The 47,574-nt window shown below is 59.3% G+C and carries 41 protein-coding genes, 4 pseudogenes and 1 other annotated feature; of the genes and pseudogenes, 13 read left to right on the top strand and 32 right to left on the bottom strand.

The features are described from left to right. Positions 1 to 89 precede the first annotated feature (89 nt). Positions 90 to 1,018 (bottom strand): annotated as a pseudogene (locus ABIB91_RS38180) (IS3 family transposase); the annotation flags it as partial. Beyond that, positions 619 to 734, bottom strand: a sequence feature (AL1L pseudoknot). (Overlaps the previous pseudogene by 116 nt.) A 565-nt stretch (positions 1,019 to 1,583) precedes the next feature. On the opposite strand from ABIB91_RS38180, the gene ABIB91_RS38175 reads away from it, so the two are divergent. Next, complete coding sequence (locus ABIB91_RS38175) at positions 1,584 to 2,366, top strand: hypothetical protein (RefSeq protein ID WP_219685526.1); 783 nt, start codon at positions 1,584 to 1,586, stop codon at positions 2,364 to 2,366. 159 nt (positions 2,367 to 2,525) lie between these two features. On the opposite strand, the gene ABIB91_RS38170 is transcribed toward ABIB91_RS38175, so the two are convergent. The 4 genes from ABIB91_RS38170 to ABIB91_RS38155 all read right to left on the bottom strand — a co-directional run bounded on the left by ABIB91_RS38170 (position 2,526) and on the right by ABIB91_RS38155 (position 5,703). Further along, positions 2,526 to 2,978, bottom strand: coding sequence for a phasin family protein (locus ABIB91_RS38170; protein ID WP_354172077.1), 453 nt, complete (start codon positions 2,976 to 2,978; stop codon positions 2,526 to 2,528). A gap of 323 nt (positions 2,979 to 3,301) precedes the next feature. Beyond that, entirely contained in the window at positions 3,302 to 3,883 is a 582-nt protein-coding gene (locus tag ABIB91_RS38165) for a hypothetical protein (RefSeq protein ID WP_354172075.1), read from the bottom strand. A 332-nt stretch (positions 3,884 to 4,215) separates the two neighbouring features. Beyond that, positions 4,216 to 4,458 carry a hypothetical protein gene (locus ABIB91_RS38160; RefSeq protein ID WP_009859233.1) on the bottom strand — a complete coding sequence of 81 codons (243 nt, stop codon included), beginning with the start codon at positions 4,456 to 4,458 and terminating at the stop codon, positions 4,216 to 4,218. 663 nt (positions 4,459 to 5,121) lie between these two features. Beyond that, complete coding sequence (locus ABIB91_RS38155; protein WP_354172073.1) at positions 5,122 to 5,703, bottom strand: hypothetical protein; 582 nt, start codon at positions 5,701 to 5,703, stop codon at positions 5,122 to 5,124. 379 nt (positions 5,704 to 6,082) lie between these two features. On the opposite strand from ABIB91_RS38155, the gene ABIB91_RS38150 reads away from it, so the two are divergent. Both ABIB91_RS38150 and ABIB91_RS38145 read left to right on the top strand, forming a co-directional pair. After that, positions 6,083 to 6,373: a hypothetical protein gene (locus tag ABIB91_RS38150; protein WP_354172071.1), complete on the top strand. Its 291-nt coding sequence runs from the start codon at positions 6,083 to 6,085 to the stop codon at positions 6,371 to 6,373. Between the two features lie 625 nt (positions 6,374 to 6,998). Continuing rightward, complete coding sequence (locus tag ABIB91_RS38145) at positions 6,999 to 7,175, top strand: hypothetical protein (protein ID WP_354172069.1); 177 nt, start codon at positions 6,999 to 7,001, stop codon at positions 7,173 to 7,175. 41 nt (positions 7,176 to 7,216) lie between these two features. On the opposite strand, the gene ABIB91_RS38140 is transcribed toward ABIB91_RS38145, so the two are convergent. Next, entirely contained in the window at positions 7,217 to 7,462 is a 246-nt protein-coding gene (locus ABIB91_RS38140; RefSeq protein ID WP_157158496.1) for a hypothetical protein, read from the bottom strand. After that, positions 7,463 to 7,867 carry a hypothetical protein gene (locus ABIB91_RS38135; protein WP_009859228.1) on the bottom strand — a complete coding sequence of 135 codons (405 nt, stop codon included), beginning with the start codon at positions 7,865 to 7,867 and terminating at the stop codon, positions 7,463 to 7,465. Positions 7,868 to 9,188: 1,321 nt separating this feature from the next. Here ABIB91_RS38135 and ABIB91_RS38130 point away from each other — a divergent pair. The 4 genes and pseudogenes from ABIB91_RS38130 to ABIB91_RS38115 form a co-directional block, all read left to right on the top strand. After that, a complete protein-coding gene (locus tag ABIB91_RS38130) occupies positions 9,189 to 9,386 on the top strand; it encodes a hypothetical protein (protein WP_354172066.1) in 198 nt (65 codons plus the stop codon). A gap of 33 nt (positions 9,387 to 9,419) precedes the next feature. Continuing rightward, on the top strand, positions 9,420 to 9,629 hold the full coding sequence (locus tag ABIB91_RS38125) for a PRC-barrel domain-containing protein (RefSeq protein ID WP_354129587.1): 210 nt from the start codon (positions 9,420 to 9,422) through the stop codon (positions 9,627 to 9,629). Then, positions 9,593 to 9,763, top strand: coding sequence for a hypothetical protein (locus ABIB91_RS38120; protein ID WP_354172064.1), 171 nt, complete (start codon positions 9,593 to 9,595; stop codon positions 9,761 to 9,763). The genes ABIB91_RS38125 and ABIB91_RS38120 overlap by 37 nt, the downstream gene beginning before the upstream one ends. Positions 9,764 to 10,082: 319 nt before the next feature. Next, a pseudogene (locus tag ABIB91_RS38115) lies at positions 10,083 to 10,475 on the top strand (DUF6946 family protein); the annotation flags it as partial. A gap of 318 nt (positions 10,476 to 10,793) precedes the next feature. On the opposite strand, the gene ABIB91_RS38110 reads toward ABIB91_RS38115, so the two are convergent. Together ABIB91_RS38110 and ABIB91_RS38105 are read right to left on the bottom strand one after the other, a co-directional pair. Next, positions 10,794 to 10,985: a hypothetical protein gene (locus tag ABIB91_RS38110; RefSeq protein ID WP_157158494.1), complete on the bottom strand. Its 192-nt coding sequence runs from the start codon at positions 10,983 to 10,985 to the stop codon at positions 10,794 to 10,796. A 488-nt stretch (positions 10,986 to 11,473) separates the two neighbouring features. Continuing rightward, positions 11,474 to 11,896 (bottom strand): hypothetical protein, encoded by a 423-nt coding sequence (locus tag ABIB91_RS38105; RefSeq protein ID WP_009859223.1) that lies wholly within the window; start codon positions 11,894 to 11,896, stop codon positions 11,474 to 11,476. A gap of 1,001 nt (positions 11,897 to 12,897) precedes the next feature. On the opposite strand from ABIB91_RS38105, the gene ABIB91_RS38100 reads away from it, so the two are divergent. Further along, complete coding sequence (locus ABIB91_RS38100; protein ID WP_354172060.1) at positions 12,898 to 13,158, top strand: hypothetical protein; 261 nt, start codon at positions 12,898 to 12,900, stop codon at positions 13,156 to 13,158. A 1,008-nt stretch (positions 13,159 to 14,166) separates the two neighbouring features. On the opposite strand, the gene ABIB91_RS38095 is transcribed toward ABIB91_RS38100, so the two are convergent. Next, positions 14,167 to 14,964: a tetratricopeptide repeat protein gene (locus ABIB91_RS38095; protein WP_354172058.1), complete on the bottom strand. Its 798-nt coding sequence runs from the start codon at positions 14,962 to 14,964 to the stop codon at positions 14,167 to 14,169. A gap of 23 nt (positions 14,965 to 14,987) precedes the next feature. Further along, a complete protein-coding gene (locus ABIB91_RS38090) occupies positions 14,988 to 15,608 on the bottom strand; it encodes a FecR family protein (RefSeq protein ID WP_354172056.1) in 621 nt (206 codons plus the stop codon). A gap of 288 nt (positions 15,609 to 15,896) precedes the next feature. Here ABIB91_RS38090 and ABIB91_RS38085 point away from each other — a divergent pair, with 288 nt between their 5' ends. Beyond that, positions 15,897 to 18,110: a VCBS domain-containing protein gene (locus tag ABIB91_RS38085; protein WP_354172054.1), complete on the top strand. Its 2,214-nt coding sequence runs from the start codon at positions 15,897 to 15,899 to the stop codon at positions 18,108 to 18,110. A 409-nt stretch (positions 18,111 to 18,519) separates the two neighbouring features. Next, positions 18,520 to 19,275 (top strand): ThuA domain-containing protein, encoded by a 756-nt coding sequence (locus ABIB91_RS38080; RefSeq protein ID WP_354172052.1) that lies wholly within the window; start codon positions 18,520 to 18,522, stop codon positions 19,273 to 19,275. Between the two features lie 236 nt (positions 19,276 to 19,511). On the opposite strand, the gene ABIB91_RS38075 is transcribed toward ABIB91_RS38080, so the two are convergent. From ABIB91_RS38075 to ABIB91_RS38045, 7 genes are all read right to left on the bottom strand, one after another. Beyond that, positions 19,512 to 19,892, bottom strand: a complete 381-nt coding sequence (locus ABIB91_RS38075; protein WP_354172050.1) for a hypothetical protein — start codon at positions 19,890 to 19,892, stop codon at positions 19,512 to 19,514. 266 nt (positions 19,893 to 20,158) lie between these two features. Further along, positions 20,159 to 20,461, bottom strand: coding sequence for an H-NS histone family protein (locus tag ABIB91_RS38070; protein ID WP_157158489.1), 303 nt, complete (start codon positions 20,459 to 20,461; stop codon positions 20,159 to 20,161). Positions 20,462 to 20,899: 438 nt separating this feature from the next. Continuing rightward, positions 20,900 to 21,229, bottom strand: coding sequence for a PilZ domain-containing protein (locus tag ABIB91_RS38065; protein WP_219685528.1), 330 nt, complete (start codon positions 21,227 to 21,229; stop codon positions 20,900 to 20,902). Positions 21,230 to 22,659: 1,430 nt separating this feature from the next. Continuing rightward, positions 22,660 to 22,914: a hypothetical protein gene (locus ABIB91_RS38060; RefSeq protein ID WP_354172047.1), complete on the bottom strand. Its 255-nt coding sequence runs from the start codon at positions 22,912 to 22,914 to the stop codon at positions 22,660 to 22,662. A gap of 833 nt (positions 22,915 to 23,747) precedes the next feature. Then, entirely contained in the window at positions 23,748 to 25,157 is a 1,410-nt protein-coding gene (locus ABIB91_RS38055) for a DUF2130 domain-containing protein (protein WP_009859187.1), read from the bottom strand. A gap of 737 nt (positions 25,158 to 25,894) precedes the next feature. Then, positions 25,895 to 26,431, bottom strand: a complete 537-nt coding sequence (locus ABIB91_RS38050; protein ID WP_009859186.1) for a peroxiredoxin-like family protein — start codon at positions 26,429 to 26,431, stop codon at positions 25,895 to 25,897. Positions 26,432 to 26,505: 74 nt separating this feature from the next. Beyond that, positions 26,506 to 27,258 carry a sulfite exporter TauE/SafE family protein gene (locus ABIB91_RS38045; protein ID WP_354172084.1) on the bottom strand — a complete coding sequence of 251 codons (753 nt, stop codon included), beginning with the start codon at positions 27,256 to 27,258 and terminating at the stop codon, positions 26,506 to 26,508. 245 nt (positions 27,259 to 27,503) lie between these two features. Here ABIB91_RS38045 and ABIB91_RS38040 point away from each other — a divergent pair, with 245 nt between their 5' ends. Further along, positions 27,504 to 28,391, top strand: coding sequence for a LysR family transcriptional regulator (locus tag ABIB91_RS38040; protein ID WP_009859184.1), 888 nt, complete (start codon positions 27,504 to 27,506; stop codon positions 28,389 to 28,391). Positions 28,392 to 28,868: 477 nt separating this feature from the next. Here ABIB91_RS38040 and ABIB91_RS38035 read toward each other — a convergent pair. The 6 genes and pseudogenes from ABIB91_RS38035 to ABIB91_RS38010 all read right to left on the bottom strand — a co-directional run bounded on the left by ABIB91_RS38035 (position 28,869) and on the right by ABIB91_RS38010 (position 33,663). Beyond that, a pseudogene (locus ABIB91_RS38035) lies at positions 28,869 to 29,785 on the bottom strand (NADP-dependent oxidoreductase). Between the two features lie 180 nt (positions 29,786 to 29,965). Continuing rightward, positions 29,966 to 30,457 (bottom strand): DUF3788 domain-containing protein, encoded by a 492-nt coding sequence (locus tag ABIB91_RS38030; protein WP_009859183.1) that lies wholly within the window; start codon positions 30,455 to 30,457, stop codon positions 29,966 to 29,968. A gap of 77 nt (positions 30,458 to 30,534) precedes the next feature. Then, a complete protein-coding gene (locus tag ABIB91_RS38025) occupies positions 30,535 to 31,248 on the bottom strand; it encodes an FMN-dependent NADH-azoreductase (RefSeq protein WP_354172044.1) in 714 nt (237 codons plus the stop codon). A gap of 40 nt (positions 31,249 to 31,288) precedes the next feature. Further along, positions 31,289 to 31,834 carry a carboxymuconolactone decarboxylase family protein gene (locus ABIB91_RS38020; RefSeq protein WP_354172043.1) on the bottom strand — a complete coding sequence of 182 codons (546 nt, stop codon included), beginning with the start codon at positions 31,832 to 31,834 and terminating at the stop codon, positions 31,289 to 31,291. A gap of 34 nt (positions 31,835 to 31,868) precedes the next feature. Further along, positions 31,869 to 32,576 carry a nitroreductase family protein gene (locus tag ABIB91_RS38015; protein WP_354172042.1) on the bottom strand — a complete coding sequence of 236 codons (708 nt, stop codon included), beginning with the start codon at positions 32,574 to 32,576 and terminating at the stop codon, positions 31,869 to 31,871. A gap of 130 nt (positions 32,577 to 32,706) precedes the next feature. Then, the gene (locus ABIB91_RS38010; RefSeq protein WP_354172041.1) at positions 32,707 to 33,663 is read right to left on the bottom strand and encodes an AraC family transcriptional regulator; all 957 of its coding nucleotides are present in this window, start codon (positions 33,661 to 33,663) and stop codon (positions 32,707 to 32,709) included. Positions 33,664 to 35,566: 1,903 nt separating this feature from the next. On the opposite strand from ABIB91_RS38010, the pseudogene ABIB91_RS38005 reads away from it, so the two are divergent. Next, a pseudogene (locus ABIB91_RS38005) lies at positions 35,567 to 35,794 on the top strand (IS110 family transposase); the annotation flags it as partial. A gap of 419 nt (positions 35,795 to 36,213) precedes the next feature. Here ABIB91_RS38005 and ABIB91_RS38000 read toward each other — a convergent pair. The 8 genes from ABIB91_RS38000 to ABIB91_RS37965 all read right to left on the bottom strand — a co-directional run bounded on the left by ABIB91_RS38000 (position 36,214) and on the right by ABIB91_RS37965 (position 46,400). After that, positions 36,214 to 36,963, bottom strand: a complete 750-nt coding sequence (locus ABIB91_RS38000) for a bestrophin-like domain (RefSeq protein WP_354172039.1) — start codon at positions 36,961 to 36,963, stop codon at positions 36,214 to 36,216. Between the two features lie 312 nt (positions 36,964 to 37,275). Further along, positions 37,276 to 38,613, bottom strand: a complete 1,338-nt coding sequence (locus ABIB91_RS37995) for a TAXI family TRAP transporter solute-binding subunit (RefSeq protein WP_354172037.1) — start codon at positions 38,611 to 38,613, stop codon at positions 37,276 to 37,278. 129 nt (positions 38,614 to 38,742) lie between these two features. Further along, positions 38,743 to 40,392, bottom strand: coding sequence for an efflux transporter outer membrane subunit (locus ABIB91_RS37990; protein WP_354172035.1), 1,650 nt, complete (start codon positions 40,390 to 40,392; stop codon positions 38,743 to 38,745). 59 nt (positions 40,393 to 40,451) lie between these two features. Then, positions 40,452 to 41,633, bottom strand: coding sequence for an HlyD family secretion protein (locus ABIB91_RS37985; protein ID WP_354172033.1), 1,182 nt, complete (start codon positions 41,631 to 41,633; stop codon positions 40,452 to 40,454). Next, positions 41,630 to 41,974, bottom strand: a complete 345-nt coding sequence (locus tag ABIB91_RS37980; RefSeq protein WP_354172031.1) for a DUF3302 domain-containing protein — start codon at positions 41,972 to 41,974, stop codon at positions 41,630 to 41,632. The genes ABIB91_RS37985 and ABIB91_RS37980 overlap by 4 nt, the downstream gene beginning before the upstream one ends. Positions 41,975 to 42,081: 107 nt before the next feature. Further along, positions 42,082 to 44,598 (bottom strand): arylsulfatase, encoded by a 2,517-nt coding sequence (locus tag ABIB91_RS37975; protein ID WP_354172029.1) that lies wholly within the window; start codon positions 44,596 to 44,598, stop codon positions 42,082 to 42,084. Continuing rightward, the gene (locus ABIB91_RS37970; protein ID WP_473365882.1) at positions 44,588 to 45,586 is read right to left on the bottom strand and encodes a formylglycine-generating enzyme family protein; all 999 of its coding nucleotides are present in this window, start codon (positions 45,584 to 45,586) and stop codon (positions 44,588 to 44,590) included. The genes ABIB91_RS37975 and ABIB91_RS37970 overlap by 11 nt, the downstream gene beginning before the upstream one ends. Positions 45,587 to 45,722: 136 nt before the next feature. Continuing rightward, positions 45,723 to 46,400, bottom strand: coding sequence for a hypothetical protein (locus ABIB91_RS37965; RefSeq protein ID WP_473365881.1), 678 nt, complete (start codon positions 46,398 to 46,400; stop codon positions 45,723 to 45,725). A 582-nt stretch (positions 46,401 to 46,982) separates the two neighbouring features. Here ABIB91_RS37965 and ABIB91_RS37960 point away from each other — a divergent pair. Continuing rightward, on the top strand, positions 46,983 to 47,351 hold the full coding sequence (locus tag ABIB91_RS37960) for a response regulator transcription factor (RefSeq protein ID WP_354172027.1): 369 nt from the start codon (positions 46,983 to 46,985) through the stop codon (positions 47,349 to 47,351). Positions 47,352 to 47,574: the final 223 nt, after the last annotated feature.

Genomic DNA, 47,574 nt, shown 5'->3' with positions numbered 1-47,574 from the left:
ACTAGGCTGGAAAACGCCGGCGGAGGCGCTTGACGATCTTCTGTTATGAGTGAAAGTAACTGGTGTTGCGACGACCGTTTGAATCCGCCTTGGCTACCTCTATCGCTATGATGCACGAGCCCGCCGCGGTGGACCGGTCGGCGATCGTGCAGGGCCTGCTCCAGCGCATCGAGCACGAAGCTGGCGTGCGCCGTGCGCGAGGCCCGCCAGCCCACGATCCTGCGGGCATAGGCGTCGATGACGAAGGCGACGTAGACGAATCCGCTCCAGGTCGCGACATAGGTGAAGTAGCCAAAGGACGTTCGGCCTTGGCGCCCTGAACTGGCGGTTGACGTGATCCAGCGGGCATGGCGCGGCCTTGTCGCTGATCGTGGTCTTAACCGGTTTGCCGCGGATAACCCCCTGCAAACCCATGTCCTGCATCAATCGCGACACCGTGCAACGAGCAACATCGAAGCCTTCTCGCTTGAGCTGCCGCCACACCTTGCGCGCGCTGTAGACGGAGAAGTTCTCATCGAAGACGCGCCGAACCTCGATCTCCAGCGCGGCGTCCTGCCTGGCTCGCGCCGACAGCTTGGCGGGATCGCGCCGCTTGGCCACATGGGCATGGTAGGTCGAGGGGGCGATCGGCAACACCTTGCAGATCGGCTCGACCCCATGCGCCCCACGATGATCGTCGATGAAGGCGATCATGGCTTAACCGGCGGTCGAGCTCCGCCATCGCAAAATAAGCGCTTGCCTTGCGCAGGATCTCGTTGGCCTGCCGCAGCTCACGGTTCTCCCGTTCCAGGGCCTTCAGCTTCTCGGCCATCTCAGTCGGGACACCGGCCCGCTGCCCGCTGTCGATCTCGGCCTTCTTGACCCAGTCATGCAGCGTCTGCGGTGTGCAGCCGATCTTGGCCGCAATCGAGGTCACTGCCGCCCAGCGCGACGGGTGCTCGCCGGCGTGATCCAGAACCATCCGAACCGCACGGTCGCGGACTTCAGGCGAAAACTTGTTCGTGGTCTTGCTTGTCATGGCTCCATCCTCTCAGGAGTTGGAGCCTCCGGCAAACCCGGGGCGGTTCAATGGTGCATTCCGGCTCAATCGGAAGCTATGACTTGAGGGGAGCAACTGACGATGAGCTCAGCACGCTTGTCACAATCTTGAGTCGGCTGGAAGCTAGCACTGTCTGAGATTACTGTACTCATGGTGCTGGGCGCTCGGCGGCGAAGCATCGCAAATAAGTAACCTCCCAGCTTGCTTCTATAGCGGGAGCTCTACAGCATTCTGTGGCCATATCTAGCTGCGTGTTGACGAACTGCCCTCCGGCGTGATCTCGCATGGAGCGCGCTGGCGAACCGTCAGGGTTCCTTCCGTAGTTCTCCGGCCGACAACATACTTTCGCCTCCTCGGCTGCGTTAAAAGCGCCAGTATAGCTCTGAGGTGAGCTGGAAAAAAAGACGACGTGACGTGCAGCTGCATGCTCATCCCCTGGGAAATGCTCAAAACCATCTGCGTCCCGTTGAAGGTTAACTCGCCGTAGCGCAGATGCGCGAATCGCTCTCCGGCGGGTGCTATTGCATTTCATATGGAGCGCCAAATGGCTTCCACGTTAGGCGACAAGCTCGCGGAAGAGCAGATCACGAAAAGCTTGGACGAGCATTTTTCTAGCCTGGCGAGCTTGGCCCGCGAAAAGGGAGTCGGCCCTTTGGCCCGACCGACCAGGATGAAGACGTCACGCGCCCCGCCGGGCACGGGTCATCGATTGGCCGGTTGGCGCTATTTGGCTTTCATCGGTTCGCTATTTGTAGCATCGATTACTGTCGTCGGGTGGCGATGGTCATCGTCCGTTGATTCGACAATGATGGTCGCCGCAGTACCGCCCCCTCCGGTACAAACCGCGCCGAATGACGTTGCGCCGACTGCCGTTTCCGTGTCTTCCGAGATTGCGCAGCAGCTCCAACCGATGGCGCGCGATTTAGCTGCCTTGAGGCAAACGGTGGAACAGCTCGAAATGAGGCAAGAACAATTGGTCCGCGGCAATGAAAATCTCGCAAGCCAACTCAAGGCGAGCCAGGAAGAAATGGCGCGGAACCACAGTACCATCGACCAGATCAAGGCGACCCAGATCCAGATGGCGCGCGAAAGCCAGACACTCACCGAGCAACTCAACGCGAGCCAGGAACAACTCGCCCACGTCATCGCCAACGCCTCAGCGCCAAAGGCGATGCCTGAGGTGAGCTCCGGAGAACCAAAGGTGATGCCCGAAATACCATTGCCTCGTCCGCGTCAGTCGGCCAATGTCGCCCAGACGCAGAAGCCGGCGCCGCCGCAAGCCAAAAAACCGCAACCGTCATTGGCATGGCCATGGTCAGTGCACTAATGCAGCGCACATCCCCTACCCTCAGATGGCGACCTGGGTTTGGTCTGAGCCCGGTTTCGTTTCCGCCTCGTCGAGGCCAGCGGACCTGGTGAAGCGTCGCGCGACTTACGTGTGCGGCTCGAGATCCAGCCGCCCACGTAAGTGGCCCTAGAGGCTCGGCTACGCAGCGCGCTGCATCCGTTCGACGCTCTGAGCTATATGGTCGCCCGCATCGTCTGCTACCTTGAGGGACATGTCGGCCATCCGACGGCTGCTGTCCATCGCGCTGCGGATCGTGTCGCGCACTAGATCCGTCTGAACGGCTGCCAAGTCGTGATGAGTTCGACAGCGCCAGAGTTCATTCATTCTGTCCATGCGCCGCTCAATCTGTTGTCGAACGAACTCAAAGTACTCGCGCGAAACCCCGTTCATACCTTTAGCGACGGCTGTCGCGGAATACATGATGGTTTCGGCGTTGCGGGCTGAGCGTTCCGTCGCCCGCTGCGCTTGGGGACTGATCGGCCGTGCGCCCTGTGGCTGTGCCGCGGAACGCGTAAAGTTCGGCTGGTAGCTTTCAATGTACGCGAAGGTCAGGTCTGATGTCCGCGTTGCTGTCAGAGAGCCGAATGTCACAGCCGTTCTTTAGTCGAAGACCTGCTCCCTTCGCGTGATCCTGCGGCCGTCGTCCCTTCAACCGTGGTGGTCTCACAGTGGCAGCGGTGCCGGGGCCCGATACCAGAACCTTCTTTCTTTAATCGTGCCCTTGGCCTTCTCGGTGACACCTCCATGTGCTTGCGATCCATACCGCGCTCCTTCATTTTCGGTGATGCATAACGCACGAGAGAGTTCGCCGCCATCGAACCGGTTCAGGGGCCGCATCCTATCGAAAAGATAGCGGGCCGTTCCTGCATCAGCTCAAGGCGACCTGCGGAGTTCAGATGGGAGCTAGCTCGGCTTCACGCGGGCTTTCGGAGCTGCCGTGAGGAAATCATCTCGGCTTCGGTCTCCTTGATTGTGCTAAGGACGTTTTTCACGGACGCTTCCAGACTAGATAAGGAATTCGGATCGGCTTCGATTTGCGGTGGACACCGTAAGTTGACTGGGCGACCATGGTCCGCTCCCGCTTCGCAGCTGCGCATCGCGGCAAAAGCTAAGACACGTTCGGCATGCCTACGGCGAAATGGCAGTGACATCATAAAGCCAAGTGCCACGAGCACCATCATCATCACTAGCGACCCGTCGAGTGATCTGGTTATCGACGCCTCGTTGTGTTCGATAATGCGCGGCGGGGTGACCTGAACAACATCTGCCAAGACATCTTCCAGTGCCGTGCCGATCGCTTGCTCGCCTTTGCGCTCGATTACGGGTGGCGGAGTGACCTGAACGATATCCGCCGCGGCATCCACCGGTGCCGTACCGATCGCTTGCACGTCTTTGCCCTCGACGGATGGTGGCGTGACTTGAACGTCATCCGGCGCGCGATTTACCGGTGGACTGGCAGCCGTCGCATCATCATTTCCCGCGCGATGCGCGCCCAATGAGGTACGCGCCCCAAGCGGCTGCACAGGTTTCTGATCCGATAGCATCTTCCGCGTTGGTTCGTGCGGTTTGAGCTTCGTCCGCTGAGCTTTGTGAACCTTGTGGAGATCAGGCGCGGGCGTCGCGTGTCTCCACATATCCCACCGAGGGCGCGGCGCGCGTTCGCGGAACGGATAAAAAGCACCGTCAGGAAGCCAGCCGTCACCAGACCACGCGACTCTTCGGCTGGCGTGCCTGGTCTTTAGCTCCGGCCCCGGTGCACTGCTCTTCGACAGCCGCCGCAGCTGCATTCTTTCAAAGGAATGGCTCCCGATTGGGAGCCATTTTTCGATTAGTCGTCCCAGTCGTGGTAATGGTGACGCCTAATCACTACCGTGCGGTCGCCATCGCGATCATACCATCCGTGATGCCAGCCTCGATCATGTGCATAAAAGTGAGCACGCGGACTGTAGTAGTGGTCGGAATAGTCCGGGCCACTTCCGATCCGGAAACCGAATTCCTCAGCGCTTGCGATGGTCGGCGCTGCCACCGCGATGGTCGCTAACGCGGCGAGAACGTAAGAAAGCTTCTTCATCTATCTCTCCATTCGTTGGTTTCCCCGCGGGGAAAAACGAATAGTGCGTGGCGACGTTCCGGTTTCTCTTTGGAAACTTTCTTGAACAGATATTCATTGTGATCCCAAGCGCTCGTCTGCCTCCTGAATGTGATCATCCCTGCTCACGTTGCGTTCCATCGGGCGACGTCTACCGCGGCCGTCTCGCGCGCCCAATTTGGCGACGGGGAGCTTGCATCAGCTCATTCCGAATCAGGAACGCGCGGTAAAGCAAAAGTCACGGTCGTTGCAGATTTACAAACTGCACGCCCGTTCGAGACACTAAGCTCGTCCATTGAGACAACCGAAAAATATTTCGTGCTTACTTCAATATGATTAGGCGGGGCGAAATGTATGATGTCTATCGCAATGACAAGCGCTTATAGGGCGCGGCGTGGCTCCGTCATGATAGGCCGAGAAGCGCTGTTAGAGGCACAGCATATCTAAGAATATCGAGTCAATGGAGTCATGGGCGGCGGCTTTCCGCTCGGTGTTCGCGGTAGTTGCTGCTAAGTCGGACCTCCATGCGCTGCGGAGCCGACGCCATGAGGCGGTGCTGCACGCCTTCAGGCTCGGGCTGGAGGCATCGTGTCAAAGCCGCGCAAAGACGCATCAGCGGGGCTCGGACTTTGGCGGCGGCGATGCTCATCGGGTTTTTACCGCCGCGCAGAACTGTTCCGTGACCGCCGTCGTTTCCTCGGCGACGTTCCAGCCGTTCGTCTCGGCGTTTTCCTTGGCCAGCTTATGCTCAATCTCAAGCATCTTCTTGGTAAGCGCGTACGGCTTCCAGTCGGCCTTGGACAGCTTGGCGTAGGTGTTCGCTCCACAGACGTTGTAGGCAATCGCTTTCTGCGCATTAGTGCTGACGTGGCTCATGTGGTCCTCGACCACGGCGGCGACGCGCGCCTTGGCGTATTGGCTGTTGGCTGCGATGAAGTCTTTGCAGAAGGCGACCCGTTGACCTCCGTCGCGGGCCTTGATGTAGGCCGTCTGCGTTTCGTAATGGAGGCGGTAGGCGAATTTCTCAGCATTCGGCTCAGATTTCACCGCTTCAAGCGTGGCGCGGTGGTCACCCGAGGTGGCGTCATTGATCGTGATGTCACATACTCTGGCGAGGGAGAAGACCGGAACGTAGGCCCGCAACTTGGCTTCCAAGACATCGTTGGCGTGCGCAACTGGTGCGAACAGGCTGGCGGCGATTGCGAAAGCAACGAGACAGCGTTTCATTGGTGACATGCTCCAGATCACCGGGCAGTAAACGGCGGCGGGGGTGGGGATCGTCGCGGCCCACCACACTCACCAGCGCAGCGATCCAACCGCAAAGCGTCCAGCCCAGAAAACGGGTTGAGCAACTTACTGCGCGAATTCCTTGGGCGGCAGTCAAGCGGCAGCGTTGATCTGGATCATGCCTTCCGGCCTCCCTCGAAGGGGCCTTTACCGCTGCGGCGTCAACGACTTGAGGACGCGAGCAGTAACGCCCTGTCCTCGGTCATCGAGCGGTCGATCGCCGCCGATACCGTCTTCCAACCTGCCAGAGGCAATTGTCCGGCGAAAACTCGGCAGTCGGATCGGCGCGCACGAGCAGGTGCCGCCATGACGGTTTCGGATGAACATCGCGGTAGAAGGCCCGGAAGTTGGCCCAGCGTGTAAATCGGCGTGGCGTCCCGACGCCGATCGGCGAGCTAAAGCATTGATCCAGCAAGCGGCGAAGGGGTTAATCTTGAACGCTTGTTCACACTTGTTCTTTGAGACGGCCCTTACGCTCGGCAACATTTGGCAACATCTGTTCGACCTGACCGCGGTCTGGCAAGGTTTCATCAACCGCGTCGACGGCACGCTTAAGGCGCATAAACGCGACGGTACTGTCATCAGCGGGCACTGCCAGCTGGTCGGCTGAACCTGCCCATGTCGCAGATGGGTCAAAAGCGGCGGTCCGGCGCTCGCATACGGCAAGGTCTGATCTACCCTAGATAGCGGACCTGCCTACACCCACGACGCCAACTATTCGTGCGCCGATCCGATCCCCAACAGAGTTCGCGCTAATCGGGACGCCGCACACGCCCATCTCGCGAGCGCCACGGCCGCCGCACCGCTGAGCCTCGTGGTGGGCAGACACCACCCGTAAATTTCCCAAGTGTTGGCAACCAGGCGCACTGGTTGAGTGGAGCGCCGCACCATGAAAGCACCGAAGCCAAGGCAATGGGCCGAGCGCGAGGTCAAGCTGGCCCCGGGCAGGAGCTGGCGTATCGAAGATAGCAGCCGAGCTGGGCCGTCACGCCGGATCAGTGAGGCGAATGGCAAGAGCGATGGGGATACTGCTGAAGAAGTAGCCCCGCGCCTCCCTGCCGGTGGATCAGATCGTCCGGCGATAAAAAACGCGCGCGACACATCATCCCGTTTGTGCGGTGCGGAAGGATTTGCCGCTCGCGTTGTGCGTAATCTTACGGACGTTGCACATCCGCGATCTTTGGCATCTACTTCAGATTGTTTTTATGACGGGTCTAATTTTCAGGCGAGGTCCCATGAGCGTCAAAGCCATGATGGCGACCATTCTCCAAGATCAGATGACGTTGCGCGGTATGAGTTCGCTATCGCCCTCCGACTACGAGGATATCGTAGAACTGCTGATAGAACGGCTTCGAGAGCTGGAGCTTAGCTTGGCGGTGCGAGAACTGACGGACAAGCACGAGCCGCAGTAGCGTAATACCGAGGCTGGCAGCGGACTTTCGACGATCCGATCCTACTGCCAGATGGCTGCAAGCTGATCACCCTGCACGACGCCGCGACGTTCATCACCAAGCTGCCAAAGCGCGAGCATGACGCGCCGGAATGGCAGGCCGCGATCGAGGCGCTGATGCTGGTGGCCGACCTCGGTGGCCCGACGATGTTCGCCCGCATCGGCGTTGTGCGCGCGCTCAATCGGCATCGCGAGCCGGTCGCAAAGCCCGCAAGAAGCGAGCGAAGGCGTACCGGCTTGCGGGGTCATTTAGCGGGAGCGCTTCGGCAGTTTGGGAAGTTTGTTCGGGTTGAACGTTGGCGTCGACTCGCTCGCCTTTAGCGAAGGCGGCTCCTCCTCGGTGAGGATGAGCGTTCCCTCGAAGAGCACTCCCGGCACCTCTTCTGCCGTCCCGACATAACGACCTATCTTGCCGGAGCACGTTCCCTCAAGCTTCAGCGTGAGGTCATCGGCGCCGAAGATAGTTACATGCTCATCGGTATGCCGTTTGATCGATACGATTGCGGTGAATCGATCTCCATCGACTTCGCAGGTGCCGTTGTAGGTCATAATGCTGCTGCGGCCCCAGATTCTGCCCGTTGCAACATGGGCAATGCCGGTGCCTTGGCCGAGCGGGGTCTTGAGCCACGCCCTGTAAGTGCCGTCTTTCAGCATCTGGAGGAAGCCTCTCCCTCGGTGTTCGCGCGAGAGCCCGATGATCGGCACAACCAGCGTTAAGACTGGGTAAAGGCCGGTGGCTGTGCGAATCCAGTACACGCCAAGCGTGCCTGTAATCTCGCAGGCCCGTCTCACCCAGAGGCTCCCCACGGCGAAGGAAATGTGGGTCGATCATCCCACGTCACATATCCGCACTGCCTGCACTGGAACATTGTCACGGTCCGGCCCGTGTGCGGATTGAACATTTCAGACACGATCGGCACGCGGTCGCTGCCGACGCAGTCGCAGATCGGCAAGTTTGCCGCCGTTCGGTCGATCTCGCTCATGGCGCAGGCCGTAGTTTTCCGGGCGGCACCCGCCGTTTCCAGTTAAGTTTTATCGGATATACCCGCTCTCCGTGAGTCGGAATTTTGATCATCCAGCCGAGGCTGAAGAGGCAATGAGGCGAGCCGTAGCGGCTACGAGCGCGCTTGATCGCTTGAAGTGGCTGCGCGTTGCATTGGCATGGATTGACCTAGCAGGCGACGAGACATCGCATGGTGTGCACAAGCGGGACTCCGCCGCATGAAGTACGCCGCCGAAGGTCCATTCGTCGACCCCGACGCGGCAGCCCGCAAGCTGGTCGAGATCGCCAGCGGCATCGAGCCGCTGCAGGACGGCCGCATTTAACCTCGGCCCAATTCGAGGCGTGCATCAATGCGTTTGAGTTACTCCGGCTGTTATCCACCAGAACGAAGAAATGGATCCACGGACCCAGCTAACCGGTCCGCCAGTTGCACGGCGACCGCCGTGGACTGCTTTTCGGAAGGCAGGGAGCCGATAGAATCGACTGCCAGCCAGGTACCAGCGGAAAGAACAGCTATCACAATCGCCGCGAGATATTCGGTCCTCATGGAGATGGTCCCTTCATCACCCCCAGAAGCTAACCGGACACTCTCAGAAATGGTTCCGACCAGCCGCGCGGCTCGATGTCTTCGTCCGCAGCGGAAGTTGCTACCCACGGCGCCAGCGCGCCTAGTCGCTCCTAGGTTCCCTCCTTCCGAGTGGAACATTGGCGTCGCGATTAGAAAACGGGAACGAAAGCCGTCTGCGAGCTTTAGAAATGTGAGACCGCCGCTCGCCGGTACTAACACGGCGCATGTCGCGGATAGCCAAAGGTTGCTGACCCGCTTTTCTCTACAAGCGCTCGCGCAAGATAGCCAAAAGCGGCGGTCTCCGGTTCCATTCAAAATCGCCAGCCGCGCCCCGATCGGTTGCGGGGAATCGCATTGGGCTGATGTCGGCGTGCCGGTGGCGTTGTTCTTACCGAGGCTCCGTCATGCCCAACCATATCGACATCGACTATGTACACAGCCCGGCCATGGTTCGAGAGATCGGCGAGAGGCTACGAGCGTCGCTGAAACCGGAGCCGGAATTACCGGCGAACCTTAGGATGCAGATTCGGCTCCGCGAACTGGAAGAGACGTCACCATCGATCATTCCAGCGGCCAAGCGCTGGAACAAGCTGCGCGGTTGAGCCGCAAACGGCTCGGCCGAACATGGACGAGCGCTGTCACCGGTGAAGCTTCGTGCGTCAAGGATTTTGAGTGAGTACGGTGAGGCGCACTCCGAATTGATCGGCAAAGCCGTCGTCCTTAGCGACGGAAAGGCAGGCACGGTCGAGAACGTTTGGCTGGATGAATTGCACGGGCTCCGGATTTCGATTACAGGCCATGATGGAAGATGGCCGGTCTCAACCATCAAGTTCGTGGAGAGCTAGACCATTCGCATCGGCGCGCGCTGCCCAGCAGCGCGCTCCTTTCAGATCATTCCAATCAAGATGAAAAGAGCGATCTCGGTCAGGAAAGTGACGCTCATAATGGCGACCGTAAGGAACGCGTCGCCCGCTGGTAGAGGGGTCATAGATGCCTCGCGCGTTGCGAAGCCCCGAAGCCAAGAGCCAAACTCCCCGACCTTGGGGAATGTTTCAGTTCCAAGCAGGGCGGCGATCGGAAATTAAAAGTCGCATGAGGCGACTTTGGTCGCGCCGCCATCCGGTGGAACGAGATGCCCTACCGCAGTTCTAGTTCCTTGATCGCCAGAGCCGAACTCTGTGCGGCGTCATGAGCGCCGGTTTGCGCGATCTTGATTATCGCCTTAGCGATCATTTCCGTTAGCGGACCCTTTTAAGCATTGGCGTAGTGGCTACTCTGCGCGAACACTCGCGCATTGCTGGGAAGCCGCAGAAGGACTGCCGCCGGAAATCGCCGGGATGTTCGGATTGGCCACCGAGTTGCTCATCGCGATCCCAGAGCACAAGGTATCACTTCGCGATAACGGACGAGAAAGTCAGACGGACGTTTTCGCTCTGATAAAATCGAACAATCGCACCGTCGCCGTCGCGGTGGAGGGCAAGGTCAATGAGTCCTTTGGGCCGACCATAAAAGATTGGTATGTGGACCCATCCGCGAGGAAGCAACAGCGGCTGGCGTTCTTGTGTGATCTGATCGACGTTGCGTGTCCACCACCCGATGATCTCCACTACCAGTTATTTCACCGCACCGCCTCGGCAGTTCTCGAAGCCGCTCGCTTCAAGACCGACGACGCCGCGATGATCATCCATTAGTTCTCGCAAGATTACAAATGGTTTGACGCTTAGAGGAGCTGAAATAAAATGATCGAGCCCTGGAAGGGTGTTGCAACCCGACGCGCCCAGATATTCCGAGTGGTGAATCGTCGCGGCGGCTGTATCGTTTGCGCCAACAGTGATTGAGGGGTTGTTCCGGCGCTCATCAAGTGAGCCCTCCAAATCAACCCGTTCGCTGATACCGTCTGTCATGCAAAGAAGTCCATGCTCAAGACCGAGCAAGAATACAACAGTGCAATCATTGAAGGGTGCATCAAAGAAGGCATCGAGGCTGGCTTTGGAGTTGCCACCGGACGATCATTCCCAGCGACCACTTGGTTTCGTTCGCGCGGCGATCGTCGTCTCGATTTCCTGAACCATCTCTCGCACCCGTTCGGCGAGCCGTTCGAACAGCGCTCGCGTCTGCCTATCCGGTGCAGTTCTCGCCAACCGAGCACAATAGCCTGCCTCCGCTCGAAACTTCTCAAGTTGAGCAATAAGCTCTTCCATTCTCGCTCTTCTACTCGCCCACGTTCCAATAGCTGTTTAGCGGGGACCTACCGGCCGGACACCTGGGAAATTTCCCAGGGTCCCAAGGCTTACAATGGCGGTTGCGCTCCAGGGAGAAAGACGGCTCAAGGGGGCGGGAGCTTAGAGCTTCTAGCGCGACGCTCGACGACGGAGTCACGGTTGCGCTGCTTTTTGAAGCGAGACAGGCGCCAGATGCGGCGCCGTAGAACTACTGTGCCAAGTTGTTGCTGTGCTTAGCCCGCGGCTGTGTTCATCCCGAACGCCGGGTCGCGCTCCTGATCGGCACTCCGCCTATAAAAGCGTTCCCCCGCTCGCGAACCCGGTGAACGATGCCACTCTTGTCGGAGGCATGTTTACAAAGGACCGGCGATCGCACGTCAGCTAGCAACCTCCTCGCGCGCAGATGCGGGCAGCGCCCTCTGAGACCTGTCGCCGTCACGCCGCACGCTGCGTTCCGTTTGTGACTATTATGCAGCCTGGCTTCGACCGCCGTCGATGACCATGAACAGCGCGCGCCGATCAATTGGTGAGCTACTCGGCTGATCAGGCTTTTCAGCGGACCCTACAGGTGGCGTACACTTTTCCAGCAAGCTATCCGACGTTGCCGCTTCTGCTTCGACATTAGCGACGGGAGCTCTCACCTTCTGTTCCATAAGTTCGAGTGCGGCTGCGCCCTTTGCTGTCAATCGCCAACCGAACGAATACCTTTGCACAAAGCCTAAGGAGAAGACGTCCAACGAGGGGAGCGTAGCACCCAGCCGCTTGCTGTAGCTTGCCCAATCAGCGCCGCTCGTTGCCAAAAATGCGAGGTCGCGTTTGATATCCGTAAGCGTCGCCAGCCCATTGGGGTAGCTAGCAAGTACCTTCAAAATGGATACCTGGAAATTCACGACTGCCACTCACCCGGCTATGCCGACCATTTTGTCAGCAGTTCGTGGCACAATGCAATGACTTTGAATGTACAATACGGCTTACTGATCTAGCAGAACTCCGTTAGGCGCGGCATGAGCGATGCCGGATGAGAAGGAAGTCCACGATAGCCTGGCACGAATGTGCTCTGCATACTGGAGGGTGACGAGTTGGCGCCCCTATTGCACGCACGGGAGAGGTACTCGAAGCCGCGCAACATCAGGTCATTAATGGTGACTGACTTCTTCTCTCCAAGCATACCGGCGCATCTACGTTCTCGGTCCAGCGCCGCGTGACTCGACGCAGCCGTGGAGAGCCGGGCAGCAGCGAACTGGGCCGCGATTTTACGAAGATTGAGCGACGGACTTCCCGAGATGCCCCTTACCTCTGATCCATCTGGCGAGTTCGCTGCTGCGAACAATGAAGCGTTGTTCTTCGCGATGTTCGCGGGCGACGACCGCCGCGATGAAGATCAGCGTCCCGCTTCTCGACATGCGCCACATAGTGCGCCGCCTGTACGTCGATGGCCCTGCCGTGGCGAATTTGCACCAGCGCCGCCGGGTCGTGAACGATCAGGACAGCGCGAACGCGCGCTGCCTGCCGCCGTCGTCAACCGCTTTCCAGTCATTGGGTCGGGACGCCGTCCGCTATCGTCTCCGGGTCGGCACGAGCATGGTCACGACCACCGCCACCAGAACAAAAACAAGGACGATGGCGAGTGCTTCAAAGGACCCCATAGCGCTGATCTCCGTCAGGCCAGCCATCTTCCCTAACGTTAACTCATCAGAAGGACGGTCCCGTGCGGCAAATCGCATCGGAGGCGACTACTGTGCGCTTCCGTCTCCGCGCACCCGCCACGTTTCGGGTCCCTCTGGGTGCATAGATAAACGCGGGGACCGCGCGACCGCGCCCCTTCGGCATATTTGCGTTTTTCGTTTTTTGTGTTTCCTTTGCTGCATCTGCTTTTGAAAGGCACGCCGAGATGCGGCGCATCGATCTGTTCGAGGCCACGATGCAGGGCTGGGCGCGGCTCGACGCGGCGCAGCGCGAGCGGTTTTTCCAAGCGGGCCTGAATGCGGCTCAGGCGAGAATTCCGCGCGTGGCTCCTGCGGCGCGTCAGGACCGCGCCGCTCGCGACTCCGGTCGATGCGGCGCGCTAGCAATCTGGGACGGCGACTTGGCGCTGATGCTGAAGAACTGGCCCTTAATGGCGAACGATGCCGATCGCGGGACGCAGCCGTAGGACGCTGCTGCCCGTGTTCGCCGTCCGGTCGGCGAGCGCCACAGCGGTCACCAGCGCCAGCCAACCGCCGTCGGCATGGGCTCGGCGCGTTTCAATCCAATTGCCGTACGCATCGTAACAGTTGTTGTAAGCACCGTAAGCGCCATAGGCCGCGGCACCAACGGCTGCGGCTCCCACTGCTGCCCTGCCGTATCCGCGATAATACCCTCGGCCTGCGACCGGGTAGCCCGGACGACCGGCGAGTTGTACTTGTGTACCGATTCCGACATCTGGCGTGACCCGTACACTCATTGCCACGCAGAACAACTCGAATCGGGCACCTGGTACGTGCACCGTCCCCACTACTCCCTTCAACGAGAGGCTGGAACAGCAAGATCGCGGCCCCCCAGGAGGTCCGGGATTGATATTACCTGCGGTTCAAAGCCGAGGGCCATACATGGCGGTCTCTTGGTGAGGCAGATTTGCAAGCACAAGGGACCAGGAACGGCGTTCACGAGCATTGTGCGCGCTGGGAAGCAGTTTCACTTTCAGAAATGGTCCGATGACGACAGAGAGATTATTAAGTCGATAGATGGCAAGCGAATTGATAGCGGTGACATCCGGCTAGTCGCTCTACCAAGACAAAGGGACGAAGCTATTTGGGTCGGCCCTCGGGTGGGGCTCCGAGCGCGAGAGCCGGATCCAAATAATCTCGAAGGTATTTCATTCCGAAGCGCACCTCTGAGAGCCGCAACCTGGCAGATGGATGGGCGGATGAAGGTTGTGGGTGACTAGGACCGTGCAAGACCCACGCGGCGCACGTTATCCTTCCAGTCCTTCGATCGAAGGTATGGGCTCGGATATGGGCCGCCAAATAGTCCGCTTCAGGAAGCACTGAAGGATAAAGACTTTTTCGGCGTGCATGGCGGAGGGAGAGAATCTGCAAAAAAACTTGCTCGAACGCTGCAGCTCAGGTTCTCTCGGTAGGGGAGAGACGGCATTCTCCGACGGGCACGCGTTGAGGACGGACTACGGTACGCCGTAGCGCGCGAATTCCTCGGCGATGTCGCCCCGGACGGCTTTCGCGGCCGCGACATCGGCTTCTCCCGAAGCCGTCTCGCCGCGGCGGATCTTTGCCCGGCCGCGACCGTACAGCGCGGCGGCGAGCGTGGGGTCGATGCGTAGCGCGGCGTCGTAGTCGGCGATGGCCGCATCGGTCCGTCCAGCCTTGAGGTGGGCGAGCGCGCGGGAATCGTAGGTCGCAGCCGTATGCGCGCCCGACCCGATCGCCTTGTCGCAGGCTTCCACCGCGCCTTGCGGGTCGCCCGTGCTCGCCCGGATCCAGCAAAGGCCGCTCCAAGCCACTTCCATGTCGGCGTTCAGACGAGTCGCGGCGGTGTAGTCGCTTTCGGCGCGTACGAGATCGCCCTTCTTCAGCCAGGCCTCGGCGCGGTTGACGAAGGCCCCGGGGTATGCCGGCTGGAGGGCGATGGCTCGGTCGAAATCCTCCATCGCGGCGTCGTAGTCGCCCGTCCTCAGTCTCGCCGCGCCGCGGTTGTTGACGGGCTTGGCGAAGGTCGGATCGATGCCTATGGCCGCGTCGAAGTCGGCGACAGCGCGGTCGTAGTCGACCTTCGCCGCGTAGGCGATGCCGCGGTTGTTGTGGGCCATGGCCAGGGCCTGTGGCCCGCCACGGCCGGCAGCGATGAAGGCAGAGCAGGCCTCGATCCTCCGGTCGGGGGACGAGGCGGCGTTGCAGAGCTCGACGTTCCGGAATTGACCTTCCGGCTTCCGCGCCGACGCGGGGGCGGCCAGCAGCAGGATCATAACTGGCGCCGTCCCGAAGACCTTCAGCATCCCCGGCAGATGCCGAGAGCGCGGTCGGCCCTCCGCTGCCGGGGAGGCGCAACGGTCGGACCGGCCTTCCGCTTCATGACGGCATCCTTGCCCTCCTCGATCAGGGTGGCGAACTTGACCGTGCCGTCGTCCAAAATCTCGATGTGGGGCGTGGTGCCCCGGATCCCCAACGTCGCCACCGGCGTGTCCACCTTCATGCTCCCGGTCTTGGCGACGCTGCCGGCGACGAAGGTGAAGGTGCCTCTGGTCAGGCTGATCAGGGTTGAATTGTCCTTGCCGTCCGGATCGTAGACGAACTCGCTCATTTCCATGCTGGCGTTACTCGACAGGCTGAAGGAGCTGCCGTCGGCGAAGTTGATACCGAGGCGGCCGTCGGCGCCCGTCCTGACGACGTCGCCCCGATAGACTGGATCGCCGACCTTCGCGCTGCCCCCCTCGTCGGACAGTCTCGCCTGCACAACCGCGGCATCGATATGCTCGATCGTTGCCTTGCCAGCAACGGCCACGACTTTGCCGATTGGCTTGACGTCCTGCGCCCGAACCGGCGCAGGCGGATACGCCACTGCAACGAGCAAAAGGCAGAGAAGTCCTGCGACCGTCCTTTGTCCATGCATGCGTCCGCTCCCGTCCGTGAAGAGCCGCTTCGGCGGAATGATGGCAGAGCGCGCCCGGCGCACCATACCGCATGTCGCGACCGCCACTTTTTAGTCGCAGCGGACGATGGTCCCGACCGCTCAGCGCCAACAAAAGAGCGCATTTGCGCACACCCAGTCAACATTTCGTGAAGGAGCCTGGGGACGACAAAGCGTAGTCTGGTGCGCGGAACCGGAACGTGGGCGGGTGGACTTACACTCGATCGGTCCGGCCGCTTCGGCGGAAGCGGGCAGCATGCGAGGCGTAGGATGTCGCTCGCACGTGTCTTCGCCGGTCTTTGGCCGGCGCAGCACCAACGCAGTCCGCCGTCCGTCCGCGGCGGGCGCGCTGTGGAGTCGCCGGTCGTCGCGGGACTCGGATGGGCCGGAGGGCTGTCCTTCGTCGCGTTGATCCTGACGGCGCTGAAAGAAGCGTGGGCCGCCGATCCCGATCTCGCCTTGTTCGACGACGCTTCCATCACCTACAAGGGGTTCGAGCATGGCACCTTCGAACTCATCACGAAGGAGGCGGTGCCGCGCCACATCATCGTCGACGATCCCGGGCAGACGGTCATCCTGAGCAAGACCGGATCGTCCGTCAGCTTCGCGCAGATCGCCAACAACGCCTCGCGGATGGAGGACCTGCAAAGCCGGCAGCAGGACGTGCTTGACAACTACTCGAAGGAGCATGGGCCGTCCGGATCCGGCACGCCTCCGGGCGAAGCGGTCGATCAGACGCTGCAGCCGATCGATTTCCAGGCGCCGGAGGGGCCCAATCCACAACATGCCCTTCCCGGGCTGGTGGTGCCGGCCAGCTTCGTGCCGGATGGGCCGTTGATCCATTCGCCACCGACACTGACGCTCGGGTCGGGCCCGGTCGAGATCGACACAGTCGCGTTCGATGAGTTCTCGGCGAGCAGCGGCAGCTTCTCGACCACGAGCTTCGGCTCCGGCGCGACCCCGACCTTCGGCATCGCGGGCGGCGCGATCGGCCCTTTCACCGTCGCGGGCGCAAGCTACGACGTCGAGAAGGCCGGCTCCTTCGGAATCCTGTACTTGAACAGCGCGACCGGCGCCTACGCCTACGTACCGAACAACGACGCTATCAACGCGCTGAAGGCGCCGAACGCCGACAGCTTCACGATCACGGCGTCCGACGGCTTTGCCTCGGCAAGCCAAACCTTCACGATCGACATCGCCGGCACCGACGACGCGGCAGCGATAAGCGGCGGGACCGGTGGATCCGTCGCCGCGGTTACAATGGACGCCGCCGCGATTGCGGCGGCGTTCATGGCGCACGACGTCCCGACCGCGACCGGCAAGCTCGCCAACACCGACGTCGACGATCCGACCAACACGTTCACTGCGGTAAGCTCTCCGCATGCTAGCGACAAAGGCTACGGCAGCTTCACGATGACGGCCGACGGGTACTGGACCTACGCGCTGGATCCCGCCAGCGCCGCGGTGCTGGCGCTTACGGCGTGCCAGAACCTGACAGACACCTTCACCGTGACCACGATCGGCGGCACGCCGCAGGTCGTCACGATGACCATCCAGGGCGCCGACGATCCGGCCGTCATCTCTGGGGACACGCATGGTCGCGTGGTCGAAGCGGGCGGAGTCCACAATTCCGCGCAGGGCGTCCCAACCGCGTGCGGCCTTCTGACCGCCACCGACGTCGACGGCCCGTCGAACGCGTTCGATCCCGTCAAATGTCCAGAGTCGAGCGGCCACGGTTACGGCAGCTTCACCATGACCGCGGACGGGCACTGGACCTTCGCGCTCGACAACGGCAATTGCGCTGTGCAGGCGCTGAACGCAGGTCAGTCGCTGATTGACGATTTCACGGTGAGGGCCGCGGACGGTACGGCACAGACGGTGACCGTCACCATCGAGGGCAGCAACGACGCCGCGGTCGTCTGCGGCGATATTTGCGGACGCGTGACCGAGCCAAGCAATTCCTGCGACGACCCCCCACACGCGAGCGGCACCTTGTCCGACAAAGACGTCGACAATCCCGACGACACCTTCACGGCCACGACATGCCCACAGGCGAGCGACCACGGCTACGGCAGTTTCACGATGACGACCTGCGGCACGTGGACATACGTGCTCAACTCCGAGACCCCCGAGGTCCAGGCTTTGAGGCCTTGCGACGCGCTGACCGATACCTTCACCGTGACCACGATCGACGGCACGCCGCAGATCGTGACCGTGGTCATTCAGGGCGCCGACGACGAAGGCTTTCACAACCGGGCCGAGCCCGCGTTCCATTTCGAGGCGGGTGCGGAACTGCAGCATGCCAGCTCGACGGCCCCGGCAGTCGCTTCCTCGGTACCCGTCGCCGCGCTCAATCCGGAGCACGATTCCGCCGCGGCCGCATGGCCCCATCCGGCCGATGAGGCGCCGGAGGGTTGGCGTTTCGACCAGGAGGCTGCTGGCCAGGGCGGACACCTACCCTTCCAACACGATCTGATCCTCTGAGAGCCGCCGACGCCTTCGTCGCGTCCGGACGGATTGGCGTTTTCCGGAGGCGCTCCCATGGTTGCGCCGATCACATTCACGGACCCGCACAACGCGCGCTACTTCATGTCCGCTCCCAGGCACCATAATAATGAATCTTGTAACCTCCAAGGTCATACTCGGAAGGCGACAGGAGCAGCACTTGCAGGATTCGCGATGTCCGTTCCGGGTCAAGGTGCGAAGAACCCGGCCTGAGCAAAACCAGTCCGCTTCCACCCACGAAGCTGACCTCATGAGACGGTTCGCCACTTCGCTGATGGGCCAGCAGCGTTGCATAGGACGCCAGAGGGCGATGCCCCAAGGCCGGTGCTGGGCTGATCTGTGCTAGGCTTCTTCAAAACATGGTTGGTTGGCTTTGGCGGAGGCGATTGTGAGGCGACGTGAGTTCATCGCGCTCCTCGGCGGCGCGGCGGCAATCCGACCACTCGGCGCGCATGCGGAGCGTCCGCCAGAGCGCATCCTCTATTTCACATACTCCGCCGGCTACCGGCATGATGTCATACCGCTTTCCAAGGTAATCCTGACCCAGCTCGGAAGCAATTCGGGTGTCTTTGAAGTCATTCCAACGGAAGACACGTCCGAATTTTCTACCGAAAACCTCGAGCGCTACGCGGCGGTGATGTTCTACACAACCGGAGAACTTCCGATGAGCGAGGCACAAAAGAGAGCTCTTCTCAACTTTGTGCGCTCGGGCCGCGGGTTCCTCGGCGTTCATTCGGCGACGGACACATTCTACACTTGGCCAGACTATCTCGATCTGGTCGGCGGCTACTTTAATGGTCATCCTTGGCATCAGGCCGTGAAGATCGAGGTGGTTGATCCTGGTGATCCCCTGGTGGCTTTTCTCGGGAATTCGTTGCAAGTCGAGGACGAAATCTACCAAATCAGCGATTTCGACTATCGTGGTTCACGCGTGCTCCTGCGCCTCGACCCGAGCTCGGTGGACCTTGGCAAGACCGGCGTGCATCAACGATTCTATGGCTGGCCTCTCACCTGGACCCGGTTCTATGGCGAGGGACGAGTATTTTATTCGGCGCTAGGCCACGAGCCGTCAGTTTGGCAGGACGCCCGCTACCAGCGAATCCTCACGAACGCTATCCTCTGGTCTATGCGAAGGTCGCCCTAGGAGACGCCGCCGCACTTCGCATTTGCGCCACCGCCGGATTCGTCGGGTGGTGTCCGTGCCAGAGGTTCGGAGGGTCTTGGTCTGCGACCTTCCGTTCCGGGTCAAAAGCGGCTGGCGAGCCAAGTTCAGCTCGGCGTCCGGTTCACCAGCGATATTGTTGCAAAAGTCGTTTTTCGCCGATGACCAAAATTCCGCGGGCCGTGGGCGCGACTTTCGCGTACAAGATGCGGGGGACCTCACGGCCTCACGCAAAATTCACAGGCGACTTCGGTAACGCGATTGAGGTCATACGAATCAGCGGTCGCTCGCTGCGTAGTGGTTTCGCGAAAAATCTTGAGCCCTGCAACTTTCGACTTTTGCAACACAATCCCAGCGATAGCGGACATCACGGCGGCTGAACTGCTCTTCGGCTTAGGGACCAGAACCGGACCTTCGTTGCTGGCTTTTTCGCGGATCACAGGTAACGCACAGTATGCCGTATCGCTATCTCGACCTATCAAGCATCCTGCCGCCGTTCGATGCCCGGAAAGCAACATAGCACGGACGACATGGCAGGCGCCCTGCGCGGCTGCACTTGGGGTGATCCATAGGGCCGAGCTGAACGATCTCTCGTTCATCCACCATACATCCGACACGGCACAATACTTGCTACAGTGCGGGAGGCCGATTAGTGCTTGCGGAGTTGTTCCCAGATGGGACGAAAGGTCCGGGCTTCAAAGAAGCAAAAGCGTGTTACGCCGGACCTACTGATCCTGGCTGCTGAGCTTGAGAGGCTGAAACGAAAGCACGCATCAGCAACCGACCTCGAAAAACTTTGGGACGAAGTGCAAGCACTCCGAGAGCAAGTTAGGAAAGCGGAAATCCAACGCCGGCATTGAACGGGCTACGTCGCGGTCCGATCAATACGTAAGTCATCGATCCGTTTTCCAGACTTCAATAGGTTTGTTACCCAGCGAGGCTGCTTACCGCGTCCGGCCCAAGTCTCCGATCCATTTAGTGGGTTTCGATACTTTGGAAGGACCTTGGGATAGCGCCGTCGGGCGCGAACAGTTTGCCGCGTAAGAGACCCAACCGCGCCGCCGAGCTTAGCCAACCGCTCTTCTAGAGCCTTTTGTTTCGCCGCAAGTTTTCCTGGGAGAATGGCCTCGGTCTGGCGGTAGAGATCCCAAAGCTGGTCGATGGACATCTGCGCCAAGGTGTCCCTAGACGGTTTCATATCTTGCTCCCTTTACAGAGGAAACAACGGAAAATTAGGTTCCAGCATTGGAACTTTTTTGTGGTTTCTTAGCGCCTGATCCTCGTTGAGAAATTGACCCTTCGGCGACGACCTGCTTGCGTTCCGCGACATTGCTTCAGCAGCGCTTGTTGCCTACACACAATGGATCGTGACGCCTTGATTTAACACAAGACGATGCCCGCGTTCAGGGCGCGTCGACACGCTGGAGCCCGCAATGGGTCAGGATGCGAAAAACTCAACGTGAGCAAATCTGGTCCGTCATGCCTCGGTGAGCGGACCTCGTGGAGGGGCGCGACTTTGCCGATTGGCCAACACCCAAAACGGCCGCCCTATCCAATCGCTTCTCAGCGCACGCGAGACTTATGTCGAAACATGAGCGAAGGATGCTCAGAGCGGCAGCACATGATTGGTAGTCAAGCCGCACCACGTTGTGGTGTTGCTGCAATCATTCGCCAATTTCGGCGAGCTGCGGCGCAGGACGAAGCACACGCCGCAAAGTGTCTCCTTCCTCCACATGACGCGGCAGGTGAAGGTTTCGGAATGTTCGTCGAACGATAGCGCAAATTCGCTGGCGAATATGTAGTACGGCGTGGAGATGCAGGCTCCCAGGGTGCTGATGTCGCGCACCACGCACGGATGGGTCCCACTCAATCCACCAAACGATAGCCGCGCCGCCCGCTTGATCGGTATCCGCTCCATTGCCCGACGTTCGACCATGGCGAGATTCTCCAAATGAAGAGGTAACTTCCAATCGAGCGATCGCAGCGATCGCGATTGCACCTCTACGTTTTCCGATCCCGCCGAGCCCGGAAAACGGCAATATCTGCACGTTGATCTGCACGGCCCAGGGTAACAAGCAGTATTATTGTCTCATTAAAATTAAACCAGACCGCGTGGTTAATCCGCCGACGTTGGTGCCCACCTTACAAGCAAATGAAACCGCTCAAGGACACGTCTTTTTCCGCGAAAGTGAAGTATTTCACAGCACTTTCACAAACCTGAGCTACTATTAGTTGAACTTAATAGATCATTTTATGTCTCTCGGCCTGACAACGGTGGTTTTTAAATATTCATAATAAGGGGCGTTGATGAGTAGGCGTGGTCAGGGGCACAACCGCATGACGGTTCTGCACGAACGCGTTTGGTTTCTAAGATCTCAGCTGACAGAGCTTCAGAACCTTCGCAGCCGGGTTGAGCAAGCCGAGGAACGAAAAGTCGGCAAACGTTCAAAAGTCACAGGTGTCTCGGCGATGCGTCGCCGATTACGGCGACAGCGGCGTTTTGTTTTCTAGCCGCAAACCGTGGCGACGAACGTGCCGTGGGCTCGCAGCCACGGAAAGCCTTCATCAGAGATCGCTCTGGCCGAAAAAAGCGACCGCGTTGACTTGTTCGGCTTTGGGTCAAAAGCAGGCGGTCGCGGCAAGTGCAGCTCGGCGTCGGTTTACCTTTGTCAGCGGACATCACGCCGCTGAAGCGCTCTTCGGGTTAAGTCATGAACGGACCACCCTTCTCGCTCGGAGACGTAGTCGGACCTCCACTCGGAGAGGTCGCTGTTCTATCCGCGGTTGGTCGGCGGCTAGACCCGTCGGGTGCAACAAATGTTCTTGTTTAGGCGCGGTAGCATCGGCAGTAGTGTGCGTTTGCGCGCCCTGCGTGCGCTCTATCAAAGCTTCATCGAGCAAAATGGCCCGGAAGCGCGTGCGCAACGTCTTCTGCGCGATTGGTTATCTCCACAGCAGCGTGCGCAATATGATGCCGAGGGTTTTTTCGAAGTCACCGGCTCTCACACCGGCCGACGATATCGAATTCATCAGGGCACCATGAGCAATGTTTTGGAGCTTGATGAAGAAAAGCAGCCTAAGATCGGCTGGTGTTTCGTTCCCGAACGGGCTCTGGCTAGGTGGCGACGTGATGCTCGCCCAGAAGATCGCGCTCGAAACCGACGAAGCCGCGGTGCTCGCGCTTGCCCACCGGTTTTCTCCGAGACTGCCCTCTCTGCCCCGAGTAGCGCGGCGCGCTTACTAGGCCTCTCATGGGGGGGGCCACCGCTTGCGACAGCGGCAGCCCTAGCGACGAAGGCGGCGTTTACCTCCGCGGCTACAGGTAGCCTCAACCCGGCGATCGCTTTGTGCAATGTGATCTACCTGTTAGGCCTTACCCGGCGGCTTGCCGGCGTGTTTCGTGACGCGCTTCTGGATATCGGCCATCGTCCTGGCAAACGCTTCGCGCAGATGCTCTGCGTGAGCTGCGTTCTCCGGTTCACTGAGATATGCAATCTTGATCAGCAGCCTATTCAACGGATAGGTGATGCGTAGATTTTCCGAGTGCCGGGACCGCAAGGCCGTGATCTGCCGACGCATCTCGGCGAGATCGAGCGTTTCGTGTTTCGATGGCCTCTTCAATATGAACTCGCGCATGGCCAGCAGAGGCCGACGCGCCGAGTATAATGGCGCGAGGGCTTCGCCTGCGTGGACCCGAACGGGACAATGTCCGGTGCGCAAAGCTAACGCTCCAATGCGCCGCCGCAAGCAAAGCCTGAGATTAAGATTGATGTCAGCGCTGCGAGTTAATTCTGGATCTGGTCAGCCCTGATCTGCTCATGATACTTCTGCCGGGCGGCTGAATTCCGTCGGTTGTTGCGAGCGGTACGTAGTGACGATCGCCCGATTCATCCGAGATGACTAAAACTCCGGAATTGCTGGGCCCGTTCTCTTCATCGATTCGGCCATGAGCTCACGTCAGCGCGTTCAGCGTCATTCAGCCTCAGCGCATCTGGCATATTTCTATGCCTCCGTCATCTAGCGCTATCGTCGTCTCAAGGCAGGGATCCGATTGAACAGAAATCTGTTTGGGAAGCAGATTTGCAAAGTCGCTAGCATGCTAGGCAGGAAGCCGTGAGCACGGCTACTATCAAGTCCGACTCACGTTCCTGCCGCCCGCCGCCCGTTAACCAAGACTATCGAGGCGCCTTAATCTGGACTGATTTGATCAGAACGCTCTGCGGCTCCCGCATAGGAGCGTGCCACGTGATCAGGACCGTCGCGCTTGGAGTAGTTTGCCTGGCTGGCCTCGGTGCAATTGCCGCGGCCGCAAAGAAATCACCGCCGCCGCCACCTGCTGAGATCGTTTTCCCAGTCGCAGCCGGCGACAGGACGTCCGCAATCTCAGCTGAGGCGACCCTGCGCACGCTGTTCAGCAAGTAACGACTTGCATCGAGAACGAAACACTGGGTCGCTCACTCTGCCGCCTCAGCGGCCTGGCTCTTAAGCTCGGCAAATTTGGCCGCCATCGTAGGGTTACCCCGGGTCAGCTTCTTGATCGTCACGTCCTGCGCCTTGTCATTCGCGAGGCGCAGGTTGCGGTCAGCCCCGATCAACGCATCCTTAGTCTTCTGCAGGTGATCGATGGACTTATCGATCTCCGTGATCGCGGTGTGGAAGTGCCGGGAAGCGAGATCAGTGTTCTTCAAGAATCCGTTCTTGAACGTCTCCAGCTGGCTTTCGAACTGGGTAATGTCGATATTCTGGGCCTTTACGAGTGCCAGTTCGGTCCGGTACTTTAGGGAATTGAGCGAGGCGTTCCGCAGGAGGGTAATCATCGGCAGGAAGAACTGCGGCCGGATGACGTACATTTTGGGATAGCGGTGGAAGACGTCTACGATGCCGGTATTGTAGAGTTCGTTGTCGGGTTCAAGCAATGAGACCAGGATCGCGTACTCGCAGCCCTTCTCGGTACGATCGCGGTCAAGCTCCTTGAGGAAATCCTCGTTCTTGCTCTTCGTCGCGGTTTTGTCGCTCTCGTTCTTCATCTCGAACATGATCGAGATGAGCTCGGTGCCGGCTTCGTCGGAATCGCGGAAGATGTAATCGCCCTTGCTGCCGGTCCGCGCGTCGTTGTCCTTCTCGAAATAGGCCCGCGGAAACGCCATCGAGCGCACCCGGTTGAACTCGGTCTCGCAGTGCTGTTCGAGGGTCTCGCCGACCATCTTGGTCGAGAGGCGGGCCTTCATATCTTTGAGGCGTTCAATCGCGTCATCCCGATCCTTGATCTGGGTTTCGTATTTGTCCTTGAGCGACTGCTCGGAAAGCTGCTTTTCAAGCTGGACTTGCTTGATGCCGTTTTTCAGCTCATCGCGCTCTTTTTCAATGGCGCCGACGGCTTCGGTCACGGCGAGCTTCTTCTCAAGCTCGACGGCTTGAAGCTTAGCCTTCAGCTCCTGGATTTCTTTTTCCTTGGCGGCTGTGATCTTGTGCTGCTCGCTGGCCAGAAGCGCCTCTGCAAGCTCTGAGGCAGCCTTCTTCTCGCGTTCCGCTTGCGCGAGGGCGTTCGCAAGCCTGTCCCGCTCTTTTTCCACGGCACCGAGCGCTTCGGTGACGGCAAGCTTTTGAGAGATCTCACCCGCCTCCAGCTTGGACTTCAATTCCTGGATTTCGGCATCCTTGGCAGCGGCGGTCTTCTGCAGATCGCCGCCAACCTGGGCTTTGGCCAATTCAACAGCGCCCTGCTTGTCGCGCTCGGCCAACTCCAGCCGTTCGTGCAGTTGCTTGGCGAAATCGGCGTCGCGGACCTGCTTCAGAATCTCGGCATAGCCGGATTCATCAACCTTGAAGGCCTTGGTACAGTGGGGGCAGATGATCTCGTGCATGGTCCTGGTCGCCTGGGGCGCTGCTGTTGTCATTCAAACAAGGCAAGGGGCCGACAGAATCGATCCTGCTCATTGAGAACAAAATTAGAACATGAAGGTTTTGACGGTCAAGTAAAGCGCCGGAATTCCGGGCATTTTCAGCCGGAAATCCACTGGTTTCCCGCTATCGGCAGGCGTGGCCTGCTTATCCATCCAGCCTAAAAACGGCAAATATCGATTTCCTTGCGATGGGCCGTCCTGCGGAGAACAAGGTGGCCTACGTGCTAAGCTATGGCAAATCAGCAAATGCGATTTTGCGCTTTCACGGCGGTGATGGACTAAGGAAAGGAAAACCGATTTTCCCTTCCCTAGGCGAACTGTGTGGGTGCTGCTGAATACGATTCTACGTTTCAGACCGCCGGGTACACGACGACCTGATCGCAGCGCCGGTGTTCGCTTGCGGGATAAACGCCTCCGCCGCGGCCTCAGTCGGTGCTTCGATCGACCAATGCCAATAAATCGGCTATCGGGCTCCATGTAATTGATCCAGGGGGACGTCTCTCGGACGGTAAAGCGACGCATCGAAACCTTCTGAAAGTAAAACCGGCGAATCATCAGATTCAATCGCCGGCCTTTCAAGCGGAATTGTCCCGCGTTGAGAAAATGGCTCGTGGGCTGTTCGATGATCCCACGTTGAGCAAGCGGATCTGCGAGATGCAGAAGCTAAGTGGCACCCTCGCCAAGCTTCAGAGACGTGTTCAGACCGGCCCTGTGTATTCGCCTCTCGCCGGGTAGTCATTTTTGATGATGTAATCGACGGCTTGCACCATCTCGCCGAAATTTGGTCGAACGAACGGCATCGACTGTACTGAAAGATAGTAGATCGTCTGATCGGGTTCGATCAAAAAAACGCCGGGCTCCGAAAATTTCGGCGGCTCCTGTATGTCGATTGAGCTTTTCCCACGCGAGGCCGAGATATAGAGACCCCATTCGCGGGCCGCTCTTAATTCCAAACCATAACCAACTCGCAGGTTCTTCGCCGCGATCTTTTCCGCCATCTGACGCGCCCGCACTTCCCCGTCTGAGCTGATGGCGATCGTTTCGACGCCGCGCTGAGCAAAAGCAGGCGTCAGGCGCTCCAACTCCTTCAGGTAGTTTGCGCAAATGGGGCAGTGCAGACCGCGATAAAAGCAGACGAGAGTCAGGCGCTCTGGTTTTTCCGCAGCAAGATTGAAGCGTCCATGGTCAAGAGTTTCGATGATCAGCTCCGGGGCTTTCTGGCGTGGTACGATCATGGAAATTCCTTCGCGGAGATTCAGTGAATCTGATGGAACGGACGGGCTTACGATCTGGGGCATCGCCATCTGCCTCAGAGGAAGAGTGGATGAACGGCCAGTTCAAGGCCAAGAACTGCGAGGAGAATAAGGAACCAGCGTCGAAAGGTTGCGGCGCTTATGCGCTCGCGGACTATTGTCCCGACCTGCATGCCCAGCAACGCGGGAATGACCGCGAGGGCGGACAAGGTAACATTTCCAAGATGAAAAGCTCCGCCACGAGCCAAGCCCGCTGCAAGTGCAATTGTTGACACTGTGAACGACAGCCCCAGGGCCTGGATAAGATCGTCTTTGGAAAGCCCGAGAGCCTGAAGATAAGGAACGGCGGGAAGCGTGAAAACCCCGGTTCCTCCATTGATCAACCCGGTTGTCAACCCAATGACAGGCGCCAATAGACCCTCGAAGCGCACAGGAACCGACAATGGCTTCGCAGACAAGCCGTGCACCGCATAGACAATAAGGGCGGCGCCCAATCCAACACTTGCGAATACCGTATTGGCGCTCGTCAGAAGCCATGAGCCGGCGAGTGTGCCAACCATGATGCCGAGCATCATCACCCAAAATCTTTTCATCAGCGCCAGGAAATTCGGCCCCGTAAAGAGCTGCCAAAAATTAGTGACAAAGGATGGAATGACCAGCAGCGAAGCGGCGCTGACTGGCGACATGATCGCACTGAGGACGCCCATAGCCACGGTTGGCAGGCCCATGCCGGCCACCCCCTTGACGAACCCGGCGACGAAAAACGTCAGCGCGATAGCCAGAACATGCGACGAAAGATAATCACTCATTCTGAGCCACTCGGTCTGGGCCGTATTGCGGTTGAAGGCTTCGTGCGGGCCGATGGCATCCGCGCTAATATCGCCTGATGGGATGGTGATAAACCCCGTTCGGGCCGAGACGCCACCCTCCAATCGCTTGTGCTCTCGTCACAAATCGGCAAAAATGGCGTCGCATGGTGTAGAGTACGCGCACCGGCCGAACCTCACAATTGGCCATTTCCGATGGGTGGTTTCGGCCGGGACGAAGGCAAAGAATGCGCTTCGATTTGACGGACATGCGGTTGTTCCTGACCGTGGTGGAGCAAGGCAGCCTCACCAAGGGCTCAGAGACCATGAACTTGGCGCTCGCTTCCGTGAGCGAACGCATTTCCGGAATGGAATCTTCGCTTGGCGCGCAGCTCCTGGAACGAAATAGGCGGGGGGTCACTACGACTGCGGCCGGTAACGCCCTCGTTCGCCATGCCCGCTTGATCCTGGACCAGGTCGAGCAGATGCGTGGAGAACTGCGCACCTATGGCACTGGCCTGAAAGGGCGCATCAGGCTGTTGTCCAACACGGCTGGGTTGGCTGCTTTTCTACCGCATCAACTCGGCCAGTTCTTGGTGGCCTATGGAGATCTTTCTATCGACCTCCATGAACGGCCAAGCACTGAGATTGCACTGGCCATCGCGGAAGGTCGTGCTGATTTGGGAGTTGTGGCCGACATCGCAGATTTGACAGCATTGCAAACTCGCCTAATCGCTCAAGACCAACTCGTCGTTGTGACGAGTGAAACTCATCGCATCAGCGATCAACGATCGATAGCCTTTGCGGAAATCGTTGGTGAGCCGTTCGTCGGCTTGTCCGATGCGGCGCTGGAAGCTCATTTAGGAGAGCGCGCAGCCCGTCTAGGTCGTCAGATTTACTATCGCATTCAACTCAGGCGGATCGAGAACATCGCGATGATGGTTGAATCAGGTGTAGGGATCGCAATCTTATCGGAGGCGTCAGCAAAAGATTTGAGGCATCCTGGTTTGGCGATAGTACCGCTGCAAGAACCATGGGCGCTTAGGAAACTTTATCTTTGCGCGCGTGATTTCTCTGCGCTCACGCCGCACGCCGGTTTGCTCGCGCAAAAGCTTATGGAGCCGGAGCGATTATAAACTAACCAAACTTATGCGTATTTATCAACAATCTAGAGGCGCTAGACAGTCTATGCCATGAAAACTGCCATGCTCCACGACTTTCCTGCGCGATTCTTCGCTTCGTCGGTCACGCAGCGCCTCGTGCGGCCAGCGCGAAAAGATACCATCACCGCTTATCGCACACGGCCTACGGACCCGTCGTGCTTGTTGCTTCTCGCCCTTAATTCAAGATCAGCCCTCTTGCGTTTGATAAGACGCTATCGAATGAGTGCGCTTCGCTGCGGCGGTGTGGTAAGGCACACAGCCAGCAAAGATCCGAGATGGTGACGAGAAGACAACGGCGTCATGGCTCGATGCGCCAAGCCCATCCACCAGCTGGTATCGAGTCCGGCCCGTTCAGGTCCAGCGATTCGATCACAGCCAGGCGACTCGTCGAAAGCCTATGCGCGCCCGCTTTCGCGGGCGACATTGTTGCAGCTTTGACTCCGGCGGACGTCACGAGCGAACGCGGATGATCGTTTTCCCCGCGCGCCGCTCAGTCGAATTGAACGTGGCGACCGCGTCGTCCAGGGATGAGACCTTGCCGATATTTGTCTGCAGTCTTTCATCCCGCACTCGCTGAACGATCTCGGTCACTTGGGCACGATCAGCCTCGACGACGAAGTCGATTGCTAAGCCATCGGCAGGTCGAATATCCGTCGGTCCGACGAAGTCACAAGCGTGCCGCCTGCACGGATCAGCGCTGCCGATCGCTTCTGCATATCCCCGCCAATGACGTCAAACACGAGATCGACGCCGCCGACGTCCTCCAGGGTGTCATTCACAAGATCGACGAATTCATTTGCACCGAAGTCGAGAGCCTTCTGGCGGTCGGCGGCGCGTCCAGTGCCGATCACATAGGCACCCGCCTCTCGGGCAAGCTGCGTCACCATCGAACCGACGGCACCGGCCGCGCCGTGCGCAAGCACGCTCTGCCCCGCCTGAAGGCGGCCGTGCTGAAACAATCCCTGCCACGCGGTCAGTCCCGAGATCGGCAGGCTCGCCCCCACGGTGAAATCGACATCGCCCGGCAGCGGCGCGAGGTTGCGTGCCTCCATGGCTACATACTCCGCCAGTGCGCCGTCGCGATGCCAGTCCGACAGGCCGAATACCCGTTGACCGATTGGCAGCCCCGTGGTGCCGTAGCCTAGCGCGGTGACCACACCGGCCAGTTCGTGACCGAGGATCGACGGCGTCCGGTCGCGGAAAGCCCGATCTGCCCAGGTCGAAGGCCACTCCAGTTCGGTGTTGACGAACCCCGCCGCGTGAACCTGTACGACGACATCATTTATCGCCGCCTGCGGCTCAGGCCGCTCCACCAGTTGCATCCCGGCCGCTCCCGCAGCCTGGTCTGTTACCACAATTGTTTTCATCGAATTGTTTCCTCAAGTTATATTGCAGGCGCGGAGGTCATCTTCGATCTCTCACTCAATTAGTCGCCAGCCCGATGCCTTCCGCGACGAGCTTGATGTCGAATTGCTGTGTGATATCGGCGAGACCGCCGCTCGCGTTCCTAGGAGCCACCGCGCGGCGAACTAGCATTTTCGTGAACTTCACCCGCGCGACGGTGGCGGGCGCTTCATAGCCAAAAGCTCCGTCACATCATGCAGATCATTTTCCGACGAGATGGCAATCGTCAGCCATTTCCCGTCTATGTATGTTGTGGCTTCATCGTAGAGCTTGACCAATTGCGGTCGCCAGACATAACGCCGCTCCTCAAACTTCTCTCGTTCTGCTCCGCCCATGACCACCACGGCCGAAACCCGCTTGTATTCCGGCAGCAAGGTGCAGAACGCCTTGGTCTTCTTGTAGCGCAGGGACCAACCGCGGTTCTTGCCGCCGTAGAGCCAGTCCGGCGCGAAAACTCCAGGGTAGAACTCGTCGATCCAGTTCCGCAGCTCGGCCCAATGCTCGAACGCATCTGGTCCGATCCATTCGCGGACGGTGCCGTCATCGGGTGGTGCTGATTTGTCGGTGATCCTGTCGCCGATTTGGGGAATTGTCTCGCCAGCGGCTGTTACTCTCGTACCTGTACGTAACATCATCAAAAGACCTCGTGTTGATAGTCCGGCGGAGGCCGGAGGATTATGATGCGGGCGTGCCATGAACTTGCGGCGCGCCATCAGAATGCTGCTAGCGCGACGCTCCCAAGAGCAGGGCGTCTTGCATTGCGATACGGTCTACCGATGTCTGAGAGCACGGCAGGGCAACCATGGAGGGGTCGAAGTTCTCGTATGACCGTCAGATCGATCTCTGCCAGGGCCTTCTCTCTCGCGAATGTGGCCTGCTCCCGGTCAATGAACCCGGTGGCTTGTACCGAGAGAAATTGCAGGGCTTTTAGCCCAATGGAGCCAAATGCCAGAGACAGATATGGCGTGAGAAAATCGGGCTGGTTTGCTCGGTCCCCGGAAAAGACGCCACCGGAAGCGACGCCGATAAACACCGGACGGTCCGGGAGCATTCCGACCTTCCCGGCGGGCGTCGACATCATCGTGCGATCGACGCGCAAGATTTGATCGATCCACGCTTTGAGAACCGAGGGAATAGTAAAGTTGTGCATGGGCGTCCCGATGACAATCACATCGGCCGCTTCGACTTCCTGAACAAGCGCTTCGGAAACATCCAGAGCGCCCTTCGGTGGGGCCGCCAAGGCGGCCGGCGACGACAGTGCGACCGCGTAATCAGCCATGGCGTGAGGCAAGGGTTCAGTCCCTAAATCACGCCGAGTGATACCCGCCCTGGGCGCAACCTCGAGAAGCCTTTCGACGATCGCCGCTGAAAGCTGGCGGCTATGCGATTCCAGGCGCGGACTGACATCAATATGCAGGATGTTCATGTGATTGTTCCAATAGCTTCACGAGGGTGCGGGACCGAGCTCAGATCGAGCCGGCCGGCGTAACGGTGGGAAAGTCCTTCTCGTGATCGAACACGTTGTTGAAGAAGTTCGTCAGCGAGTACATGGCCACAAGCGCGACGATCTCGATGATGTTCGCATCGGTGTAACCAGCATCGCGGACGGCTTTCAGATCAGCGTCGTGGACGTGGCCGCGGGTCTCAATGACTTTGCGTGCGAACTGGACGGCAGCGTCCCGCTTCCGATCCTTGGCGTGACCCCTTCGGGCCAGAACGATGTCATCGGCCTCCAGCTTGGCCATATGTTCGGCTGTAAAGCTGTGAACGGTCAGGCAGTAGTTGCAGCCGTTCACTTCGGAAACGGCGAGCCCGATGCTGTCTCGCGTCTTTACGTCGAGCGCTTTGCTCAGGGATCCGAGCAGGGTTGCCCAGGAGTTGAACGCGATCGGGCTCTGCGCGAAGGCTGCCATCATATTTGGGGTGAACCCGATGTTCTTAGTGAACGCATCGAGAGTCGGTTTCGATTCAGGCGGCACCTGTTCCGGCTTCAGAGCGGCAATTCTTGACATCATTGTCTCCATAAGATCTCGAGTTGATTATTGATTATGCAAAGTCCAAGACATCAACCATGGGCAAGCGGGGCTTCTGCGGCCAGTTGCCAGCTCGCTCCGGCCCAACGGTCAATAGCATGACCGGCACTTCGTCTTCGGCCAGGCCGAACTCGCGGTGCACCGCATCGGAGTCGAAACCGATCATCGGCGTTGAACCCAAGCCCAGCGAACGGGCCGCGTAGATGATCGCCGCGCTGCCAAAGGTCGCGGAGCGCACGGCTTCGTCGCGCTGGCGCTGCGGCTGATCGTCATACAGACCGCGAGCTGGGATTTCCCACTCCGGCACCAGGTGCGCCGGCATGATGCCGGCTTCCACCACGGGCGCCAGACGGTCGGGGACGGTGCTGGCATCGGCCAGCCTACCGATGATGATGAAGGTCACAGCCGCGTCGGTGATCGCGGGCTGATTCCAGGCGATCGGACGCAGCCGTGCCTTGGCTTCTGACGAGCGTACGGCTATGAAGCGCCAGTTCTGCAAGTGGAAGGAGGTTGGCGCGGACGTGCCGATACGCACCAGGTCGCGGATCTGGTCGTCGCTCAGCGTGGCGGTAGGTTCGTAGTACTTGGCGGCACTGCGGCTCAGGATCGTTTCGATGACGGCGTTCGTCGCGAAAGCGTTTTCGCTCTTCCGGGTCTCCCCGATGACTTCGACGGCTACGCGGGTTGCGGGTCCGGTGGTGGCAAGGCTGATGCAGTTCATTGGATGGCTCCCTCATCAAGTGATTACGGAGCCTAATCTACGGGGACGAATGATAATTTCGAGGCTGGATTGGCGCAAAATGATGCGCGAAAGGATCAGACTGCGCCTTCTGAATCCCAAGGCGCCCGCCTTACTCGCCCTTGTGCGCCAGTCGCCGCCACTCCCCGGGCGTCATCCCCATCCTTTCGGCGAAGACATGCCGGAATGCCGAAACGGATTGATACCCAACGATCTCGGCCACGGCCTCAGTGCTGATCCCTGGCTTCTTCAACTCGTTGGCGGCCAGACTCATGCGGAGATCGGTCAACAAATCGAGGGCGGAGCGACCCAGCTTGTCCTGGAACTGGCGCATGAACGTAGCGCGCGACATCCCGCACAAATCGGCCAGATCGGGCAGTTTCCAAGGCCGCGCTGGATCCGCAAACATCGCCGCAACGGCTGGAGCCAGTCGCGGATTACCAGCCACGGCCAACAAGCCCTCGGCCGATTTTCCGGATTCGCTCGCGGCGCGCAGGACGAGAGTGAATAGGACCGAAGAGAGCGCGTTGAGAATGGCGCGCCCTCCCGCCCTGTTACCAGCGGACTCCATTCGCATCAGCCCGACAAGTCCGGCAAGTTGGTTGGATGCGGACCCGATGCCCTCTTCTCCACGGCTGTCCACAGCCCGTGTCACCACATTAGCGGGCAGGTAGTTGCGGATCAGTCGATCATGGGGTGGCGCGACGAAAAACCGTCCGCACAGCAGATCCAGTTGCTCACCCCGCCCATCGTTCTCGCTCAACATCCATCCGGCAGAGCCCCGGCTCTCGTGAGTACGGACCGGCGTTTGGCCGCTGCCGTCGTGCAGCACATGCGCAGCACCATGAGGGAGCAGCACGATATCCCCGTTCACTAGCTCCCACGCTGTTCTCGACTCCGGATCCTCGAGAATGGCCCGGCCTCCGACAATAACGTGATAGGGAATTTCATTCGGCGCTGCCCTGGCCCAGGTAGCACGCCATGGCGCGCCGTACGCGCAACGGACTTCGAGCTGGCCGGTAACGGTCACGATTTGCAGGAGATGGCTAAGCCAGTCCACTTCAGACATTGGACCTCGAACACTGGAGATGGTGAAACAGCTTATCGTAACTGTGCATTAGTTCCAGCTCTCCATGCCTTGGCGGTTGGCGCGATCGGCCGAGCCGTGTGGATGCATAAGCGTTTCGGGGATCCTCGGGCCAACGAACCGTCAAGCATCTTCACCTAGCCGCCGCACGTTCTAAGGTCTTGGAAATAGACTCAATGCATTCTTCCTTATCGTTGTTCATTGTCAATTTTCTGCTTCTGCAATGGAGAAGCCCCGCCGCTAATCTGCGACGGGCAATCCAAATCAATTCTGGACGTCGGCTGCGAGCATGCCGAAATATGTCTCAAAGTCCGACGCGACTTTCCGGTCCGCAATGATGTCGGCATTCAAGTGCATGACGGCCAACTGCAGTTTTGCTGCGAACGGTTCGTACAGGGGCGAGATGCGCGCCCGATGGCCATCTGAAACATTGTCATCTGCCGAACGCACGATCTGATTGAGCCGACCGGCTGTCTCGGTGTTTCGCGGGTCCGCGGTAAGCAGCTTCGTGGAAGCGGCCGGTAAGGGTTGATTTGAGATAAACGTTGAAATCTAGCTTGTTACTCACAATCGATTCTTTCTAGTTTGCGCACGAAAACACCCAGCGTGCGCTGCCGGGTGACATCACAGAACGTGATTTGTAAAGCGGATTAGCTGTCGCGCGGTAGGTTCGCGATGGCCCGTCGAAGCATGATTTCGATGCAGCGAGCGCAGATAGACTCGCCGCGCCCGGCCGGTGGGTCGACGACAGTCAACTCTTCTGGCGCGAACTCTTCTTCGCAGTGATCGCAGCGGACGCTTTCAAGCATCCTGTATTTGCTCACGCGCTTGTGGCAGAATTTTGCAAACGCTCGTCCGATTGTTCCCGGGACTTTAACTTCCTGCTCATCCCTTGTTCATGTCCAACTTCCTACTGTGCAGCACGTTCTAGCGCTCCCCGGGAGGACATCATGAAACTCAAGTTCGCACTCGTTGGACTAATCGCGCTCAACGGCGCCGCGTTCACCGCTAGTGCGGCATCGGCTATGCCGCTCGCTCCTCTCGGACAAACATCAAACGTTGAGAGCGTCGCGTTGGTTTGTGGTCCGAACGGCTGTGTCCGCACGGCACCTGCCTATCGACGGTATGGCTATGGCGTAGGTCGCTATGGCTATGGCGTGCGTCGGGTCTACGGATATCATCGTGCGTATGGCTATCACCGGGGCCATCGCCGGTATTGACTGTTAACGGGAGGCCGCCTCAAAGGGGCGGCCTCAAGTTTGTCAGTCTAATTTAGTGTGGGGAGACGATAGCCGCCACGCTAAACGCCAATACACAGGCGGCGGCTAGTGACCAAAGCGCTATTGCGATCTCCTTGGGCATGCGGCTCAACGTCCGATCGGATATCGGGTTCCTCCAAGGCGCCGAACTATTTTATATCCGGGGCACAATGGCGAAGATCTCGATTTCTAAGGCCTCAAGTGCCTGCTTTGTGTAGTCAAGAGAGACACAGGCCGCAAGGCAGTGGCGTCGAATGAACTCACGTCTAAGATGCTTTGCAATCTGCGCATCGTGCGGCATGTGGCCGGTCGATTTTCTGTCGCGCCACATTCGGCCGATGTTGTAGTTGCACACGAGCTCGTGACTACACTCTTCGCTTCCGTCGACGTGACGACTGTAGATCCGATACTCGGAATGAATTGAACCGCCCCGGGTTTGCCGGAGGCTATTTGGTTTAAGTTATGCCGCCATGGCCGGTTGTTCCAGCATGGCGTAGTAGCGTTGCTCGGCTTCGGCTGGCGGGATGTTGCCGATGGGCTCCAGGAGCCGTCGGTTGAGCGGAGAAGCTTTAGCAACATCGTGGCGGAGTAGGCGCCGCTGATATCGGCTATGGATCCGCCCAGAAAAGCGCGGAAATCGGCAACTACGGACGCTCCTGATCGTTGGTGCGACCTCTATCATCAAGCTTGCTAAACGAGGCTTGAAAGTCCCACTCTGGATTCGGACCATGCTGCAAAGACGGCCGGTCAAGGTCGTATCGGTCGCGCTCGCTAATAAGATTGCGCGCACGATCTGGGCCTTGCTGGTCAGAGGCGGCAACTATCAGGCGCCGGCCGCAATGCTGAAATCCTAATCTCAAGAGCTCTCCGGCGGAAGAAGAACGCTGCCGAGGAGGCAAGGTGCAAATCTGGATGAACCCCGAATGACGTCATTCCCGGTAGCAATCAGACCGCCTGACTCACTGCGCTTCGAGCGCGAGAAATTGATTGGGCGATTGCTTCCGCGGATATCATCGTGGCCAGCGGCCAGGCGCCGCGTTCACAGGCCGAACATATGACCGCACCGTCATCCCTTGTTCAACCAGAGAAAGATCTTGCAGCCCGGGCCGTTCCACATATGAGTCAGAGCCAATTTTGAACGCCGATTGACAGATTCGGATATCTCAGCACAGCGCGCATCTTGATCAATTCGAAAAGCCGCTGCAGCAGGTCGCGGCAACCGCGATAGCGGTCGGGGCTTGCTCTGGCCTGCCATCCCGATCATGCGAATGGCTCAGGGACTGAGCGGCGTGAGGGCGCTGCGCAGCGGCGCGCTGGAAATTTGCATCAAACCCGCAAATGGCTGACCCAGCTCCAGGACCAGGTAGATCGCCCCGGCAGCCGACAGTGCAAAAACGAACAGCGAGCCGAAAACGGTTGCGCTGGGTTTGGCAAACAGGCCGAAGCTTCCAAAGATGATGGTGAGCCAGACAATCAGCACCACCAGGAACGGCATCGGGATCGAGTTGTTCGTCTGTGCGAACAGCAGCAGGCGGGTTTGCGCAATGTCGGTGGCGATCTGTATGGCCCTGGCTGGCAGGGAGCGCTGGGAATCGTTCTGCGGCGAAAGCTGCTGAAGCTTCGCAAAGAATGCGTCGCTTGCGGCGCTCGCCTCGAAGGGGTTCGCCCTGGCAACCTCGGAACTTTTCTCGCGCCACATTCGATCGGCTAATACAACGATGCTGCGCCGCAATAGATTGCGTAGGTCGTTCGTCTCCGGTCCGTACTCCGCCAAGAGATTGTCGAGCACGACAACATTACTCGTCATCTGCATGACTTGAGTGCTCTGCGTGTCGTAGGAGCCCTTCGCCGAGCCGATCAGCAGCCCGAGCACAAGCGCGGCTATCGTCCCGATGAGGCCCGTGCCCAGCCTGACCACATCCTTGTCATCAGGGCTCAGGTGATGCCCAGGAAGGAACATACCGAGCAAGGCGCCGCCTGAGATGCATACAAACGTGATGCACGATAACGCGATTGCATTCATGATTCACCCGTCTCGCGAGGCAGCGGCCGTCTCTCTGTTGGTCGTCCAGTTTAACAACAGAGCGACGAGCCTGACAGGCCGTTCAAGCTCGTTCGCCTGAGCGCAGCCTCGGTCTCTGCCGCGTATCGTTGACGGGGTATCCTGACGCGTCGTGGCCCCTCATCAGTACACCCTGCGCCGAACAACGGACGCCCGCGGCGCGGCGACCGCACCGGCCGGACTACGGAAATCATCAGATGTTTCATGACGGCTTTCCCCTTGGGTGGTTATTCTGTGGGTTCCAGCAATCGCGGTACCGCGGCGTGTTGCGGCTTAGCGGTGTGTCGCCTTGGCCGCGGAGGCAACTGCGGGTCCCGTAGCGATCAATGTGCGTCGGTCGTGAATCAAGCTCTCCAGCCGGTGCGCTGCCACGGTCAATGTGGCATCATCCACCGCGCTCTCGTCCCCACCAGCGGATTTGGCACGCTCCGCCTTTAGAAGGCCGTCGATTTCTTCTTCGATATCCGAAAGCTCAGCCTCCGTATCGACTTTCCGAATCCGGCGCGCCAGGGCGTAGAGAGAGTCGAGCGGGCCTTCGGTTGCACGGTTGCCGATACCCAGGAATTTCCACGCCGCCGCAAGCATGGTAATCGCACCACCCAGTACCATCGGCGTCAAATAGATCCAGTTGCCGTATTCATCCATGAAGCTCTGCGTGGTGCTGTTGTAGACGGCTGCCGCGCCAGGGTGCAGCGGAAGGTAGGCATCCTGGTCGGTGCTGGGCGCCGTGATCTGCGCGAAAATCGGCTGCTCGCGCAGAAGATTCCTGCGGGCGCTCATGATCGCCTGCGTGAGGCTGGTTATAAGATCAGTGCCGAGCTTCTTTTGCGCAACCAGGTACAGCGAGGTCCTCAGGGTTGTCAGGTCATCATCCGGGACCGGCGGCGATCCCCGCAGCGTGCCCTTTGGGACGTCGAAGCTTTCAAAGGCGCGTTCATTCTCTGCAATTGCCCCCGCGGACTCGATTGCGATCAGTATCGGGACCTTTTTATGGTCGAGTTGAAAAAATCCGCGAACGAGCGAGAGGTATTTTTCGGCGAGCGGGATGGCGACAAGCAGGGCACTGACCTGTTTTGACTGAATGGCTTGCCGGACATCCGTCAAAGCAACGTTCTTGAATACAACTTTTGCGCTCGCAAGATCATATTCCTTGGTCAACACATCGACAATCTTGGCGTTCGCTGCTCCGCCGACCACACCGACCGTGCGTCCCTTCAAGCTGGCAATGCTATCGATGGACGATCCCGGCGGCGCGATGATCAGTACGACCATGTGGCTGACGACGACGACGGCTTGCGCCTGGGACAAGTCGCCGACATCGCCGCGAACCACAGCGAGATCTACCTTACCCGCGGAGAAAGCGGCAGCGGCCTCAAGCGCGGTGCCGCTGTCGACGACCTTGAGCCGGACCGGCGCGTTCGTTGAAACGAACTCGCTTGCCATCGCGGACATTGCCTTGGCGGCCTCGCCGTCGATCGAGCCCACCGCCACGGTCAGCGTTACCGGGCGAGTGTAGTACCGATAGGCAAGGAGACCTGCGCCCGCCGCAAAGCCAGCGACGCCGATGAGCAGGAGAAAGCGAAGCCAGAGCGGCAATCTTATCGACATCATATCCGTCACTCCAGACGCGCCTCAGCGTCCTGAAAATTTTCGTTCGTCACCTCAAAAAACTTATTCAACAAAATCGGCTAGTAGCGGACATCGGCATCTCCGAAGATACAACGCTTTCGCCAGCGACAATCACCACTCCGGAGGCCGGACTGTCGGCCCGATGTCCTCAGAACCTGGCAGGCCCGGCGCCGGCGGTTGCGGCGCATTCGCGGGCGGAAGCAAGTTGCCCCAGTCCGTTCGCGCACGCATCTGGTCAACCGTTGCCGGGCTCACGAAGTTGCCGCCTTCCCGTATCTGCCACCCGCCGCCGAGGGCCCGAAACACCGCGGTGAGGCCGAGCGGAACGCTGGCCGTTGCGCTGGCCAGGCTGTTCTGCGCCTGAAAGAGATTCTGTTCCGCGGTCAGTACTGTGGTGAATGACGTCGCACCCTGCTCATATTGCTCAAGCGCGATTCTGAGGGCACCATTTGCCGCGTCAACGCTGCGACGCAGATACGCGGCTTGGTTCTGTGATTGCAGATATGCCGCAAGACCGTTGTCCACCTCCTGCTGGGCACTCAACACGGTGTTCTGATAGTCGATCAGCAATTGCTGGAGCTTGGCATCCTGCAAACGAATGTTGTTGGTGATTTGCCCGTAGTTCAGGAGATTCCATTGAAACGACGGGCCCGCAGCATACGCCACGCCCTTCCAACTGACGACTTGGCCAAGGGTATGGCCGTTGGCGGTACTGGCCGAACCGCCGAACGTGCCCGTGATGCTGATGGCCGGATAGAGCTGCGTCGTGGCAATTCCAATCTGCGCACTCTGCGCCAGCGCGGCGAGTTCAGCGGCGCGGACGTCCGGTCTGCGGCGCAACAAATCCGCAGGGATTCCAACAACGACTGTGCGAGGTGGCGATGGTATTCGCCCCACCGAGCGTGAAAGCATCATACCGAGTGACTGCGGCGGAACGCCGAGCAGGACGCAGAGCGCGTTTTGCCCCTGCTGCAATTGTATCGTCAACTGCGGTATTGCCGCACGTGTCTGCTCGAGGACGTTTGTCGCCTGGAAGACGTCAAGCTCCGAAGTCCCGCCGCCCGTAAACTTTGCCTTTGCGATGCTAAGCGCCTGTTCCTGCCTGCTGACATTGGCCCGTGCAATTCCGAGCAACTGCTCAGTTGTGCGGATACCGATATAAGTTGCGGTAACATCGGCGAGAAGCGACACCAGAACGCCGTCATAAGTCGCGATCGACGCCAGGTACACGCCATCGGCGGATTCAACTCCGCGACGAAACTTGCCCCAGAAGTCCAGCTCCCAGGCTGCCTGCGCAGCAAGAGCATCGGTCCAGAAATATGCAGGCGTCGCATTCGGACCGGCCAGCGGCGTCGCCGCGCTGGTTCGATTGTAGATGACCGAGCCCACTCCTTGCTGCACCTGCGGATAGGTTATGCCGATAGCTATTCCCAGCGCCGCACGTGCCTGCAACACCCGCGTCCCTGCGCTCTCCAGCGTCAGGTTTTGGTTGTACGCAATCTGGATCAGCCTGTTAAGGGTCGGATCACGAAAGCCTGTCCACCAGTGTTCGTACTCAAGTGGCCCGGATTTAACTGAGTGATTGTCTGCGCCACGAAACTCTTCGGCAAGCGGAGCGACAGGCGATGTAAAATTCGGCCCGATCGTACATGCCACGGTTGGCAGGAGAAGCGCGGCCACAAGCAACCATTGAATTGACAAACCAAGACCGGCGCCGATATCGCGCTGCCGCCCAAATGTTACTTGGTACAACGCCTCCAAAGCTTTCTTCCCCCGCGTTGAGCCTAACTCGTGTACACCCATTCATTGTCGGTTGCAGTCTACGATGGCGGCTTTTCCACTGAAGGCATGACATACAACAGCCACTTCTTCATCCGGATCGCGACCTTCGAAATGACGTGCGTGGCCTTGCCCTTCTGGGTGTAAATCACCGCCGATCCACCTGCCCCCAGGGACAGCTTGCGGGCTACGGCATCGTCGCTGAAATTGATCCGCACAGCATAAAGCCCGTCGGATCCGATCCGGGCCGCGTTCGGAATTGTGCCGCTGGTTGTGAATTGACCACCTCCCGTGGCCGGGATCACGTAGTCCACTTTTCCAAGGAAGAGACGGCCCGGGTACGGGTTGAGCACCATCTCCACGTCGTCGCCTGGCTCGACATTCGAGAGCCAGTTCTGCGGGAATACCGCGGCGACCGCGGTATCGGACACGTTCACGAATGTTCCAGCGGCCGCAAGCGGCATCGGCACCAGCATGGTTCCGACCTGCACCTGCCAGTTCGTGACGTAGCCATCGCCAGGTGCCATCATCTTGCACTGCGAGAGGTTAAAGCGCGCGTCATCCAGTTGAGCTTCGACAGCGGGAACATTGCTCTGGGCCGTCACCAGCGCGGCGGCAGCCTGCTGAGCCGAAGCCTGCGCTTGCGCGAGGCCCGCTTCGGCCTGCTGAACGGCGGCGTCCGCTTCCTGACGTTCTTGCGTCGCCTTGGCTACGTTAAGCTGGCTAATGGCAGCCTTGTCCGCGCGCTGAATGTTGAGGGCGATTTGTTCCTGGGTCTTGGCCAGTTCGTCCGCGGCCTTCGCCTTCGCGAGACTGGCCTGCGCATTCGGTATGGCCGCTTTTGCGGTCGCGAGCGCAGCCTCGGCCTGTTTTACGTTTGCCTTCGCTGCCGTTAATTGCGCCTCGACCTGGTTGACCGTGTACTGGTAGGGAGCCGGATCGACCTCCAGCAGCAAATCACCTTTCTTCAACGGTTGATTTGCCTGCGCGTAGATCGTCTTGACCTGCCCTTTGACGTAAGGGACGAGTTGCACCACGTATTGGCTGGTCACCATCTTTTCCGTAATCGGCGCCGACTGCGTCCAGACCACCACGACGCCGCCGATCATGAATACGCCCGCGACGATCATGCCTGCGATTATATAAGCCGTGGGCTTGATGCGCAGCACCTTGAACAGCACGAGCACGACGGCAACGTAGACAATGATCAGAAATGCGATCATGGGCGCGTCTCCTTGTCCGGAGCTATGCGCAGTACCGCTAAAGGCGTTGCTGCGACCTCGGATTCAGCCGCGCGACCCGGCTGTCTCCCGTCCCCGACCGGGGATTTGGTGCCAAAGGGCGTCGTGAACGCCCATATGAACGCCACCGGCCACAGCAACCCGCCGGTCGCGATCCCGATCCAGCTCATGGCATTGATCGCGCCGGCCTGCGGATGATTCCATTTGTGTGCGAGCTGACCTGGAAGTTTGCCCAGATTGACGACAATGATGACGCCAACAAGGATCAGAACAGCAAACACGACAAACGCGAACGCATCCAACGCGCCGAATGAAGAATCCACCGCCAGCACTCCATGTAAAAGCTGTGTGGTTATATTTCGCGCACGTGCTCGCTGCTCAGTCTATTCTGTCCAAGATGTAGGGCAAGCATTGTGTGAGCTTGTCTCGCTCAGTCCCTCGCTTTTTCGAGTGCATGACGCATAAGCTTTTGATCATCACCAGACAGCTGCGTTGGTCCAAGCTTGAACGTCAGCTTGTCGATCTTCCCGGTGAACTGGAACGGCAGCTTGTAGCTGTCATCCACTCCGGTGCGGCTGTCGAGGCCGACGTCGAAGGACTCGTCGATCGCCATCAGGAACGCAATCGAGTGCGGGATCGACTGGCGGGAAACCTCCTTGCCGTCCACCGAGAGTACCCCGGTGCCACCCTTGCCAAAGCCCGGCCCGTCATATTTGAAATCGAACACGATGGTGTGCTTGCCCGGTTTCAGCGCCGAGCCCAACCAGTCCCGCGCGCCCACGCCGGCTTCCCAGCGGTAGCGTTTCAAATCCAGCATGTTGTAGACAAAGACCGGCTTGCCCTTCAGCAGATAGAGGCCATAGCCGCTGAATCGGCCGCCGAGGGTCACGATCATTCCTTCAGCGCCACCGTTTGAGACCGTTATATCGGCGGTGATCTTGTAGTCCTTGTTCATGATGCTGGGTGCGTTCTCGGCGGGGATGCCGGGATTTACGCCCTTGTAGGTAAATTCAGTTCGCCCGGCGGTCGCACTCGGACGCGGCGTGACGAGTCGCGGCAGGACCGAATTGTCCAACGGCAAGACCTGGTATTTTGCAGCCTCACTTATGAACACTGCTTGCAGCTCCTTCAGCTTGTCGGGATTCTTGGCTGCGAGGTCGTTGGATTGCGAGAAGTCCTCGGCGATATTGTAAAGCTCCCATTTGTAATTGTTGATGTCAGGCAGCTTTGCCGTTCCCAGAAGCCATGGCGGCGCAGGCGGCGTCGTGCATGCATACCAGCCATCGTGGTAGATGCCGCGATTTGCAAACATCTCGAAATACTGCGTATCGCGCTTTGACGGTGCGTTGGCGTTGGCCCGGTCAAACGTATAGGCCATGCTGATGCCCTCGATGGGCTTTTGCGTTATGCCATTCACCGTCGTCGGCGCCGGGATGCCCGCGGCCTCTAGGATGGTCGGTACGATGTCGATGATGTGATGGAATTGGCTGCGGAGACCGCCGACGTCCTTGATGTGGTCGGGCCACGAGATGGCCATGCCTTGCCGGGTGCCGCCGAAATGCGAGGCCACCTGCTTGGTCCACATGAAGGGCGCATCGAATGCCCATGACCACGCCACCGACATATGCGGGTACGTCTTGTCGGAGCCCCAATTCTCATAATGTAGCATCAGCTCGGCCTCAGGGAGTTTCAGAACGCCGTTGTAGGCCGTCATCTGGTTCGGGGTGCCCTCAAGCGTACCCTCGGCGCTAGTACCGTTGTCGCCGCTGATATAGATGATCAGCGTGTTGTCGAGCTTGCCCATGTCCTCGACCGCCTGGATGACGCGGCCGATTTCGTTGTCGGTATAGGCCGCGTAGCCGGCAAACACTTCGGCTTCGCGCGCATACAGCTTCTTTTGTATCAATGAGAGCGAGTCCCATTTCGGCAGGGTATCCGGCCAGGCCGTGAGCTGGGTGTTCGCCGGGATGACTCCAAGCCGCTTCTGGTTGGCGAAGATTTGATCGCGCAACTTCTCCCAACCCATGTCGAACTTACCCTTGAATTTGTCGATCCATTCCTTCTTTGGCTGATGTGGCGAATGGGTGCCGCCAGGCACGTAATAGACGAAGAACGGCTTGTCGGGCGCGGCCGCGTTCAGGCTGTTCATGTAGCCGATGGCCTCGTCCGCCATGTCGGTGATTAGGTTGTAGCCGGGCTTGCCAAGCCATGGAGAAATCTGAGTCGTGTTGCGGAAGAGATAAGGCGTCCACTGGTCGGTCTCGCCGCCCATGAATCCGTAAAAGTACTGGAACCCCATTCCGACTGGCCATTGATCGAAGGGGCCCGCGGCACTGTACAGGTAGCTCGGGGTGTTGTGGTTCTTGCCAAACCACGACGTGGCATATCCGTTGTCGCGAAGAATCGTTCCGATCGTCGCGCTCTCGGGGCCGATGACGGAATCATAGCCCGGATAGCCGGTGGACATCTCGCCGATCACGCCAAATCCGACCGAATGGTGGTTGCGGCCGGTGATCAGCGCTGCCCGCGTCGGCGAGCAAAGCGCCGTCGAGTGAAACTGGGTATAGCGCAGGCCCGCGTTGGCAATGCGATCCATGCTCGGCGTCGGAATGACGCCGCCGAACGTGCCGGACACGCCATAACCTTGGTCGTCTGTCATGATCAACAGCACGTTTGGCGCGCCTTTAGGCGGCACGACCGACGGTGGCCAGTATGGCTTGGAATCCGTGGCATCCTCCTTGATCACGCCACCGAATTTCGGAGGCTCGGGCGGAAGCTGCTTGCCGTCGAGTGTCATCGTGGCGCCGGGTGTGCCCGGCGTACCCGTAATTTGCTGGGCCGCTGCCGTCACTGCGAGGAGGCTCGGCAAAGTGATGAGCAGGCTCGCAAGACCGGTGGCCAACAGCCACCTCTGTTTCAATCGGAGCCTGTTTTGTTCATCGATCATGGGATTTGCCCTCTCGTTTGATGCAGCGGAATCCAACGTGACTTGCCGATGTGTCGACCGGCTCGGGATGGCGTGCCGCCGGCCGGTAGCGACGGCAATAGTTGGGCGCGCAGAGATGCGACCCGCCCTTGAGCACCTTGCGCGGGATCTTGATATTGGGCGTGCAGCGATCGTAGCTCTGATCTTCGCGCCCGCCGCGCGGGTTCTCCGGGATGCAGCAGGCTTTCAGCGCATCGGCCTTATGCTTCGCCACGTACCAATCGCTCGTCCACTCCCAGACATTGCCGATCAGGTCGTGGAGGCCATAGCCGTTCGGCGGAAACGCCGTCACCGGTGACGTGCGCTCATAGCCGTCGGTCGCCAGATTCTCGTGCGGAAACTCACCCTGCCAGGTGTTGGACATCTGGCGTCCGCCGGGCATGAGTTCGTCGCCCCAGGCGTACTCCGCGCCGTCGAGACCGCCGCGCGCCGCGAATTCCCACTCGGCCTCGGTGGGTAGCTCCTTGCCTGCCCACTTGGCATAAGCCTCGGCGTCCTTGAAAGCCACATGCACGACCGGATGCTCGTCCAGTTCGCGGATCGAGCTGCCGGGTCCGTAAGGCCGCCGCCAATTGGCGCCAAATTTGAACGTCCACCACTCGCCCCAATTCCGCAGATCAACGCGCCGCTTGGGCGGCGCAAATGCGAGGGAGCCCGCTTTGAGCATATGCGGCAGCGCGCCCGGATAGTCCTTGGGGTCCGGTGCTGTTTCGGCAAAAGTGACATAGCCCGTCGCTTCGACGAACTGCCGGAATTGCCGATTGGTCACCGGCGTACGGTCCATCCAGAATCCGTCTACCGTCACGCGATGGACAGGCATCTCCTCCGGATAGTGTCGATCCGAACCCATGCGGAACGTGCCGCCTGGGACGTAGAGCATGCCCAAATCGGTCGAACGCTCCAGCAGCTGTTCGCGGCTCGACGACGAGATCGCATCGGCGATTGTCATGACGCCTCCGTCTCAGTTCACCTTGACCACCAGTGGAAGTTTCCAGCTTCCGCTCAGGATCCTTCAGTCGCGGATCGAAAGTGAATCGGTCGATTGAATGCGGGGAAGCGCGCGCCTCTCCGTGTATTCATTCGTTTTAGTAACAGGGTGGATAAGGATAATAGCCGCAGGCCGGACGGGCGTAGCCATAAGGTGCAGGGTAGGCAGCCGCTCCATAAGCGGCGGCACCGGCGGCGCCGGCATACATGGCGCCGCGAAACGCCGAACGGCGAGCGACGCCGGCAAACGACATCGGCGTGAACGGCCGGCCGATGATATCAATAAAGAGTGCTGCCCCACCATCCGCGCCGGTGATGTCTCCCTCTAGGGTCTGAACGTTGAACGTCAGCTTGTCACCTTCGAGCTTCGGGTTTTTCAGCACAACGACGGCGTCCTTCACCGAACCGTCCTTGCCGAACACGGACAAGGTTGCGTTCGGCGGGTTCTTGGCGAAGCTGTCGTCGCCCGATCCCCATTCTGCGATCACATCAGCGGTGGGCTGGTGGCCTGCGGATCTTACCGGACGGTCGGCGAATATGATCGAACTGGGTGTTACGCCGGTCAAGGTGAGAGTGTCGCCCTGCAACGTCGCGCCGCGGGAGTTGAGCACGAACAGCGAGGGCACGATTTCAGGTTTGGCCGAAGCAGATGGCGTGCCGATCGTTTTCATGGAAGGCGGAGCAGCCGCGTTTTGAGCAAGCGCTGTTTCGCCCCCGCACAGCGTTGCGGTCACGGCCAGCATTCCGAAGATCTGATTCAATATTGTGATACGCATGACATCATTCCCCGTCAAAAACCGTCGGAACGACTTGAAGCACTCGCGCTTGGTCGCACGAGGGAGCGCATATGCACGAGCTTGGGCGCGCATTTGCAAGAGAACGCGCAACGTGGCTGGATCAAACGCCTGACGGCGTATGTGGAATCGAAATTAGGCGCGGTGAAAAACGTTGCTATGAGGCGATATTAGATATTTCTTGAAACCTCCTCGCGAATGGAACGCTAGCACAACCAAATGATGAGGGCCAGCCATGATCATTATTTTGTGCCTCTATGTCGTTCGCGCTGTGGGCCCCTGCTCTCGAAATTCAAACTGGTGCGATGGGGCTGGCTGTCCGGGACAATCTCCCTGCTGGTTGGCGAGTTGATCCTCGCGACATTTCTTGCGCTTTTTAGTGCGATCAACGGAAGTGTACATGCGTAAGCCACACCTGCGTTCGCGCCTAGTCCTACGCTAGTGCCTCTACAGGCGACGATCCGTTCGTCTTAGGTTCATTGCGGACTCGATTCCATTGATCCAGATCAACGTTTGGCCGACCCCTTTTGGGGGCCATCTACGGCCTAAGGGCTGGACACGGATATGATGGCGCAGCAGACATTCGTGATCGTGATCGATGACGATCTGGGCCTTCTGAAGAGCGTGGCGCGGCTGTTAGCGCACCACGGCATCGAGAGCCGTACGTTCGCCTCGGCCGAGGCGTTGCTTGAGAGCGACTGCGTGCAGACGGCAACTTGCTTGCTGCTTGACATTCACCTCGGGGGAATTTCGGGAATTGAGCTGCAGCGTCGGCTTACGGCATCGGGATCGAAGTGGCCCGTCATCTTCATGACCGCGAACGACGACGAGGCCACGCGCAGTGAGGCGATGGACGCCGGGTGCATCGCCTATTTGCGCAAGCCGTTCGCTCAGCATGTCTTGCTGGATGCCATTTCGAAAGCTGTGGCTTAGCCGGCGCAGCCAAAACAAGAACGCGCGGGGTCGTCACGTCCGTTTGGGTAAAAGGCACCGATCAGACGTTCCTGAGAGAAATCTGAGTCCGTCGCGGTGGTTAGGCCGGGACGGTGAGTGAGTTATAATGAGCGACCCGAGACATAGGTGACAGTTCGTACCGGACACATGGGTTACACTTTCCGCTTTTGTTCTGCGGGAGGTGTAGATGCCGTGGAAAGCG

Source organism: Bradyrhizobium sp. JR4.3 (genome assembly GCF_040547695.1).
Taxonomy (GTDB): domain Bacteria; phylum Pseudomonadota; class Alphaproteobacteria; order Rhizobiales; family Xanthobacteraceae; genus Bradyrhizobium; species Bradyrhizobium canariense.
This window is presented reverse-complemented; position numbering and strand designations above follow the sequence as displayed.

Bases quoted from the DNA above. Each gene is read 5' to 3' on its own strand.
- ABIB91_RS38175 (WP_219685526.1), top strand. From the start codon at position 1,584: ATGGCTTCCACGTTAGGCGACAAGCTCGCGGAAGAGCAGATCACGAAA.
- ABIB91_RS38160 (WP_009859233.1), bottom strand. From the start codon at position 4,458: ATGAAGAAGCTTTCTTACGTTCTCGCCGCGTTAGCGACCATCGCGGTG.
- ABIB91_RS38155 (WP_354172073.1), bottom strand. From the start codon at position 5,703: ATGAAACGCTGTCTCGTTGCTTTCGCAATCGCCGCCAGCCTGTTCGCA.
- ABIB91_RS38150 (WP_354172071.1), top strand. From the start codon at position 6,083: ATGAACATCGCGGTAGAAGGCCCGGAAGTTGGCCCAGCGTGTAAATCG.
- ABIB91_RS38145 (WP_354172069.1), top strand. From the start codon at position 6,999: ATGAGCGTCAAAGCCATGATGGCGACCATTCTCCAAGATCAGATGACG.
- ABIB91_RS38140 (WP_157158496.1), bottom strand. From the start codon at position 7,462: ATGACCCCGCAAGCCGGTACGCCTTCGCTCGCTTCTTGCGGGCTTTGC.
- ABIB91_RS38135 (WP_009859228.1), bottom strand. From the start codon at position 7,867: ATGCTGAAAGACGGCACTTACAGGGCGTGGCTCAAGACCCCGCTCGGC.
- ABIB91_RS38130 (WP_354172066.1), top strand. From the start codon at position 9,189: ATGCCCAACCATATCGACATCGACTATGTACACAGCCCGGCCATGGTT.
- ABIB91_RS38120 (WP_354172064.1), top strand. From the start codon at position 9,593: ATGGCCGGTCTCAACCATCAAGTTCGTGGAGAGCTAGACCATTCGCAT.
- ABIB91_RS38110 (WP_157158494.1), bottom strand. From the start codon at position 10,985: ATGGAAGAGCTTATTGCTCAACTTGAGAAGTTTCGAGCGGAGGCAGGC.
- ABIB91_RS38100 (WP_354172060.1), top strand. From the start codon at position 12,898: ATGCGGCGCATCGATCTGTTCGAGGCCACGATGCAGGGCTGGGCGCGG.
- ABIB91_RS38095 (WP_354172058.1), bottom strand. From the start codon at position 14,964: ATGATCCTGCTGCTGGCCGCCCCCGCGTCGGCGCGGAAGCCGGAAGGT.
- ABIB91_RS38090 (WP_354172056.1), bottom strand. From the start codon at position 15,608: ATGCATGGACAAAGGACGGTCGCAGGACTTCTCTGCCTTTTGCTCGTT.
- ABIB91_RS38085 (WP_354172054.1), top strand. From the start codon at position 15,897: ATGTCGCTCGCACGTGTCTTCGCCGGTCTTTGGCCGGCGCAGCACCAA.
- ABIB91_RS38075 (WP_354172050.1), bottom strand. From the start codon at position 19,892: ATGAACGAGAGATCGTTCAGCTCGGCCCTATGGATCACCCCAAGTGCA.
- ABIB91_RS38070 (WP_157158489.1), bottom strand. From the start codon at position 20,461: ATGTCCATCGACCAGCTTTGGGATCTCTACCGCCAGACCGAGGCCATT.
- ABIB91_RS38065 (WP_219685528.1), bottom strand. From the start codon at position 21,229: ATGGTCGAACGTCGGGCAATGGAGCGGATACCGATCAAGCGGGCGGCG.
- ABIB91_RS38055 (WP_009859187.1), bottom strand. From the start codon at position 25,157: ATGCACGAGATCATCTGCCCCCACTGTACCAAGGCCTTCAAGGTTGAT.
- ABIB91_RS38050 (WP_009859186.1), bottom strand. From the start codon at position 26,431: ATGATCGTACCACGCCAGAAAGCCCCGGAGCTGATCATCGAAACTCTT.
- ABIB91_RS38045 (WP_354172084.1), bottom strand. From the start codon at position 27,258: ATGAGTGATTATCTTTCGTCGCATGTTCTGGCTATCGCGCTGACGTTT.
- ABIB91_RS38040 (WP_009859184.1), top strand. From the start codon at position 27,504: ATGCGCTTCGATTTGACGGACATGCGGTTGTTCCTGACCGTGGTGGAG.
- ABIB91_RS38030 (WP_009859183.1), bottom strand. From the start codon at position 30,457: ATGATGTTACGTACAGGTACGAGAGTAACAGCCGCTGGCGAGACAATT.
- ABIB91_RS38025 (WP_354172044.1), bottom strand. From the start codon at position 31,248: ATGAACATCCTGCATATTGATGTCAGTCCGCGCCTGGAATCGCATAGC.
- ABIB91_RS38020 (WP_354172043.1), bottom strand. From the start codon at position 31,834: ATGTCAAGAATTGCCGCTCTGAAGCCGGAACAGGTGCCGCCTGAATCG.
- ABIB91_RS38015 (WP_354172042.1), bottom strand. From the start codon at position 32,576: ATGAACTGCATCAGCCTTGCCACCACCGGACCCGCAACCCGCGTAGCC.
- ABIB91_RS38010 (WP_354172041.1), bottom strand. From the start codon at position 33,663: ATGTCTGAAGTGGACTGGCTTAGCCATCTCCTGCAAATCGTGACCGTT.
- ABIB91_RS38000 (WP_354172039.1), bottom strand. From the start codon at position 36,963: ATGAATGCAATCGCGTTATCGTGCATCACGTTTGTATGCATCTCAGGC.
- ABIB91_RS37995 (WP_354172037.1), bottom strand. From the start codon at position 38,613: ATGATGTCGATAAGATTGCCGCTCTGGCTTCGCTTTCTCCTGCTCATC.
- ABIB91_RS37985 (WP_354172033.1), bottom strand. From the start codon at position 41,633: ATGATCGCATTTCTGATCATTGTCTACGTTGCCGTCGTGCTCGTGCTG.
- ABIB91_RS37975 (WP_354172029.1), bottom strand. From the start codon at position 44,598: ATGATCGATGAACAAAACAGGCTCCGATTGAAACAGAGGTGGCTGTTG.
- ABIB91_RS37970 (WP_473365882.1), bottom strand. From the start codon at position 45,586: ATGACAATCGCCGATGCGATCTCGTCGTCGAGCCGCGAACAGCTGCTG.
- ABIB91_RS37965 (WP_473365881.1), bottom strand. From the start codon at position 46,400: ATGCGTATCACAATATTGAATCAGATCTTCGGAATGCTGGCCGTGACC.
- ABIB91_RS37960 (WP_354172027.1), top strand. From the start codon at position 46,983: ATGATGGCGCAGCAGACATTCGTGATCGTGATCGATGACGATCTGGGC.